This window comes from Kurthia massiliensis (assembly GCF_000285555.1).
Classification (GTDB): domain Bacteria; phylum Bacillota; class Bacilli; order Bacillales_A; family Planococcaceae; genus Kurthia; species Kurthia massiliensis.
The window spans coordinates 8,746-66,416 of sequence record NZ_HE611001.1; the positions used below are offsets into that span (position 1 = coordinate 8,746).

57 protein-coding genes, 1 other RNA gene, 1 pseudogene and 1 riboswitch (2 of these 60 only partly in view) are annotated in these 57,671 nt (G+C 40.8%); of the genes and pseudogenes, 11 read left to right on the forward strand and 48 right to left on the reverse strand.

The window, feature by feature from the left end:
- Positions 1 to 107: 107 nt before the first annotated feature.
- A complete protein-coding gene (locus KMHG_RS12880) occupies positions 108 to 695 on the reverse strand; it encodes a peptidylprolyl isomerase (RefSeq protein WP_010290092.1) in 588 nt (195 codons plus the stop codon).
- A gap of 172 nt (positions 696 to 867) precedes the next feature.
- Between KMHG_RS12880 and KMHG_RS12885 the strand changes: the two genes are divergently transcribed.
- Together KMHG_RS12885 and solA are read left to right on the forward strand one after the other, a co-directional pair.
- The gene (locus KMHG_RS12885) at positions 868 to 2,730 is read left to right on the forward strand and encodes a transglycosylase domain-containing protein (protein ID WP_010290093.1); all 1,863 of its coding nucleotides are present in this window, start codon (positions 868 to 870) and stop codon (positions 2,728 to 2,730) included.
- 119 nt (positions 2,731 to 2,849) lie between these two features.
- Positions 2,850 to 3,992, forward strand: a complete 1,143-nt coding sequence (gene solA, locus KMHG_RS12890) for an N-methyl-L-tryptophan oxidase (protein ID WP_010290094.1) — start codon at positions 2,850 to 2,852, stop codon at positions 3,990 to 3,992.
- Between the two features lie 15 nt (positions 3,993 to 4,007).
- Here solA and KMHG_RS12895 read toward each other — a convergent pair whose 3' ends face one another.
- The 5 genes from KMHG_RS12895 to KMHG_RS12915 form a co-directional block, all read right to left on the reverse strand.
- Complete coding sequence (locus KMHG_RS12895; RefSeq protein WP_010290095.1) at positions 4,008 to 4,571, reverse strand: DUF5366 family protein; 564 nt, start codon at positions 4,569 to 4,571, stop codon at positions 4,008 to 4,010.
- Positions 4,568 to 5,842: a M17 family peptidase N-terminal domain-containing protein gene (locus KMHG_RS12900; protein ID WP_010290096.1), complete on the reverse strand. Its 1,275-nt coding sequence runs from the start codon at positions 5,840 to 5,842 to the stop codon at positions 4,568 to 4,570. Before KMHG_RS12900 ends, KMHG_RS12895 begins: the two co-directional genes overlap by 4 nt.
- A gap of 81 nt (positions 5,843 to 5,923) precedes the next feature.
- Complete coding sequence (locus tag KMHG_RS12905) at positions 5,924 to 6,415, reverse strand: NUDIX domain-containing protein (RefSeq protein WP_010290100.1); 492 nt, start codon at positions 6,413 to 6,415, stop codon at positions 5,924 to 5,926.
- Between the two features lie 66 nt (positions 6,416 to 6,481).
- Positions 6,482 to 7,687: an NAD(P)/FAD-dependent oxidoreductase gene (locus tag KMHG_RS12910; RefSeq protein WP_010290101.1), complete on the reverse strand. Its 1,206-nt coding sequence runs from the start codon at positions 7,685 to 7,687 to the stop codon at positions 6,482 to 6,484.
- A gap of 115 nt (positions 7,688 to 7,802) precedes the next feature.
- A complete protein-coding gene (locus KMHG_RS12915; protein ID WP_010290103.1) occupies positions 7,803 to 8,168 on the reverse strand; it encodes a HesB/IscA family protein in 366 nt (121 codons plus the stop codon).
- 134 nt (positions 8,169 to 8,302) lie between these two features.
- On the opposite strand from KMHG_RS12915, the gene KMHG_RS12920 reads away from it, so the two are divergent.
- Positions 8,303 to 8,977: a DUF2225 domain-containing protein gene (locus KMHG_RS12920; protein ID WP_010290105.1), complete on the forward strand. Its 675-nt coding sequence runs from the start codon at positions 8,303 to 8,305 to the stop codon at positions 8,975 to 8,977.
- A gap of 46 nt (positions 8,978 to 9,023) precedes the next feature.
- On the opposite strand, the gene KMHG_RS12925 is transcribed toward KMHG_RS12920, so the two are convergent.
- Positions 9,024 to 9,302 carry a NifU family protein gene (locus tag KMHG_RS12925; protein ID WP_390619169.1) on the reverse strand — a complete coding sequence of 93 codons (279 nt, stop codon included), beginning with the start codon at positions 9,300 to 9,302 and terminating at the stop codon, positions 9,024 to 9,026.
- Between the two features lie 24 nt (positions 9,303 to 9,326).
- Between KMHG_RS12925 and KMHG_RS12930 the strand changes: the two genes are divergently transcribed.
- Positions 9,327 to 9,659 (forward strand): YuzD family protein, encoded by a 333-nt coding sequence (locus KMHG_RS12930; protein ID WP_010290110.1) that lies wholly within the window; start codon positions 9,327 to 9,329, stop codon positions 9,657 to 9,659.
- A 114-nt stretch (positions 9,660 to 9,773) separates the two neighbouring features.
- On the opposite strand, the gene KMHG_RS12935 is transcribed toward KMHG_RS12930, so the two are convergent.
- Positions 9,774 to 10,844: an NAD(P)/FAD-dependent oxidoreductase gene (locus KMHG_RS12935; protein ID WP_010290111.1), complete on the reverse strand. Its 1,071-nt coding sequence runs from the start codon at positions 10,842 to 10,844 to the stop codon at positions 9,774 to 9,776.
- Positions 10,845 to 11,020: 176 nt separating this feature from the next.
- Between KMHG_RS12935 and KMHG_RS12940 the strand changes: the two genes are divergently transcribed.
- Positions 11,021 to 11,272, forward strand: coding sequence for a YuzB family protein (locus KMHG_RS12940; protein WP_010290112.1), 252 nt, complete (start codon positions 11,021 to 11,023; stop codon positions 11,270 to 11,272).
- A 49-nt stretch (positions 11,273 to 11,321) separates the two neighbouring features.
- On the opposite strand, the gene KMHG_RS12945 is transcribed toward KMHG_RS12940, so the two are convergent.
- Both KMHG_RS12945 and KMHG_RS12950 read right to left on the reverse strand, forming a co-directional pair.
- Positions 11,322 to 12,080, reverse strand: coding sequence for a TIGR01457 family HAD-type hydrolase (locus KMHG_RS12945; RefSeq protein ID WP_010290113.1), 759 nt, complete (start codon positions 12,078 to 12,080; stop codon positions 11,322 to 11,324).
- Position 12,081: 1 nt separating this feature from the next.
- Positions 12,082 to 12,534 (reverse strand): DUF86 domain-containing protein, encoded by a 453-nt coding sequence (locus KMHG_RS12950; protein ID WP_010290114.1) that lies wholly within the window; start codon positions 12,532 to 12,534, stop codon positions 12,082 to 12,084.
- A gap of 82 nt (positions 12,535 to 12,616) precedes the next feature.
- Between KMHG_RS12950 and KMHG_RS12955 the strand changes: the two genes are divergently transcribed.
- Positions 12,617 to 12,880, forward strand: a complete 264-nt coding sequence (locus KMHG_RS12955) for a DUF3055 domain-containing protein (RefSeq protein WP_010290115.1) — start codon at positions 12,617 to 12,619, stop codon at positions 12,878 to 12,880.
- Positions 12,881 to 12,895: 15 nt separating this feature from the next.
- On the opposite strand, the gene KMHG_RS12960 is transcribed toward KMHG_RS12955, so the two are convergent.
- The 13 genes from KMHG_RS12960 to gltB form a co-directional block, all read right to left on the reverse strand.
- Entirely contained in the window at positions 12,896 to 13,270 is a 375-nt protein-coding gene (locus KMHG_RS12960; protein WP_010290119.1) for a YutD family protein, read from the reverse strand.
- A gap of 19 nt (positions 13,271 to 13,289) precedes the next feature.
- The gene (gene lipA / locus KMHG_RS12965; RefSeq protein ID WP_010290121.1) at positions 13,290 to 14,216 is read right to left on the reverse strand and encodes a lipoyl synthase; all 927 of its coding nucleotides are present in this window, start codon (positions 14,214 to 14,216) and stop codon (positions 13,290 to 13,292) included.
- Between the two features lie 126 nt (positions 14,217 to 14,342).
- Entirely contained in the window at positions 14,343 to 15,461 is a 1,119-nt protein-coding gene (locus tag KMHG_RS12970; RefSeq protein ID WP_026022108.1) for an HD-GYP domain-containing protein, read from the reverse strand.
- Positions 15,462 to 15,545: 84 nt separating this feature from the next.
- Positions 15,546 to 16,898, reverse strand: coding sequence for a bifunctional metallophosphatase/5'-nucleotidase (locus KMHG_RS12975; RefSeq protein WP_010290125.1), 1,353 nt, complete (start codon positions 16,896 to 16,898; stop codon positions 15,546 to 15,548).
- A 13-nt stretch (positions 16,899 to 16,911) separates the two neighbouring features.
- A complete protein-coding gene (locus KMHG_RS12980) occupies positions 16,912 to 17,736 on the reverse strand; it encodes a sulfite exporter TauE/SafE family protein (protein ID WP_010290126.1) in 825 nt (274 codons plus the stop codon).
- Positions 17,737 to 18,603: a DUF72 domain-containing protein gene (locus KMHG_RS12985; RefSeq protein ID WP_010290127.1), complete on the reverse strand. Its 867-nt coding sequence runs from the start codon at positions 18,601 to 18,603 to the stop codon at positions 17,737 to 17,739.
- A gap of 126 nt (positions 18,604 to 18,729) precedes the next feature.
- Positions 18,730 to 20,127, reverse strand: a complete 1,398-nt coding sequence (gene sufB, locus KMHG_RS12990) for a Fe-S cluster assembly protein SufB (protein WP_010290130.1) — start codon at positions 20,125 to 20,127, stop codon at positions 18,730 to 18,732.
- A gap of 21 nt (positions 20,128 to 20,148) precedes the next feature.
- Positions 20,149 to 20,583 (reverse strand): Fe-S cluster assembly sulfur transfer protein SufU, encoded by a 435-nt coding sequence (sufU, locus tag KMHG_RS12995; RefSeq protein ID WP_010290132.1) that lies wholly within the window; start codon positions 20,581 to 20,583, stop codon positions 20,149 to 20,151.
- Positions 20,576 to 21,802, reverse strand: a complete 1,227-nt coding sequence (locus KMHG_RS13000; protein WP_010290134.1) for a cysteine desulfurase — start codon at positions 21,800 to 21,802, stop codon at positions 20,576 to 20,578. Before KMHG_RS13000 ends, sufU begins: the two co-directional genes overlap by 8 nt.
- Positions 21,802 to 23,109: a Fe-S cluster assembly protein SufD gene (gene sufD, locus KMHG_RS13005; protein ID WP_010290139.1), complete on the reverse strand. Its 1,308-nt coding sequence runs from the start codon at positions 23,107 to 23,109 to the stop codon at positions 21,802 to 21,804. The genes KMHG_RS13000 and sufD overlap by 1 nt, the downstream gene beginning before the upstream one ends.
- A 19-nt stretch (positions 23,110 to 23,128) precedes the next feature.
- Positions 23,129 to 23,911 (reverse strand): Fe-S cluster assembly ATPase SufC, encoded by a 783-nt coding sequence (sufC, locus tag KMHG_RS13010; protein WP_010290141.1) that lies wholly within the window; start codon positions 23,909 to 23,911, stop codon positions 23,129 to 23,131.
- A 397-nt stretch (positions 23,912 to 24,308) separates the two neighbouring features.
- Positions 24,309 to 25,790: a glutamate synthase subunit beta gene (locus KMHG_RS13015; protein ID WP_010290142.1), complete on the reverse strand. Its 1,482-nt coding sequence runs from the start codon at positions 25,788 to 25,790 to the stop codon at positions 24,309 to 24,311.
- 15 nt (positions 25,791 to 25,805) lie between these two features.
- Complete coding sequence (gene gltB / locus KMHG_RS13020) at positions 25,806 to 30,314, reverse strand: glutamate synthase large subunit (protein WP_010290143.1); 4,509 nt, start codon at positions 30,312 to 30,314, stop codon at positions 25,806 to 25,808.
- 107 nt (positions 30,315 to 30,421) lie between these two features.
- Here gltB and gltC point away from each other — a divergent pair, with 107 nt between their 5' ends.
- On the forward strand, positions 30,422 to 31,324 hold the full coding sequence (gene gltC / locus KMHG_RS13025) for a glutamate biosynthesis transcriptional regulator GltC (RefSeq protein ID WP_010290144.1): 903 nt from the start codon (positions 30,422 to 30,424) through the stop codon (positions 31,322 to 31,324).
- 127 nt (positions 31,325 to 31,451) lie between these two features.
- Here the strand turns inward: gltC and KMHG_RS13030 are convergent, their stop codons facing one another.
- The 10 genes from KMHG_RS13030 to KMHG_RS13075 all read right to left on the reverse strand — a co-directional run bounded on the left by KMHG_RS13030 (position 31,452) and on the right by KMHG_RS13075 (position 41,640).
- A complete protein-coding gene (locus KMHG_RS13030) occupies positions 31,452 to 32,291 on the reverse strand; it encodes a MetQ/NlpA family ABC transporter substrate-binding protein (RefSeq protein ID WP_010290147.1) in 840 nt (279 codons plus the stop codon).
- Positions 32,292 to 32,337: 46 nt separating this feature from the next.
- Positions 32,338 to 33,006: a methionine ABC transporter permease gene (locus KMHG_RS13035; RefSeq protein ID WP_010290150.1), complete on the reverse strand. Its 669-nt coding sequence runs from the start codon at positions 33,004 to 33,006 to the stop codon at positions 32,338 to 32,340.
- The gene (locus tag KMHG_RS13040; protein WP_010290151.1) at positions 32,996 to 34,021 is read right to left on the reverse strand and encodes a methionine ABC transporter ATP-binding protein; all 1,026 of its coding nucleotides are present in this window, start codon (positions 34,019 to 34,021) and stop codon (positions 32,996 to 32,998) included. Before KMHG_RS13040 ends, KMHG_RS13035 begins: the two co-directional genes overlap by 11 nt.
- A 150-nt stretch (positions 34,022 to 34,171) precedes the next feature.
- Positions 34,172 to 34,276: riboswitch (SAM riboswitch) on the reverse strand.
- A gap of 55 nt (positions 34,277 to 34,331) precedes the next feature.
- Positions 34,332 to 34,646: a thioredoxin family protein gene (locus KMHG_RS13045; RefSeq protein ID WP_010290152.1), complete on the reverse strand. Its 315-nt coding sequence runs from the start codon at positions 34,644 to 34,646 to the stop codon at positions 34,332 to 34,334.
- 12 nt (positions 34,647 to 34,658) lie between these two features.
- Positions 34,659 to 35,003 carry a toprim domain-containing protein gene (locus tag KMHG_RS13050; protein WP_010290153.1) on the reverse strand — a complete coding sequence of 115 codons (345 nt, stop codon included), beginning with the start codon at positions 35,001 to 35,003 and terminating at the stop codon, positions 34,659 to 34,661.
- 126 nt (positions 35,004 to 35,129) lie between these two features.
- Positions 35,130 to 35,510 carry a glycine cleavage system protein GcvH gene (gene gcvH, locus KMHG_RS13055; RefSeq protein ID WP_010290154.1) on the reverse strand — a complete coding sequence of 127 codons (381 nt, stop codon included), beginning with the start codon at positions 35,508 to 35,510 and terminating at the stop codon, positions 35,130 to 35,132.
- A gap of 145 nt (positions 35,511 to 35,655) precedes the next feature.
- Complete coding sequence (locus KMHG_RS13060; RefSeq protein ID WP_010290155.1) at positions 35,656 to 36,012, reverse strand: arsenate reductase family protein; 357 nt, start codon at positions 36,010 to 36,012, stop codon at positions 35,656 to 35,658.
- A 197-nt stretch (positions 36,013 to 36,209) separates the two neighbouring features.
- Positions 36,210 to 37,994, reverse strand: a complete 1,785-nt coding sequence (locus KMHG_RS13065; protein ID WP_010290158.1) for an acyl-CoA dehydrogenase FadE — start codon at positions 37,992 to 37,994, stop codon at positions 36,210 to 36,212.
- Positions 37,995 to 38,041: 47 nt separating this feature from the next.
- A complete protein-coding gene (locus KMHG_RS13070; RefSeq protein WP_010290159.1) occupies positions 38,042 to 39,214 on the reverse strand; it encodes an acetyl-CoA C-acetyltransferase in 1,173 nt (390 codons plus the stop codon).
- Between the two features lie 35 nt (positions 39,215 to 39,249).
- Positions 39,250 to 41,640 (reverse strand): 3-hydroxyacyl-CoA dehydrogenase/enoyl-CoA hydratase family protein, encoded by a 2,391-nt coding sequence (locus KMHG_RS13075; protein ID WP_010290160.1) that lies wholly within the window; start codon positions 41,638 to 41,640, stop codon positions 39,250 to 39,252.
- A 317-nt stretch (positions 41,641 to 41,957) separates the two neighbouring features.
- Between KMHG_RS13075 and KMHG_RS13080 the strand changes: the two genes are divergently transcribed.
- From KMHG_RS13080 to KMHG_RS13090, 3 genes are all read left to right on the forward strand, one after another.
- Entirely contained in the window at positions 41,958 to 42,278 is a 321-nt protein-coding gene (locus KMHG_RS13080; RefSeq protein ID WP_010290161.1) for a thioredoxin family protein, read from the forward strand.
- Positions 42,279 to 42,362: 84 nt separating this feature from the next.
- Entirely contained in the window at positions 42,363 to 42,821 is a 459-nt protein-coding gene (locus KMHG_RS18045) for an STAS domain-containing protein (RefSeq protein ID WP_010290164.1), read from the forward strand.
- On the forward strand, positions 42,818 to 43,321 hold the full coding sequence (locus KMHG_RS13090; RefSeq protein WP_010290165.1) for a C39 family peptidase: 504 nt from the start codon (positions 42,818 to 42,820) through the stop codon (positions 43,319 to 43,321). Before KMHG_RS18045 ends, KMHG_RS13090 begins: the two co-directional genes overlap by 4 nt.
- On the opposite strand, the gene KMHG_RS13095 is transcribed toward KMHG_RS13090, so the two are convergent.
- The 3 genes from KMHG_RS13095 to KMHG_RS13105 are packed head-to-tail and all read right to left on the reverse strand — an operon-like array spanning position 43,304 to position 45,194.
- On the reverse strand, positions 43,304 to 44,185 hold the full coding sequence (locus tag KMHG_RS13095; protein ID WP_010290166.1) for a 5'-3' exonuclease: 882 nt from the start codon (positions 44,183 to 44,185) through the stop codon (positions 43,304 to 43,306). The two genes, KMHG_RS13090 and KMHG_RS13095, sit on opposite strands and share 18 nt — an antisense overlap.
- 53 nt (positions 44,186 to 44,238) lie before the next feature.
- The gene (locus KMHG_RS13100; RefSeq protein WP_010290167.1) at positions 44,239 to 44,694 is read right to left on the reverse strand and encodes an OsmC family protein; all 456 of its coding nucleotides are present in this window, start codon (positions 44,692 to 44,694) and stop codon (positions 44,239 to 44,241) included.
- 11 nt (positions 44,695 to 44,705) lie between these two features.
- Positions 44,706 to 45,194 carry a hypothetical protein gene (locus KMHG_RS13105; RefSeq protein WP_010290169.1) on the reverse strand — a complete coding sequence of 163 codons (489 nt, stop codon included), beginning with the start codon at positions 45,192 to 45,194 and terminating at the stop codon, positions 44,706 to 44,708.
- Between the two features lie 305 nt (positions 45,195 to 45,499).
- Between KMHG_RS13105 and KMHG_RS13110 the strand changes: the two genes are divergently transcribed.
- The gene (locus KMHG_RS13110) at positions 45,500 to 47,212 is read left to right on the forward strand and encodes a methyl-accepting chemotaxis protein (protein ID WP_010290170.1); all 1,713 of its coding nucleotides are present in this window, start codon (positions 45,500 to 45,502) and stop codon (positions 47,210 to 47,212) included.
- Between the two features lie 53 nt (positions 47,213 to 47,265).
- Here the strand turns inward: KMHG_RS13110 and KMHG_RS19155 are convergent, their stop codons facing one another.
- On the reverse strand, positions 47,266 to 47,433 hold the full coding sequence (locus KMHG_RS19155; RefSeq protein WP_154647379.1) for a hypothetical protein: 168 nt from the start codon (positions 47,431 to 47,433) through the stop codon (positions 47,266 to 47,268).
- A gap of 86 nt (positions 47,434 to 47,519) precedes the next feature.
- A complete protein-coding gene (locus KMHG_RS13120) occupies positions 47,520 to 48,827 on the reverse strand; it encodes a zinc ribbon domain-containing protein (RefSeq protein ID WP_010290173.1) in 1,308 nt (435 codons plus the stop codon).
- Positions 48,828 to 48,896: 69 nt separating this feature from the next.
- A complete protein-coding gene (locus tag KMHG_RS13125; protein WP_010290174.1) occupies positions 48,897 to 49,676 on the reverse strand; it encodes a zinc ribbon domain-containing protein in 780 nt (259 codons plus the stop codon).
- A 219-nt stretch (positions 49,677 to 49,895) separates the two neighbouring features.
- Positions 49,896 to 50,250, reverse strand: a transfer-messenger RNA (tmRNA) gene (gene ssrA / locus KMHG_RS18865).
- Positions 50,251 to 50,439: 189 nt separating this feature from the next.
- On the reverse strand, positions 50,440 to 50,904 hold the full coding sequence (gene smpB / locus KMHG_RS13130; protein WP_010290175.1) for an SsrA-binding protein SmpB: 465 nt from the start codon (positions 50,902 to 50,904) through the stop codon (positions 50,440 to 50,442).
- Positions 50,905 to 50,926: 22 nt separating this feature from the next.
- Positions 50,927 to 53,311 (reverse strand): ribonuclease R, encoded by a 2,385-nt coding sequence (rnr, locus tag KMHG_RS13135; protein ID WP_010290176.1) that lies wholly within the window; start codon positions 53,309 to 53,311, stop codon positions 50,927 to 50,929.
- Positions 53,312 to 53,336: 25 nt separating this feature from the next.
- Positions 53,337 to 54,083 (reverse strand): alpha/beta hydrolase, encoded by a 747-nt coding sequence (locus KMHG_RS13140; RefSeq protein WP_010290177.1) that lies wholly within the window; start codon positions 54,081 to 54,083, stop codon positions 53,337 to 53,339.
- Between the two features lie 111 nt (positions 54,084 to 54,194).
- Positions 54,195 to 54,422, reverse strand: coding sequence for a preprotein translocase subunit SecG (secG, locus tag KMHG_RS13145; protein ID WP_010290178.1), 228 nt, complete (start codon positions 54,420 to 54,422; stop codon positions 54,195 to 54,197).
- A gap of 150 nt (positions 54,423 to 54,572) precedes the next feature.
- Positions 54,573 to 54,699, reverse strand: a pseudogene (locus KMHG_RS19625) (2-deoxy-D-gluconate 3-dehydrogenase); the annotation flags it as partial.
- 112 nt (positions 54,700 to 54,811) lie between these two features.
- The gene (gene eno, locus KMHG_RS13150) at positions 54,812 to 56,107 is read right to left on the reverse strand and encodes a phosphopyruvate hydratase (RefSeq protein ID WP_010290179.1); all 1,296 of its coding nucleotides are present in this window, start codon (positions 56,105 to 56,107) and stop codon (positions 54,812 to 54,814) included.
- A 41-nt stretch (positions 56,108 to 56,148) separates the two neighbouring features.
- Positions 56,149 to 57,671, reverse strand: partial view of a 2,3-bisphosphoglycerate-independent phosphoglycerate mutase gene (gene gpmI / locus KMHG_RS13155; protein WP_010290180.1) — the 3' portion only. 4 nt of this gene lie beyond the right edge of the window; 1,523 of the gene's 1,527 nt are visible here — the last part of the coding sequence; its start codon lies off the right edge, out of view; it ends in the stop codon at positions 56,149 to 56,151.
- Positions 57,668 to 57,671, reverse strand: partial view of a triose-phosphate isomerase gene (gene tpiA, locus KMHG_RS13160; protein ID WP_010290181.1) — the 3' end only. It continues 758 nt past the right edge of the window; 4 of the gene's 762 nt are visible here — the last part of the coding sequence; its start codon lies off the right edge, out of view; it ends in the stop codon at positions 57,668 to 57,670. The genes gpmI and tpiA overlap by 8 nt, the downstream gene beginning before the upstream one ends.

Sequence of the window (57,671 nt, forward strand, 5' to 3'; positions counted from 1 at the left end):
AAATGAGCATAAAAAACCCGGAATCGCGCTGTGGCGCGGTTCTGGGTTTTTGTTGCGAACGCTAAAAAAGGAAAACGAAATGTTTTGTCCAGCCTCTTTTATCGTTATTATTCAGCAACTGTTACTGAAACGATTTTAATATCTTCTTTTGGTTTGTCTTGGAAACCTTTTTCGACTTTAGCCATTGCGTCAACAACGTCCATACCGTCAATTACTTGACCGAATACAGAGTGTTTGCCGTCTAACCAAGGAGTACCGCCAACTTGTTTGTAAGCTTTTAATGCTTCTTTTGGCCAGCCGCGTACTTCACATTGTTTGATGATGCTGTTATCAACTTGTTTCGCTTGCACGATGAAGAATTGAGAACCGTTTGTGCCAGGACCTGCATTTGCCATTGATAATGCCCCGCGGAAGTTGAATAATTCTGGATCGAATTCATCTTCGAATTCAGAACCCCAGATTGATTGACCGCCCATACCAGTACCTGTTGGGTCGCCACCTTGAATCATGAAGTTATCGATAATACGGTGGAAAATGATACCGTCGTAGTAACCATCTTTCGCATGTGTTACGAAGTTTTCAACTGTTTTTGGTGCTTTTTCTGGGAATAATTTAAATGTGATATCGCCCATTGTTGTGCTCATAACGACTTTGATTTCATTTTCTTGTACTTCAGGTGTTAATTGTGGATACATCGTATCGCTCCTTATGTCATTAATATTTTACGCTCATAGTCTATCATACATAACGCGCAATTTCAGTTATAAGCTGTGAATTCCCTTCTTTTTCGATAAAACTACGTAATGACTGTGTAATTTATGCTATTCTTTTAGATGAGTATTTCAAACTATAGCGAGGGGGATTCTCGTGAAAAAAGTATTTGGTTCTTTCTTTATTATTACATGTATTGCCCTCCTTGTTTTGCTTTTTCAACGAATCGGTAACGAACTCAAATCAGCACGCTCATTTAGCAATCAATTTGAAAACGCTGTAAACATTACTGAACCACGTACAAATATTGTGCCGACGGTGTTAAAAGACCGCAACGGTGACATATTTTCGGAAGAATATAATGAATGGCGTCAACCAGTCAAACTTGCTGACGTCCCTGAATTTATGCAAAACTTATTTATTTATAGTGAGGATGCTAGTTTCTATGACCATATGGGTTTCAATATTGCCGCGATTACGCGTGCCTTCATGGTGAACAAATCTAGTGGTGAAACAGCACAAGGGGCTAGTACAATTACACAACAACTCGTACGTATGCGTTATTTATCGCAAGAAAAAACTTACGAGCGTAAAATACTCGAAATTTTTTACGCCTACGAACTAGAACGCAAGTCAACAAAGGAAGAAATTTTAAACAACTATTTAAACGAAATGTATTTTTCAAACGGTGTGTACGGTGTGGCCGCTGCAGCGACGTATTATTTCGATAAACCACTCGATCAATTATCGCGCGCAGAAATGGCTTTTTTAGCCGCTATTCCGAACAATCCGAGCTTGTACAATCCTGTAACGCATTTTGACAACACGAAAAAACGTCAAAAACGTTTGTTAAACAAAATGGTCGAGCAACATATCATTTCAAAACAACAAGCACAACTATGGAAAGCGGAACCGATTCACCTACGCATCAAGCAAAAAATTCAGATGTATCCAGCGTATAGCTCTTACGTCATGAATGAATTAACATGGCTCGTTTCCTTAGAAGACGGCTATCAAAAACGTCTCAACAATGCATTAACATCTCGTCAACGTGCCAACATTCGTAAAGAATTAAAACAACACGTCAACAAGTTGTTAGATGACGGATTAATTATTGAAACTGCATTAAATCCAGCGAAGCAAGTTGCCGATACACGCGGTGTCGATAATATGATAAAAGGTCACAAGGATTTACAAGCTGCTAGTATCGCAATCGACAATGATACGCGCGAAATCGTTAGCGTATATGGCGGTAAAAACTTTAAACATTACGAATTCAATCGCGCTTATCAAGCCGTCCGCCAACCGGGCTCTGCGATTAAGCCGATTTTAGACTACGCGCCTTATGTTGAAAAATATAAAGCAACGACCGATAAAGTCGTCAGTGGTGCACCGTTCTGTTATAAAAATTATTGTCCAGAAAATAAAGGCGGTACCGTTATCGGTGATATTTCATTGAAAAACGGCTTTAAATATAGTTTTAATACGGTAGCGATTCGTCTATTTGACCGCGTCGGTGTAAAAGATGCGTTTAAAGCGCTTGATCAATTCGATTTCCGTTCGGTTACAAAACACGACCGTAACTATATTTCTGCACTCGGCGGTTTCGAATATGGTGTAACGGCTGCAGAATTAGCAGATGCATATACCGGCTTCATTACCGGAGATTATTACCGTTCACACGCCATTCGTACTGTTAAATCACGCGATGGTAAAGAATTGTATGCTTGGCCAACGCAAGCAAAAGAAGTATGGGCACCATCGACTGTTAAAACGATGCGTGCTTTATTAAAAGAAACTGTCGCGACAGGTACCGCAACTGCTGTTAAAGTACCTGGTGCAAAATACGTCGGTGCAAAAACCGGAACGACGAATAACTACTTCGATTTGTGGACAGCTGGTTTAACAGACAAATACACGTCCGCTGTCTGGATTGGTTACGATACACCACGTAGTATGGCCGCATTAGAAGATGCTAAAATCCAACAAAAAATCTTCTCACGCATGGTGAGTGAATAATGAAAAGCGCAAATTGCCCAGTGCAATTTGCGCTTTTTTAAGTATTATTGTCAAAATAGTTTGAAATTAAAATATGTTTGTCCTATAGTAAATGAAAGTTGAAAAAATGAGGTGGGCATATGCATTACAATTATATCGTTATCGGCGCTGGCTCTATGGGTATGGCAGCCGGTTATTATTTAGCACATTCAGGTCATCATACGTTATTGCTAGATGCCTTTAATCCCCCGCACGATCATGCTAGTCATCACGGTGAAACGCGTCTTATTCGTTATGCATATGGTGAAGGTATTGCTTACGTACCCCTTGCATTGCGCGCGGGTGAACGATGGCGCGCACTTGAAAAGAAAACGAAGCGACAACTATTCCATGAGACGGGTGTAATAAACGTTGGGCGCAAGCAATCATCGTTCGTCCAAAACGTCATAAACAGCGCAAAACTTCACAACATTCCACTCGAAGTACTAGATGCCCCTACCGTACATAAACGTTGGCCTGGCATGCGACTACCTGATGATTACGTTGCTTGTTATGAACCGACTGCAGGTGTTTTAAAAGTAGAAGACTGTATCAATGCTTACCGCCAATTAGCGATTGAAGCAGGTGCCGTCATTCGTACGAACAGTCGCGTCGCAACGATAACACCTGGAAATGTCATAACGGTGACGACAACAGCTGGGACGACATTTACGGCTGACCGCGTCATCGTCACAGTTGGTGCTTGGGCAAAAGCGTTACTTGCGCAAACGAATCTCACATTGCCTGTGTCACCAATTCGAAAAACGTTCGCGTGGTATGAAGCAGATGCATCACTTTATAGTGAATATGCGCACTATCCCGGCTTCTCTTTCATGTTAGACGATGCCTGTTTTTACGGTTTTCCGAGTATCGATGGCGCTGGCATAAAAGTTGGACGACATGACGGTGGAATACCGATTTCACCAGATGAACCACGTATACCATTTGATGATACCGATGCTGTAGCGCTCGATCAATTTCTCGCTACTTATATGCCACAAGTCGGTGCGCGTAAATACGGAAAAACGTGCATGTATGCGATGACACCGGACGAGCATTTTATTATTGACCAACATCCACATTATCCGAACATCACCTTTGCAGCCGGATTTTCTGGACATGGCTTTAAATTTGCGAGTGCTGTCGGCGAATTGTTAAGCGAGCTTGCGACGACTGGTCAAACGACACAAGATATTTCGATGTTTCGATTAAACCGTTTTACACAAAAAGAGACGTACCGCTAATGCGATACGCCTTTTTTAATTGAACGGTAAACTTGATAATACGACGTTGTACAGTTTAAACACCGCATAAGTAATCGATGTTAAAATAACCGCCCATACAACAATTTCAAACATCATGACTCCGAGTACGGCGCCAAATGAAATAATATTGCTTAATTTATATGTGACAAAAATAAAGTACACGAATACCGATACTAAAAAAATTAGCCCAAGTATGTATAAGTTCGTTAACCCCGCAACGGATACGAGTGAACCGAAGAAAAAGACAACGCTGCCGCCACGTACTTTATTGACTGCACTATCGACTGTGTCTTTTGTGAAAAATAACATTCCAACTTCGTGAATCGTCTCACCGATTAGCTTTAACGTTGAAAAAACCATAAAGTATAGCGTCGCAAAAATAACGAGTAATAATGCGCGCATTTGCACTTCAGATAAAAATTCGCGCATTCCGGCGTATACACCGATACGACGTGATACGGCAATCGCTTCGTTTACGCTATAGAGACCGAACGTTAAACTAAATAAAACGATTGAAATCAGTGGTAAATAACTGTATATATACGGATTTTTAATCATGTTGTTTCCTCTTTAACTAAATTTCTAAATCGTACATCGAGGTGAATAAATTGCTGACGTATGTCCACCGGTAACTCTAAGTGGCACCAAGGGACCGGCGCAAATAAATGATACAAATTGGCACGTTTCAATGTACGTGCTGTTTCATGATGGGCGACTAATACATCGGCTTGTCGTGCAGATGTTGGTTTCATCGTTTGCACGTGTACCGTTGTCGGTTGCGCAATCGGTTGATTTGAAAATGCGATGACAGCCTCTGCCCCATATAAGGCAAGATGATCTGCATGTAAATTGTCTACTGACGTAATACTTTTTGCTCGTTGCGTCGCAGCAAATGCTAATACGTCTGTTATTGCGATATCTTTCGCATGTGCACCTTGTCCGATTTCAAGCGTCTTGCCAATCATCGTCGTAATCACCGTATGTGGCAACAACGACTTAGGCGTACCGAAAACGAAAACACCCATTAAGTCATATTGCGCGGTCATCAAGCAAGCGTTGAAAAGTGGCATCATTGATTCACCGAGCATCATCGTAGCCGTTACGGCATGTTGCGCTTGCAACGTCGCATTGACGAGCAATACGTGTACGTCTTGTTCATACGCTGCACATAATGCCCCAAAACCTAACGTCGCCAGCATATCGTACGTAAAATGATGCACCGGTAATTGATGCTGTGCGCAAAACGTTTCAATCGTTTCGCAAACGCGTGCTGACGTTAAAATATTTCGCGGTTCATCCGCAATCAAACGGAATCGACGTGTCCATTCACTTTTTTCTACAGCGCGTTCAACAGTGTCTACTTGCGCTGTGACGAAGTACAATTGTTCTATACATACATCGGCTTCATTTGAAAAAGTTTGATAGCGTGGTATAACATAACTACCGTGCGCGATATTTTCAACTGCGCTAGTACACAATTGTTGCGGCGAAAACATCGGCGTCATAAACGTCTCGATGAATAACGTCGCCGTACGCCATTTTCGCTTCATCATATAGCGTCCGATCGTTTCAAATATAGTCGCCATCTGATCACTATGTAGTTGTTTCCGATGGTCCATACCAACGCATAACACCCGTCCTGTTTTCGTTGGAAATACGGTACATGCCCCTATCGTTAAATCGATATCACCTGATTTAATCCAATCATCGAGTGGTAAGCCGAGCATCTCGACCGTTTGTGCCCAATTCGTTACTGTTTGTTGATGGCGTGATACACCGACCACGTATACATCTGTTTGTTGCATCGTTTGTACAATTTGTACGTCCAACAAAATCACCTCGTTTAACGCCTATATTATATCAAAAAAGAGAGAGTTGAAGTTGGCGATTCGCCGAACTCCTCCTCTCTTTTAGAAAAATAATTTATAAGCGGTATAGCCGAACACATTATCATCTTCTAAATGATCGAGTTTAATCGGCTTCGCTTTTAATTCTAACTCCAATAGTTCTAAAATCATTAATGACGTACGCGGGTCTTTTGCAAGTTCTTCTGGTGCCATCCAACGGACTTCATACAGTTCATCTAACTGTGCTTGCAACTGCTGCTCCGCTGTATGCGCGGTTAAATAAAAGACTGCTAAATTGTCGCTAATATCATATTGCAATACACCTGTACGGAAGCCTAAAAAGCCTTGCATCGACGCTTTTACATTTGTCTCTTCTAACAACTCGCGTTGACACGCTTCATCAACCGTTTCACCAGGCTTTACAAATCCTGCTGGTAGCGACCATTTGCCGTCCAACCCACCGTAACGTTTCATCACGACGAGCCACTCACCAATCTCATTTTCTACAAGCCCTGCTACTCCTAACCATACACGTGAACGTTCATTATTATCCATCGGCCATTCCCTCCTGACAGTTCCATTACTATTGTACGAGGAAATGCTCTAAAAATAAAATTTTAGCTACTTGAATATATTAAACTTCCCTTTTTTCGCAATCAATCCTGGGCCACCGACTAAAAAGAGCGCATGATTATCAATCATTTTTTTCAATACAGCCGCTTTGCGACCTGTATATTCGCGCCCTTTAACGAGTGCAATGCCATCTCCTTTTCCGAGTGAACAAACGGACCCTTTTAAATTCGGCATAAACGGCACCATTGGCTCATCAGCGAATAGTCGTTGTAAATTGAGCGCAATCGTTTCGCCTTGTTGCATCGCAAGTTGTGCTGTCGGTGGATATGGCTTTTGTTCGTATCGGTCTATCACGATAGAACAATCACCAACGACAAATACATTTGGATATTGTTCAACGTTTAATGTCGGCAATACTTGAACGCGACCACCCGCAGATGGTAATGACGATGCTTCTACGATACTTGAACCTTTTACACCAGCCGTCCAAATAATTGTCGACGTTGGAATGAACGACTCTTGTTGCTGTTGACGAACGGTAATGCCTTTATCCGTACATCCGATAATTGCTGTCTGTGTCATCCATTCTACGCCGCGCGCAGTTAATGCTTGTTGTGCATATTGCGCTAACGTCTCTGGAAAATCTGGCAAAATCGTCGTCGCAGATTCGACACAAATGACGCGCAATGTTTCTAACGGTATATGATAGGCCGCGGCTAACTTCGGCAATTGATCGACGAAAGTACCTAAAAATTCGATTCCTGTAAAACCTGCACCACCGACGACAATCGTCGCATCTTCCGGACGACCATATTGTTCGTAACGTGCAAATTGCGCATTCACATGTGCCCATACTTTACTCGCAGCGAGCGCATTTGAAATTGTTAATGCATGTTGTTCAATCCCTGGAATGTTGTAATGTTGCGCTTCGAATCCTAAACCGACAATTAAATAATCGTATTCGTACGTACCATGGGACGTCAACACTTGTTGTTGTTCTACATCTAGCGTTTCTACTGTAGCTTGCACAAATCGTACTCCTTGTTTTAAAAGTGGCTCAATTTCATAACAGACATCATTAGCAGAAATTGCACCAGCAGCTGCCTCATGCAACCAAGTCGTTTCATAGTGGTAATCATTTTTGTTAATGAGCGTAATATCGACTGTATCTAACGCGATTTTCCGTTGTAATGTAACGACGGATGCTAAGCCCCCATAGCCTGCGCCGACAATGACAATTTTCGTTTTCCCCATCGTAAATCCCACCTTTACTAACTATATTTATTATTACCATAACATGAATAAATGACCGATGACAAAAAAAGGGAAATAAAAAAGCGAACCGTCTAAACGATTCGCTCTAAAGCTATTAGCAGCTTTCTGGTGTACCTGCTACTTTTGCTGTACGGAATGAAGAACCGCAACCGCAAGAAGCGATCGCATTTGGATTATCGATTGTAAAACCGCCACCCATTAATGATTGTTTAAAATCAATCACAGTACCGTTTAAAATCGGAATATCTTGCGTGTTGACAACGATGTTTAAACCGTACTCTTCGTACGTTTCATCGGTATCTGCTACTTCTGTATCAAAGCCCATTGCATATGTTAAACCACTGCAACCGCCGCCTTTTACTGATACGCGTAAGTATGCGTTTTGTTCTTCGTTGTTTTCCATCATCTCTTTAATATGGAAAACAGCTGCTTCTGTAATGTCTACTACGTGTTTTGTCATATTTACACCTGCTTTCTCTATAGTGTTATCATATCAATTTTAGTCGCAATCGTAAAATAGTTGAACTTGTGTCTTTTTTAGCGCAAAGTGATATAATATACCTAATGAATAGAACGGGAAATGAGGGCTATATTATGGAAGTTTCACCCTATTACGAAAAACAAATAGACTGTATACATTGCAAAAAGAAATTTAAAACGATGAAAGTCCGTTCGAAGATGTTAAAGATTAGTGCGACAGAATCAGATTTTAGACCTGTCTATGATAATGACGTGAACGGTTACTTTTATAACGTCTTTGTGTGCGAACATTGTGGCTTTGCATTTACAGACGATTTCACAAAATATTTTATGCCTGGTACAGCTGAACTAATTGAACAACAAATTACGTCCCGTTGGGTGCATCACGATTTTTCTGGTGAACGTACACCGGAACAAGCGTTACAAGCGTATCAATTAGCAATCGTCTCTGGCCAAATCAAAAAAGAAAAACATGTGAGTCTAGCGGGCCTTGCGCTTCGATGTGCATGGATTTATCGCACGCTTGAACAACCGAATGCCGAACAACGCTTTTTACGTCTCGCACGCGATCAATATGCGGAATCATTTACGACCGGAGACTTTTCAGGTACACCGATGACAGAAGTCCGCATCGCCTATTTAGTTGCTGAATTATCACGTCGCTTAAATGATCGCGAAACAGCAATTCGTTATTTCTCAACAGTTATTGAACAGCAAACGACTGCGAATGATCCGAAAATCATTGAAATGGCGAAAGAAGCATGGAATGACATGCGTTACGAATCATAAAAAGGAGCTCCTAAACGGAACTCCTTTTTTATATCGTTGATCATTATTAGAATACTTGTTCTACTTCAACAACGCCTGGCACTTCTTCTAAAAGTGCGCGTTCGATACCGGCTTTTAACGTAATTGTAGAACTTGGGCAGCTACCGCATGCACCTAGTAAGCGTAATTTTACAACGCCATCTTCTACATCGACTAGTTCACAGTCGCCGCCATCGCGTAATAGGAATGGACGTAATTTATCAATAACTTCTTGTACTTGCTCTAACATTTCGTATCGACTCCTCTCTCTAAAATCATTATAATGTCTATAAGCTAAAAAATCCATCAAAGAAACACGGAGGCGGAAGAAATGACAAATCAAGCAATTGAAATTGAAATCTTCGGGGCAGACATTCAATGCGCAAGTTGTGTGAATGCACCATCATCGAAAGACACGTATGAATGGCTTCAAGCAGCAATCGATCGCAAATACCCAGGACAACCTTACACTATCAATTATATTGATATTGAAGCGCCAATTGAGAATGAACGTCAGCAATCATGGGCCGCGCGTATTCAAGAAGATGAGTTTTTTTATCCACTCGTGTTAATTAACGATGAAGTGATTGGTGAAGGCTATATTCAACTAAAACCAATTTATCGTGCATTAGAAGCAAAAGGATTCGAAGCACCTACTGCTTAACGAAAAAACGTGTCATGATGGCACGTTTTTTAATTTGTATTTTTTTCCACATTAAAAAAAGAGGTCGGCATCTCACAACCGACCTCTTTTTTATATCCATTTATATATAAATGCTTAACCGTTTTGGTTTTTGTACATCCAAAGTAAACCTGATTTCATCATACGTGCTACGCGACCTGTTACAGTTGCATCGCCTAAGTTAACGAAACCTTGTTTTTTACCTAATGCACCCATGAAGCCTTTTAGCTTGATTGGTGATAGTTTTGCTGGCAATGTTTCACCTTTCCAGCGTTTTTGAAGAACGATCGCAATACGGTCGCCTTGTTCTTCAGCAAGTTGCGCACTTGGACCACCGACTGATGAATGTGCACAGTCACCGACAACGAATACGTGCTCATCTACTGGTAAGTGGTAGTGCTCTGTAATTTTAATACGGCCACGTTCCATTTCAACGCCGTCAACTTCACGTGCAACAGCAACTGGACGAATACCAGCAGTCCACACGATTAAGTCCGCTTCAATGCGATCTTCGTGGTTGTATAATGCGCCTTCTTCTACTTTTGTAATATCAGATTTCGCAATGACTTCTACGTCATGTTTATCGAACCATTTTTGTACATAACGGCTTAAACGTTCTGGGAAGTCTTTTAAAATACGTGCGCCGCGGTCGAATAATTTGATTTTTAGATCTGCGCGACTTTCACGTAATTCTGATGCAAGTTCGATACCAGATAAACCAGCACCAACGACCGCAACAGTTGCACCTGCAGGTAATGCACTAATTTTATCGTAGGCGATACGAGATTTTGCCATTGTTTGAATTGAGTATGTGTTTTCTTGAGCGCCTGGTACGTTGTGATAGTTATCTTCACAACCTAAACCGATGACAAGATCATCATATTTTAATTCAGTTCCGTCTTCGAAAATAACCGCATTGTTCGCACGATCGATTTTTACGACTTCACCATATACAACTTTTAAACGATCGTGGCTGGGGAATTGCACACGAATGTGGCTTTCTGGTGTTGTACCGGCAGCAAGTGCGTAAAATTCAGTTTTTAAACTATGATATGGGGCGCGGTCTACTAATGTAATTTGAACGTCTTGGGGAAGGTTGTTCGGAAGTAAACGTAGTAATACACGCATATTACCGTAGCCGCCGCCTAATAATACTAAGTTTTTCATTATCAGGGATTCTCCTTTTTATGTGACAATTTAGTTACAAACTTTTCTATCCTTTAAGAGTATAAATGATTGTGATACTTTTCACAATATCTTTGTGATAACTTTCACAATTAAATTTCGTTTAATTGACGAAGCTCACAAAACTGTAGTACGATTCTCTACTAGAGGTGACAAATTTGAATCCATTAGTAGAATTTTGCGTCAGTAACTTAGCGATGGGTGCGCAACCGGTATTTGAAGCACTTGAGAAAGATCCGAATGTTGAAGTGCTAGAATACGGTTGCTTAAGCTTTTGTACCCGCTGTTCAGCGTCACTATATGCCGTCGTTGAAGGTGACATCGTTGAAGGTGAAACGCCAGAAGCATTGTTGAAAAATATTTACGAAGCCATCGACAACAATCCGATGTTTTCGTCTTACGAATTTTAAAATCAAAAGCGGGTACATGCTATTAAACATGTACCCGCTTTTTTTATCGTTATAGCCATTCTGCTAATGTTTTTACATAATAAGTTGGCTGTTCTACTTTTTGTCGAACGATTTCTTGACGCGTCACGCCTGTGTCGACGTGTAACGTATCAATGCCGTAATGAATACCGACCAAAATATCGGTATCATAATTATCTCCAATCATCACCATCTCTGATTTATCAAAGCCAAATGCATCACGAATAATTTCTAACATATGTGGCGCTGGCTTTCCGATAATGAGTGGTGCTTCGCCCGTCACGTTTTGAACGAGTTGCACGAATGAACCATTTCCTGGTGCAAAACCACGTTCTTTCGGCAATTTTAAATCACCGTTTGTCGCGATATGTTTCGCACCTTGTTGGATATCAAAACATGCTTCTTCAAGCATCGTATACGTCATGTTGACTGTTAAGCCTTGCACTAAAATGTCCGGGTTTTCCGAAACGATTTCAATACCTTCAGCAGTAATTGCTTCGACTAAGCCACCTTGGCCGAGCACTTTAACCGTTTCATTCGGATAATGCTTCGCAATATATTTTGCCGTCGCAATCGATGATGTCATTAAATGATCCATCGGCACGACGATATCCATGGCGCTTAATTTTGCGTGTAGCTCTGCTTTCGTATACTTCGCATTGTTCGTCACCATAAATGGCTCGATGCCTTGCGCTTGTAATTGATGAATAAATGCGACCGCTTCTGGAATCGCTTCCGTTCCGCGATATACTGTACCGTCTAAGTCGAAACAATATGCACGATACTTCATCTTAATCTTCCTCAGGAATAAACGCTGTTACGACTGTACCCATTTCTTTTTTCACGAACGCTTCAATTGATGCGCGTAATTTTTTAATTGTCGGTACGACTTGTGTTAACACGCGTAATACTTCTTCGTCTTCTACATCTAAAATATCGCGTACTAATGCACGGCGTAGTGTTAATAATAATTTTAAATCGGCATCAAATGCTGCTGGCACTGCTTGTTCATCTACTAAAATGTCGATAATATCTTCGTAACTACCAGGATCGCGCATCACAAATCCATCGATCATTGTGTTACCGATGTCGATGATTGCTTCGATATATACGTTAGCAATACGTTCTAACGCAAGTTTAGATACCGCATCTTCTAACCAATTATCACGTGCTTCAAAAACGTCCGTGATTTGATCCATATAGTCTAAGTTTTTTGTAATTTTTTTACTGTCGATAAAATACACAGCAATTCCTCCAATTGAAAAAAGTTGATAGTCTCTTCCTTCCTATAGTACCATATCTTTAACAATGGAAGGTGGAATTGATTTGGACAGATTTTTCTTGTACGACGACATGGAAGATACACAAACACGCTTCGTTAGCTTTATGGGCGAAAATCAGCGCTACGATTTAGCGATTATGCAAAGCAATCGTTTTTACGGCAAAATTATCGTCATGGATATGCAAATGAATAAATTTGCTATCATCGGCTCAGATGACTTAGATGAACCTGGTTATTTAGAACATGTGTATAACCGCCCTGCCGACGAGGCACAAGAATTACGCGAATACTTACATGAATTAGTATAAAAAAAAGCGAGATACCTAATCAGGCGTCTCGCTTTTTTCTGTTTGCTGTTGTTGCACTGGTTCCGTCACTTGTGGTGTAACTTCTTTTGTTTCTTTAACCGGTGCTGGTCGTTCAATTTTGCCGAGTTTACGTACGATGAAGTAAGCACAACCAAAATTGCAATATTCGTATAAGTAATCGTTGAGTGTGCTGATCTTCGTATCAAAAGTCGCTTTTTGATTGCGATCTTCATAAAACCCTTTTAGGCGTAATTGACCGTAGCCCCAATCCCCTACGATATAATCGTATTTCGATAAAATGTCGGCATAGCGTCCTTTAAAATCTTCTTCTTTAAAGGCGTTGCGATAATCTTGCACGACTTCGTATTCATATTGATCCGCAACAATCATGTCTCACCCTCCTAGGTGATTACGAGCCAGCTTGAAGTTGGCGTTCCTTCGTTGCAGCATTTACTTGCTCATCAGCGTGGTAACTACTACGTACGAGCGGACCTGCCTCACAATGTTTAAAGCCTTTTTCCATCGCAATTTTACGCAGACGACCAAATTCAATCGGCGCATAATATTTTTGAACAGGTAAGTGCTTTTTCGTTGGTTGTAAATATTGACCGATCGTCATAATATCTACATCGTTGGCGCGTAAATCATCCATTACTTCGAGAATTTCTTCTTCCGTCTCCCCTAATCCTACCATAAGAGATGACTTTGTAGGAATGTCAGGTTGCATTTCTTTTGAACGACGTAAAAATTCTAGAGAGCGATCGTATTTTGCTTTCGCACGAACTCTCGGAGTGAGGCGGCGAACCGTTTCGATATTATGATTTAAAATATCCGGTTTCGCATCCATTAAAATTTGTAGATTTTCCTCCACGCCACCCATATCAGATGGTAGCACTTCAATAGAAGTTTGCGGACTTTTACGGCGGATAGCGCGCACTGTTTCAGCCAGTACACTCGCGCCCCCATCCTTCAAGTCATCGCGGGCTACAACTGTTATAACGACGTGCTTTAAATTCATTAATACAACGGAGTCTGCTACGCGTTCTGGCTCTGCTAAATCGAGCTCAGTCGGCAAACCAGTTTTAACTGCACAGAAGCGACATGCACGCGTACAAATAGATCCTAAAATCATAAATGTCGCTGTGCGTCGCTCCCCCCAACATTCATGAATGTTCGGGCAGCGTGCTTCTTCACATACAGTGTGTAGGTTTTTTTCTCGCATTAAAGTTTTTAATTCTTTATATTGTTTATTCGCTTTAATGTTAATTTTTAACCAATCCGGTTTGCGGACGTGTTGTCGTTTTTCGTCTTTCGATGTCGGTTTACATGATGACATAGAACTTCAACTCCTCATTATGTGTATTAAATGACGTCCCCACAGCCACTTTATCACATTTACTACCAACAATACAGTATATTAGGAAAATTTCATAAAAAAAGAAGATGGCAGATATCCATCTTCTTAACGTGTATATTCTTTTTGCTCAGATGCTAAATAACCTGTTTCTACTTTGACGATTTTAATGTCGGTTGCTTCTGCTAATGCTAGCTCATATGTCGCTTTTAACAGCACGTTATTTTCTTCAAAAATACGTAGCTTCGGGCGCAATGTATGACGTCGGTCTTGTTTTGACACGATACCACGTCGACCGTCTTCTAGTAATACAACTGTACCATTCGGATAAGCTGCAATTACTTTTTTAAACGCGTCAACGACACGCTTATCGTATAATGTACCCGCGCCTTCTTCGATAATTTCTAACCCTTCAGACGGTAACATTTTGCTGCGGTAAATACGGTTAGACGTCACCGCATCAAATACGTCTGCAACGGCGATAATTTTCGCATACGGATGAATTTCAAAATCGACTAAGCCACGTGGGTAGCCACTACCATCTAAACGCTCATGATGTTGGAAAGCACAATGCGCCGATAATAATGAAATCGTGTGTAAGTTGCGTAGTATATCAAAACCAAACTGTGTATGTTTTTTCATCGTGTCGTATTCTTCGTTCGTTAAACGACCCGGTTTCTGTAAAATCTCTTGAGGAATTAATATTTTGCCTACATCATGGAGCATGGCACCGATACCAATTTGTCGTACTTCTTCTGCGTTATAATGCATTTCATGTGCAATCGAAATCGAATAAATCGTTACTTGTAATGAATGCTGATAAATGTACTCATCATAAATAAACGCATCGCTCAACACTGTAAGGAGCTCATCGTTGCCAAAAATACTGTCCATTAAACTGTTAATGATCATCGTAAATTCTTTTGAACTCTTCTCTAAACAATATGTGACATCTGTTCCTTTTAAACGTTGGAGCGTTTTGAATGATGTTTCAATTTTATTCACAGCCGCATTACGTACTTTCGGAGAAATCGCTTCCGGCACGTCTATATCTTTTGAAATTTCATCATCGATATAAACGTACTGAATGTTCAAATCTAATAATCTTTTAATAATACGTTGCGTAATACGAGCGCCTTTTTGTAATAATGGCATACCCGAGTCGTTCCAAATCGTCTTCGCAATCACCATTTCTTCTCTAAGAACTTTGGTTGATATAAGCCTCATACTTTTTCCTCATTTACTCTATAATGATACACATATTATATACTATACATAGTAAGAAAAATATCTAATTTTCTAAAATTAATATTATGCGAAGTACTTGTGTCCATAAATGGTCAAAATATCGCGTAAAAACTGCGGTAATAAATACGTTTTTGGTAAGTTTTTTAGCTCTGGGAAAAACCACCCAAACGTGAACATATCTAATGTCACGAGCTTTACGATCTCTGTTTTTTCAACTTTCTTGCCATTCACATAAACAGCTTGTTGTTGCTTTTCAAAGCCATACGTTAACATTTTTCCGACAACGTTCCCTCTAAACCCTAATCCACGCAATTCTTTCCGCGGCCAATCGTGTGCTTGCTCAATCATCGTTAAAATGTCGTAGAGCTGCGCGCCTGTCAATTCAAATAAACATGCGTTAATCGGGTGTGGCAACATTTTGTGAATATCAAATGCTGTTACTGCGCCTTTTTCCATATCCGTTAAAAAAATGCCTGCGTTGAAAAATGCACAGTCAGCATTAGAGAAATCTAGCAACGCTTCCGCAAAGAAATCAGAGAGCTTTGAGTAGTGATACCATTCTTTATTGTAAAAACGCGTTGTCTCAAATACAGTCACATCTAATAACGATTCACCATACGCCTTTTGCGCCGCAATTTCACGATGTTCACCGCGCTCCGCTGGTAGCGTTAATGTGTCGATCAACGTCGTCGTAACAGTCGGCTGTCCATCGTTAAATGAAATAATAGAGTGACCGATATAACGTCCGTACTTACCTCCACCTGTTAATAACGACTGATGCACACGTTTCCCTTCTTTTAATACATGATGCGTATGCGCGCCAAAAATTAAAGCTAAATCGGGCTCTCGTTCTGCCAACTTTTCATCAGCTGTTAAGCCTAAATGCGATAAACAAACGATCATATCTGCTTGTTGTTTCACTTCCACAATCGATGCATGTAGCGCTTCAAAGGCGTCTTCAATACGCCACCCTAAGTTGTTGTAGTAATCCGGGAACGGGGCGGTTGCTGCGACAACACCTAGCTTAAAGCCTTCTGCTAACGTATAAATATGATACGGTTGTGCCCACGTTGGCAATTCCCCTGTCGGTTGTTTCAAATTGTTGACGATCACGTCAAACGCTGCTTCTTCATACAATGAATCGAGCGCCTCTTTCGCGAGTGTAATCCCTTCATTGTTGCCGATCGTCACCGCATCGTATCCTGCTTCGTTCAACAAAGGAATGCTCGATTTACCGAGTGTGGCCTCGGTGAAAATATTAGAGCGATCGATAAAATCACCGATATCAAAGACGAAACACGGCTCGTTATGTACATCATGCATCGCACGGCGTTGTTGTAAAAAACTACGCGTTCGTGGCCAAGAATCGAGATGACTATGCACATCGTTCGTATGGTAAATATGAATGTTCTCCAAATCTCTCACCTCTCTACATTAAACTCGATACGATTGAACGCACACCCATGATCAATAACATGACGCGTAAACAGAGCACGACGGTTTTCGATTGTAGACGTTTATTCAGTTCTGCACCGAGCTTGCCGCCAATCATCGCACCGATGATGACAGGAATGACGTAGTGCCAAGGCACATGTCCAAAATATATGTGTGCACCGGAGTTCACGATTGACGTTAAAAACACTAAAAACATCGACGTCGCGACTGCCACATGTGCAGGGAATAAAAATAAAATTAACATCATCGGCACGATCATCGAACCGCCACCGATACCAAACAATCCAGACGCAAAGCTAATAATAAAAGATGCGCCAATCGCAAACCAAATCGGATAACCGTACGTATACGTCTGTCCGTCAGCGTCCGTTAACGTCCGCTTCGTACCGTGTGCTACGAACCAATTGACTGGTTTCAAACGATCTCTCACCATTAAAATGATGGCTAATATAATCATTAATATCCCAAAATATAGCTCAAAAGACGGCACGTCCATAACGCGATTGACCGCCGCTCCTAATATGACTCCGGGAATACTACCGATGAAAAAAATAAACCCACTTTTATAATCGACGGTCTTCGCTTTCATATAGGCTAATGTCGATGACAAGCCCGTGAAAATCATCATCACAACAGATAAACCGACAATTTTTTGCGGCGTTAAATCCGCCATCATCCCTTGTGACACACCAAAATAAAGCAAGGCCGGCACTAAAATAATGCCACCACCAAGCCCGACGAGTGCGCCGACAATGCCTGATAGTACAGCAAATACTAAAATTAAAAACGCTGCTGTCATTTAAAAATCTCCTTCAAATAAACCGAGCTGCTTCGGTGCTAGCCCGTCGTAATGAATATTTAATAACGCTAACAATTCTTTCGCATTATGCGCTGCATCATGGGCGGAATTGTTATTAAAAATGACGTAGACGTGACGCACATGTTTAGCCATTTGTTGAATATGCTGCGCTAGCTCTGCTAATTCCGCTTCATTGTAGTTATACAAACAACGCACTTTGCGCCATTCTTCTTGGCTACGGCCATTTTGTAACCAACCGTGCACATTGCGTCCATGAATGCGTAGAAACGCGACGTCCGCTGTTGTAACAGGCGCTAGCGGTATAGAACCTTCGCCTGCTTGTGGCTCGTCACAAACTGTGTGAATGAGTTTTAAATCACTCAGTAAGCGCATCGTCCCTTCTGCAAATTGTTCACTATACCATGAACGATTACGAAATTCGATGGCCACTGGGAAATCGCCAAGTTGTTGTTTAACGTAGCGAATATATTGTACGTTCGGAAATGTACAATCAAACCACGGTGGAAACTGCATTAAAATGGCCGCGAGTTTACCCGCACGTTGAAATGGTGTAATCATTTGTCGAAACGCTTCAAACATATCGGTACGTGATTCAAAGTAAGGATCTTTCTCACCGCGCAAATGCCCCGTCATCCCTTTATAGCCTTTCACGATAAATTTGAACGACTCCGGTGTTTCATCAATCCACTTATGGACCGTTTTCTCTGATGGCATTGCGTAAAAGGACGTATCGACTTCAACGATTGGAAAATGGCCGCTATAATCAAACAAACGGTCACGTGCTGACGTTGTTTTACTATATACATCCGGATGATCACTCCATCCAGTTAAGCCTACATAAATCATGTAAAAAGCCTCCTTTTTAGTTATGCATATCATAACATAGCTATGTTTTACCCTCTACGCGCGTTGCTTAAATCCACAAAAAAACCTCCCGCATAAGCGAGAGGCTTTCTATAAGGAAAATCAGAATTAACCGATTGAACCTTCCATTTCAAATTTGATTAGGCGGTTCATTTCTACTGCGTATTCCATTGGAAGCTCTTTTGTGAATGGCTCAATGAAGCCCATTACGATCATTTCTGTAGCTTCTTGCTCAGAAATACCGCGGCTCATTAAGTAGAATAATTGTTCTTCAGATACTTTAGAAACTTTTGCTTCGTGTTCTAAAGAGATTTGATCATTCATTACTTCGTTGTATGGAATTGTATCAGAAGTTGATTCGTTATCCATGATTAATGTATCACATTCGATATTTGCACGAGCATTTGTCGCTTTTTTACCGAATTTCACTTGTCCACGGTAAGTTACGTTACCACCGTGTTTAGAGATTGATTTAGATACGATTGTTGAAGATGTGTTTGGAGCTAAGTGAATCATTTTCGCACCTGTATCTTGGTTTTGGCCACGGCCAGCGATTGCGATTGATAATGTCATACCACGTGCGCCTTCGCCTTTTAAGATACATGCTGGGTATTTCATTGTTAATTTAGAACCGATGTTACCATCAACCCATTCCATTGTACCGTGCTCTTCAACGACTGTACGTTTTGTTACTAAGTTGTACACGTTGTTTGCCCAGTTTTGGATTGTTGTATAACGGCAGTAAGCGTTCTTTTTAACGATGATTTCTACGACAGCTGAGTGTAGAGAGCTTGTTGTGTAAACAGGCGCTGTACAACCTTCTACGTAGTGTACTGATGCGTCATCATCAACGATAATTAGCGTACGTTCGAATTGACCCATGTTTTCAGAGTTAATACGGAAGTATGCTTGAAGTGGTGTATCTAATTTAACACCTTTTGGTACGTAGATGAATGAACCACCAGACCATACTGCAGAGTTAAGTGCTGAGAACTTGTTATCTGCAGGTGGAATTACTTTACCGAAGTATTCGCGGAATAAATCTTCGTTTTCTTTTAATGCTGAGTCTGTATCTTTGAATACAACGCCTAATTTTTCAAGGTCTTCTTTCATGTTGTGGTATACAACTTCAGATTCGTATTGTGCTGATACACCAGCAAGATATTTTTGTTCTGCTTCAGGAATACCTAATTTATCAAATGTTGCTTTGATTTCATCTGGTACTTCATCCCAAGATTTTTCTGCGCCTTCAGATGGTTTTACGTAGTACGTAATTTCATCGAAGTCTAGACCAGAAAGATCGCCACCCCATTGTGGCATTGGTTTTGAATAGAAAATATCTAAAGATTTTAGACGGAAATCTAACATCCATTGTGGTTCGTCTTTCATACGAGAAATTTCTTTTACGATTTCAGGAGTAAGACCACGTTCTGTACGGAAAATCGATACGTCTTTGTCGTGGAAACCATATTCGTACTCGCCGATTTCGGGCATATTTTTAGCCATTATTTCTCCTCCGTTCAAAGCTTATTTTTTGATTTGTTCATTAATCCCTTTTTCCATTGCTTTCCAAGCCAATGTTGCACATTTAATACGTGCTGGGAATTGAGATACACCTTGTAATGCTTCCACATCACCAAGGTCTAAATCTTCATCGTGTTCATGTCCTAGCATCATTTCTGAGAATGTGTGTGCTAGTTCAACCGCTTCTTCTACTGTTTTCCCTTTGATGATTTGCGTCATCATAGATGCTGATGACATTGAGATTGAACAGCCTTCACCTTCGAATTTCGCATCAGTAACGATGTTGTCATCGACTTGAAGTGTTAAGTGAATACGGTCACCACATGTAGGGTTATTCATATCAAGAGCTACGTTTGAGCCTTCAAGAATCCCTTTGTTACGTGGTTTTTTATAGTGATCCATAATAACGGAACGATATAGTTGATCTAAATTAGACATTTCCGAAATACTCCTTCGTGAATCGCACCCCGGCAGCAAGTTTGTCGATTTCTTCTTCCGTGTTGTACACGTAGAAGCTTGCACGTGCTGTTGCTGAGCAGTTTAACCATTTCATTAATGGTTGTGCACAGTGGTGACCAGCACGAACGGCAATACCTTGGCTGTCTAACGCTGTTGCTAAATCATGTGGGTGAACATCATCGATATTGAATGTCACAAGACCTGAGCGAAGTGCTGGATCTTGAGGGCCGTAAATTTCAAGGCCATCAATCGCTGTTAATTGTTCAAATGCGTATTTAGATAACGCTTGCTCATGCGCAATGATGTTATCCATACCGATTTCATTTAAGAAATCGATCGCCGCGCCCAAACCGATTGCGCCAGCAATAATTGGTGTACCTGCTTCGAATTTTGCTGGTAGATCTGCCCAAGTAGAATCGTAAAGACCTACGAAGTTGATCATTTCGCCACCAAATTCAACAGGTTCCATTTTTTCTAGGTGCTCTTTTTTACCATATAATACACCAACACCGGTTGGTCCGCACATTTTGTGACCTGAAAATGCTAAGAAATCGCAATCTAAATCTTGAACGTCTGTGTGGAAGTGAGGCACACCTTGTGCACCGTCAACGACCATTACAGCGCCATGTTTATGCGCGATTGCCGCAACTTCTTTAATCGGATTGTGCGTACCTAATACGTTTGAAGCAAATGTCATTGAAACGATTTTCGTTTTATCGGTAATCGCTTTTTCGATATCTGCCATTGCAAGCGTACCGTCTGCTTGCATATCAATATATTTTAAGGTTGCACCAGTAGCTTTCGCTAACTGTTGCCATGGAATTAAGTTTGAATGATGTTCCATATATGTGATGACAATTTCATCACCTTCTGAAACGTTAGCACGACCATAGCTTGCTGCAACCGTATTTAAACCAGTCGTTGTACCACGTGTGAAAATCACTTCTTCAGTTGATTTTGCATTGATAAACTGACGAACCTTTTCACGGGCGCCTTCATAAGCGTCTGTAGCACGGTTACCTAGCGTATGCACGCCACGGTGTACGTTTGAGTTATCTAACTCATAGTATTTTGATAGTGCTTCAATTACTTGAATTGGTTTTTGTGAAGTAGCCGCGCTGTCTAGATAAACAAGTGGGTTACCATTGATTTGTTGGTTTAAGATTGGAAAATAGCTACGAATGTCGTCTTTAATCATTATTTTACTTTCCCTTCAATAACCTCGATTAATTGTTTACGAACACCTTCGATTGGAAGTTGTGAAACAACTGGTTCAAGGAAGCCGTGAATTACAAGACGTTCTGCGTTTGCACGAGAAATACCGCGGCTCATTAAGTAGTAAAGTTGCATTTCATCAACGCGACCTACTGATGCTGCGTGTCCTGCTGTTACATCGTCTTCATCAATTAAAAGAATTGGGTTGGCATCGCCACGTGCGTCTGGAGAAAGCATTAATATGCGTGATTCTTGTTGTGCATCTGCTTTTGTTGCACCGTGTTCGATTTTACCGATACCGTTGAAGATCGCACGTGAAGCATCTTTCACAACTGCGTGTGTTAAGATGTTACCTTCTGAAGCTTTACCCCAGTTACGAACTTCTGTTGTGAAGTTTTGGTTTTGTTTACCGCGACCAATAACAACTGTTTTTGTATCAGCTTTAGAACCATCACCACGTAAGTGTGTAATGCTTTCAGCGATTGTATCGCCATCGTTCATTAAGCCAAGTGCCCAGTCGATTTCAGCGTCACGTAATGTTTCACCACGACGGTTTACATAAGTTGTGAAGCCTGCATCTAATGTGTCTACAGCGCCGAACGTAATTGTTGCGCCATCGCGAGCGATAACTTCAGTTACGATGTTTGCTTGACCGTTGTTAGAAGCAACGCCTGAGAAGTAGTTTTCTACGTAAGTTACTTTTGCATTTGTATCCGCTACGATTAATACGTGGTTGAATAGTGATGCATCAGCGTTATCTACGTAAAATACTGATTGTAATGGTTCAGCTACTTCAACATCTTTCGGTACGTAGATGAATACGCCACCGTTTACAAGTGCTGCATGAAGTGCTGTTAATTTATGTTCATTTACTTTGACAGCTTCAGTCATAAAGAATTTTTGAACTAAGTCACCGTGTTCTTTAATTGCTGTGAAAATATCTGTCATAATAACACCTTGTGCTTTAAGTTCTTCTGAAACTTGGATAAAAGCAGGTGTGTTGTTGCGTTGGATGTAAACGTTTTGTTGACCTTCAACGTCTACGATTTTTTTCACGTCTTCAGGTAGCTCTGCTAGTGAAGCGTAAGTGTCAGATGAAACTGTGTGGTTTGCGAATGAGAAGAAATCCCAGTCTTTTACACTTGTTTTATCTGGTTTGATCATATCTAAGTTTTCAACTTCCGCAAGAGCACGTTCACGAAGCTCTGCAAACCAAGTAGGTTCGCCTTGAGCTTCAGAGAAAGAGCGTACATCTTCGGTTGTTAAAGATAATTTTGTTTCAACCGCCATCTGTGCTCGTCCTCCTCGATTATGCTTCTTCTACTACTGCGTCTGTGTTTTTAATACCTAGTTCTTCTTTAATCCAGTCATAACCTTCAGCTTCTAAACGTTGTGCTAGTTCTTGACCGCCTGATTTTACAACTTTACCTTGCATCATTACGTGAACGTGGTCAGGTGTGATGTAGTTTAATAAGCGTTGGTAGTGAGTGATCATTAAGCAGCCGAAACCTTCGCCGCGCATTTCGTTAACACCTTTAGAAACAACTTTAAGTGCATCGATATCAAGACCTGAGTCGATTTCATCAAGGATTGCGAATTTTGGTTTGATCATCATTAATTGAAGAATTTCGTTACGTTTTTTCTCACCGCCAGAGAAACCTTCGTTTAAGTAACGTTGGCTCATTTCTTCTGGCATTTCTAAAAAGTCCATTGTTTTATCTAATTGTTTGATGAATTTCATGATTGAAATTTCATCGCCTTCTTCACGACGAGCGTTAATAGCTGAACGTAAGAAGTCTGCGTTTGTAACACCAGCGATTTCTGATGGATATTGCATTGCTAAGAAAAGACCAGCTTGTGCGCGTTCGTCTACTTCCATTTCTAATACGTTTTCACCATCAAGTAATACTTCACCTGAAGTTACTTCATATTTTGGGTGACCCATGATAGCTGAAGCTAATGTTGATTTACCAGTACCGTTTGGACCCATGATTGCGTGTACTTCGTTTGTATTTAGCGTTAAGTTAACGCCTTTTAAAATCTCCTTGTCTTCGATTGAAACATGAAGATCTTTAATTTCTAAAGTTGACATTCTAATACCCTCCGTTTGCGTTTCGCGAATGGCGTATCCATTCTTAATTTAACATCATTCTAATCTTAACCCAATTAAATTTTGATTGCAACCATTTGAATTTCATTCTCAAGTAGATAAAACAATCGTTGCTATTAAAACATTTCCTATAATATTAACGCCTTGAATTGTGTGGTGCCTTTAAAATTTTCTCATTTTCAATAAGCAACACCTAATTGAGAATCGATTTCAATAAAGCAATCTATTTCGTATCGGAACGATGATGATAAACCGCATTATAGCATGGTTTTTTGCGCATTTGCTATCGTTATGCCTTAATTTCTTCACGCATTTCAATATAAAAAAAAGAGCGTCGGATACGTATTTTCCTACGACATCATTCGCTCTTCCTTCATTATTATTGTGCAATTGCTTGAGAGGCTATATATTGTGCTACTTGTTCAGCCACTTCACGTCCTTCTTTGATGGCCCAAACAATCAATGATGGGCCGCGACGTGCATCACCTGCTGCATACATACCTGGTACGTTCGTTGTATAATCTTTACCGTTCGCACGGATACGATTGTTTAATACTTTTACACCAAACTGTTCTGCAAGTGGTGATTCAACGCCTTGGAAACCGATCGCGACGAATACGTAATCGACTGGCCATACTTTTTCTGTCCCTGGAATTTCTTCAAAGTATGCATAACCTTCATCGTTTACAATTTTATTCATTTGGATCGTATGCAGTTCTTTCACACGACCGTTTACGTCCGCAACGATTTTTTTCGTTTGAATGCAATATTCACGTGGGTCGCCACCAAATTTTGCGTCTGCTTCTGCATATGCATAATCCAATTTGTACACTTGTGGATCAGAAGGCCACGGTTGAGACGGTTGGCGTGTCGTCGGTAACGCTGGGTGTTTACCGAATTGGTGTACAGATTTACACCCTTGACGTACCGCTGTTGCGACACAGTCAGCACCGGTATCACCACCGCCGATAACGATAACATTTTTCCCTTTCACGTTTAACGCTTGGCCATCTTCAAAATTTGAATCTAATAAGCTTTTTGTCACACCATGTAAATAATCCATCGCCGGAATGACACCTTCTGCTTCGTAACCTTCTAAGCGTAATTCACGCGCTTTCGTCGCACCTGTTGCTAAAATGATTGCATCGTATTGTTGCTTTAGCTCCTCTGGTGTCACATCTTGGCCGACCGCTGTATTTAAAATGAAGCGAATACCTTCTGCTTCTAATAAATGAATGCGTCGCTCGACAATTTTTTTATCGAGTTTCATATTCGGAATACCGTACATGAGTAAACCGCCTGCACGATCGTCACGTTCATAAACCGTTACGTGATGACCGCGTTGATTTAATTCATCTGCAGCAGCAAGCCCTGCTGGACCTGAACCGATGACAGCGATATGTTTCGACGTACGGTTTTTTGGAATGCGTGGTGTCACCCAGCCCATTTCGAAACCTTTGTCGATAATCGATTGCTCAATACTTTTAATCGCAACAGACGGCTCATTAATACCGAGTACACAAGAGCCTTCACATGGCGCTGGACAAACACGCCCTGTAAATTCAGGGAAGTTGTTCGTCATTTGCAAACGTTCTAATGCTTCCTTCCATTGCCCTTTATATACGAGGTCGTTCCATTCCGGAATAAAGTTGTTAATCGGACAACCCGCTGCCATCCCGCGAATTTCAATCCCTATATGGCAAAATGGCGTACCACAGTCCATACAGCGTGCACCTTGCGTTTCTAGCTCCGAATCTGTTAAACGTTCCGTATATTCACCGAAGCTCTGAATGCGTTCTAGTGGTGCTTGTTCTCGAACCTTCTGTTTATCATATTCCATAAATCCTGTTGGTTTCCCCATACTAGACCACTCCTTTTATGATTTGCTTACGGTTTTTTTCGGTGACGTTACTAATGCGAATGCTTTCATCGCTGCTTCTTGCTCTGATAACCCTTGTTTTTCAAACGTATCAATATGTGCAAGCATATGTTTATAATCTGTCGGTACGACTTTGATGAAACGATCCATTTGATTCGCAAAATCATTTAGTACCGTTTTTGCTTTTGAACTATCTGTATAGTGCACTTGTTTTTCAAGTAGCTCTTTTAACAATTCCATATCGTGCTGTGTGAATTGCGTCGTAAATTCGATCATTTCTGTGTTGCACGTTGCTTTAAATGCTTCTGGGTTTGTCGGCATAACGTATGCAACGCCACCTGACATCCCTGCTCCGAAGTTTTTACCGACATCTCCTAAAATGACGACGTTTCCACCTGTCATATATTCCAGACCGTGGTCACCGATACCTTCGACGACAACATTTGCACCACTATTACGAACCGCAAAACGCTCACCCGCACGACCGTTAATAAACGCTTCACCACTTGTCGCACCGTATAAACATACGTTACCAGCGATCACATTTGATTCCTCGCTTCCTTTAATCGGTGCCGAAACGATCACTTTACCACCTGATAAACCTTTACCGAAGTAATCGTTCGCATCACCATCTACAGACATCGTCATCCCTTTTGGAATGAAGGCGCCGAAGCTTTGACCTGCTGACCCTTCGAAATGTAATTTAATCGTATCTTCCGGTAAACCGACTGCACCGTATTGCATCGAAATTTCACTGCCAACGATTGTACCGACTGCACGATCTGTATTTTTAATCGGGAACGTTAACGCAATCGGTGACGCATGTTTAATCGCGAAATCTGTACGTGGTAAAATTTCACGTAAATCTAACGTTTGATCTAATTGATGATCTTGTTCACGTTGCTTCGTACGTGGACCTTCCACTTGATGCAACAGTTTTGATAAATCTAAGTGACGCGCTTTCCAATGCGTTTTCGCGCGCTCGCTCACTTCTAATAAATCCGTGCGACCGACAAGTTCATCGAATGTACGGAAGCCTAACTTCGCCATATATTCGCGCACTTCTTCTGCGATAAACATCATGAAGTTCACGACGTGGTCTGGCGAACCCATAAATTTCGCACGTAGCTCTGGATTTTGTGTTGCAACGCCGACTGGGCACGTATCTAAGTGACATGCACGCATCATGACACAACCTAATACGATTAGTGGTGCCGTTGCGAAGCCAAACTCCTCTGCACCGAGTAGCGCTGCCATAATGACATCTTTCCCCGTCATTAACTTACCATCTGTTTCGAGCGTTACGCGGTCGCGAAGATGGTTCAGCATTAACGTTTGATGCGCTTCTGCTAGACCGAGCTCCCACGGTAAACCAGTATGTTTAATACTCGTCTTCGGCGATGCACCTGTACCGCCGTCGTAACCACTAATGACGATGACGTCTGCCGCACCTTTCGCCACACCTGCAGCAATCGTACCGACACCTGCTTTCGCAACAAGTTTCACTGAAATACGCGCGTGACGGTTTGCATTTTTCAAGTCGTAAATAAGCTCTGCCATATCTTCAATTGAATAAATATCATGGTGTGGTGGTGGTGAGATTAAGCCAACGCCTGTCGTTGAGCCACGAACGTTCGCTACCCACGGATACACTTTGTTCCCTGGTAACTGACCGCCTTCACCCGGTTTCGCACCTTGTGCCATTTTAATTTGTAGTTCATTAGCGTTCACTAAATAATGTGATTTCACACCGAAACGGCCTGATGCGATTTGTTTAATTTGTGAGCGACGTAAGTCTCCGTTCGCATCTCTCGTGAAACGATCTGGATCTTCCCCGCCTTCACCTGAATTCGATTTACCGCCAATACGGTTCATCGCAATCGCTAACGCTTCGTGTGCTTCTTGTGAAATCGAGCCGAACGACATCGCACCTGTTTTAAAACGTTTGACGATTGATTCAGCTGATTCGACTTCTTCGATTGGAATGCTTTCCGTTTGTTTAAACGTTAATAAATTACGCAAGAAACCTAAATGTTCCTCATTGGCCATTTCTGAATATTGGTGGAACAAGCCGAAATCATTTTTACGTGTCGCCCATTGTAACGTATGAATCGTTTTCGGGTTAAACGCATGATGTTCGCCGTTCGCACGCCATTGATATTCACTACCTGGTGGTAACCCTTTATCGCCTGATGCGATTGCTTGTTCATGACGACGACGCGCTTCCTCACCAATCGTTTGTAAATTAATACCGCCAAGTTGGCTCGCTGTCCCCGTAAAATGTGCATCAATCACTTCTTTAGAAATGCCGACTGCCTCAAAAATTTGTGCGCCACGGTAACTTTGGATTGTCGAGATCCCCATCTTCGACATCACTTTTACAACACCTTGTGCAGACGCATAATTGTAACGTTTCACCGCTTCTTCGTAACTAAATTGTAAATGGCCGTCTGTAATGGCTTGTTGTAGCGTCGCATATACTAAATATGGATTGATTGCATCGACACCGAAGCCGATTAATGTCGCGTGATGGTGCACTTCGCGTACTTCTGCACTTTCTACAATAATGCTCGCTTGTGTACGTTCCCCAACGCGCACAAGATGCTGATGCAGACTACTTGCTGCTAGTAACACCGGTAACATCGGTTGATGCACATCGACATTACGGTCTGATAAAATGATGAGCTCTGCACCTGTAGCAATTGCTTCATCTGCTTCTTTAGCGATACGTGCTAAATCGCTCGCCACATCATTCGTCATATATATATCGATGACAACTGATTTAAAATCAGTTTGCTGTTTTAATTGTGTTAATTGATTGTTTGTCAGTACTGGTGATTGTAAGAAAATACGCTTACACGTTTCAGCTGTCGGATGCAAAATGTTACCTTCTTTACCGAGTAGCGTCATCGTCGACGTCACTAAATGCTCGCGAATCGAGTCAATTGGTGGATTCGTCACTTGTGCAAACAACTGTTTGAAATAATGGAATAGCGATTGCGGCTTGTCTGATAATACAGCAAGCGGTGCATCGTTCCCCATTGAGCCAAGCGGATCCGTTTTCCCTTGAACGATTGGCACGATATATTTATGCACGTCTTCGAATGTGTAGCCGAAAATTTTCTGTTGCAACAATAAATTATCAATATTTTCTGACTCTTCTTGTTGTACTGGAAGTGTCACTAAGTTTTCGTCTAACCATTGTTGATACGGTTTTGCTGTTGCCATTTCATGCTTTAATTGTTCGTCCGCAACGATGCGGCCTTCTTCTAAATCGATGAGTAGCATTTTACCTGGACTTAAGCGGTCTTTGTAAACGACCTCTTCTTCTGTCACGTCGATAACACCGACTTCAGATGAATAAATAATATGATCATCTTTCGTCACGTAATAACGTGCTGGACGTAAGCCGTTTCGGTCTAAAATCGCACCGATTTGTTTACCGTTCGTAAAGGCGATTGACGTTGGGCCATCCCACGGTTCCATCAATGTGCTATTGTATTGATAAAATGCTTTTTTCTCCGGTGAGATGTGTGGGTTTTCTGTCCACGGTTCTGGAATCATCATCATCGCTGCTTCAGCAAGTGAACGTCCTGCTAAGACGAAAAATTCAAATGCGTTATCGACCATCGCAGAGTCAGAACCTTCCGCATTAATAATTGGCAATAATTTTTCAAGCTCATCGCCAAATACTTCTGAGGCAAATTTTTGCTCACGTGCTTTCATCCAGTTTGCATTACCGAGTACGGTGTTGATTTCGCCGTTATGGATAATGTAGCGGTTTGGATGGGCACGCTCCCAAGATGGGAATGTATTCGTTGAATAACGTGAGTGGACAAGCGCGATTGCTGACTTGAAGCGTTCATCTTGTAAGTCGGTATAAAATTGTGCCACTTCTTCAGGTGCAAGTAGCCCTTTAAAGACCATCGTTGCCGATGAGAAGCTTGGGCAATAAAATGTGAAGTTTTGTGCCTTCACCCAATTTTCAACACGTTTACGAATCATATATAATTTACGTTCAAATGTTAAGGAATTTTGTGACGTTTCACTCGCAATAAATACTTGTCGAACGACTGGTGCTGTTTTCTGTGCTGTCTCACTTAAGTTTTCTGCGTTTGTCGGCGCTGTACGCCAGCCAATTAACGTTTGTCCTTCTTCCGCAATGATGTCGTTAAACTTCGCTTCGATTTGTGCGCGTTCAGCCTCATCATTTGTAAAGAAAAATTGACCGACACCGTATTCGCCTTTCGGTGGTAACGCCCATTCAGTCACCTGACGGAAATAGCTATCTGGAATTTGTACCATGAGCCCTGCGCCATCACCCGTTTTGCCATCGCTGCCTCGACCTGCACGGTGTTCTAATCGACATAACATTTCTAAACCTTGCACGACGATGTTATGTGAAGGTTCATTTTTCAAACTTGCATAAAATCCAATACCACATGCATCATGCTCGAAATTCGGATCGTAAAGCCCTTTTTCTTTCAGAATATTTTGAAACGTCATAAAAATCCCTCCCTCGTGAGTCTATTTTAAATTCACAAATCCATGCAAACAATATATACTTTATATAGAATCAATCTAAAAAACAGATAAATTGGAGTTGACATGCCTTGGAATTACGACAACTACGCTATTTCGTGGCGGTTGCTGAGCGCGAGCATATTTCAGAAGCTGCCGAAAATTTACATGTTGCACAGTCTGCTGTCAGCAGACAAATCGCCAATTTGGAGGCTGAACTAGGGACAGAATTGTTCGAACGTATCGGCCGTAATGTCAAATTAACGCCAATCGGACATGTGTTTTTAGAACATGCCATCATCGCGTTAAAAGCGATCGACTTTGCAAAAAAACAAGTTGATGAATATTTAGACCCTGAAAAAGGGACGATTAAAATTGGTTTCCCGACAAGTTTAGCAAGCTTTCTTTTACCGACAGTTATTTCAGCTTTCAAAAAAGAACATCCAAATGTGTCGTTCCATTTACGACAAGGTTCTTACCGCTTTTTAATTAATGCGGTCAAAAATCGTGAACTGAATCTTGCCTTTTTAGGCCCTGTACCACAAAAAGATGAATTGATCGATACGAAAATTTTATTTACAGAAAATATTTCAGCGCTCGTGCCAGAAAATCATCCACTAGCAGAGAAAAAAGAAATTCAGCTCGGTGATTTACGTAACGAAGACTTCGTACTGTTCCCTGAACACTTTATTTTAAATAAAGTCGTTGTCGACGCGTGTAAGTCAGTTGGCTTCACGCCGAACATTTCATCCGAAGGTGAAGACATGGATGCTTTAAAAGGCCTTGTAGCGGCTGGTATCGGTATTACATTACTACCGGAGAGCGCCTTTTACGATGCAACGCCTCGTCGTACGGTTCGTTTATCATTAATCGAACCACCGTTTACACGTAACGTCGGGGTCATTTTCCCAACCACACGCGAACTTGCACCATCTGAAGAAATTTTCTTAGATTTTGTCAGCAATTTCTTCTCACGTTTAACTCAATTTAGATAACGAAAAAGCATCTATTCTAATGAGTAGATGCTTTTTTAGTGATTTTTAGAAAACGTTTACATTCACTATATATAATAGTAGAAACTAAAAAAACACCCACTGATGTGAGTGCTTTTTAAACCGTTCCTTATTTATCTACAGGAACAACTGAGCCGTCCCATTCTTCTAAAATGAAGTCTTGGATTTCTTTAGAATGTAGTACGTCTACTAATTTTTTCACTGCTTCGTTATCTTTATCTTTCGCGTTTACAGCGATGACATTTACGTAGTCAGAGTTAGAGTCTTCGATAGCGATTGAATCTTTCGTTGGTTTTAAACCTGCATCAAGTGCGTAGTTCGCATTGATCACGATTGCGTCGCCTTCGTCATTGTTGTACGTTTGTACAAGCATTTCAGGGCTAACTTTCGCTTCGATTTTGACGTTTTTAGGGTTTTTGTCGATATCTTTAATGACTGCAGCTGTTTTATCAACACCTTCTTTTAACGTAATTAAACCGTTTACTTCAAGTAATGATAAAATACGGCCTTGCTCTGCTACAGAGTTAGAGATGATAATTGTTGCGCCATCTGGTAGCTCATCTAATGATTTATATTTTTTAGAGTATACAGCCATCGGTTCTACGTGAACACCACCAGCGCTTACGATGTCGTAATCAGGGTTGTCTTTTAATTGTTGATCTAAGTAAGGTTGATGTTGGAAGTAGTTCGCATCAATTTCGCCTTCTGCTAAGTTTTTGTTTGGCAGTACGTAATCTTGATACTTTTTAATTTCTAAATCAACGCCTTCTTTTTCAAGAAGTGGTTTTGCTTCTTCTAAAATTTCAGCGTGCGGTACGTTTGAAGCACCGACAACTAATTTCGTTTCTTTGTCATCACCTGATGACGCATCATCTGAACCACATGCTGCTAAACCTAACGCTAATGATGCTGTTAATAAACTTGCGACTAATTTTTTTGAAGCTTTCATAAATCTCAATCCCCTTTTCTATCTTTATATTTGATATGCTTGCGCATTATCTTTTATCAATTTTTGCTGTAAAGAAGTCACCGATAAATTGGATAATGAAGACGATGACTAAAATTAAAATCGTTGCCATTAATGTGACATCGTTACGACCGCGTTGGAAACCGTCCATAAATGCTAAGTTCCCTAAACCACCCGCACCGATGACACCAGCCATCGCTGTGTAACCGACAAGGGCAACCGCTGTTACTGTAATACCTGAAATTAGTGCTGGTAATGATTCTGGAATCAATACTTTTGAAATGATTGTCCACGTTTTGGCACCCATTGAGCGAGATGCTTCAATGACGCCTTTATCAATTTCGCGTAAAGCGATTAATACCATACGTGCATAGAATGGTGCCGCACCGATCACAAGTGCTGGTAGTGCAGCGTTCGCGCCTAACATTGTGCCTAATAACCACTTTGTAAATGGAATTAATAGGATTACTAAAATAATGAATGGAATCGAACGGAATACGTTCACGAATGCACCTGTTAACCAGTTCGCAATTTTATTGGCCCACAGTTGATGTGGACTCGTTAAAAATAGGACGACGCCTAATACTAAACCGATAATAAACGTTAATACCGTTGAGATAGCAGTCATATATAGTGTTTCTTGCGTTGCTAACCACATTGCATCCCAATCGACATTCGGAAATAAATTAGTGAACATCGCTAATCACCTCCGACTTAATACCTTTGTTTGCTAAATATTGAATCGCATCTTGCACGTCTTTTTCCGCCCCTGTTAGTTGAACGATTAACGTTCCGTAAGGGCCACTTTTCGTCGGTGAAATGTTCCCGTGAATAATGTTGACGTCTACCGCAAATGTGCGAATAATTTCTGTAATGACCGGTTGCTCCGCTTGATCGCCGACGAAGAACAATTTAATTAGTTCACCTTCGCGGTAATCTTCTAGCATTTGTGCGATTGACTCTTTTTGACCGGTTGATGTCGCCTGCGATACGAAACGTTTCGTAATCGGCGCTTGTGGGTTTTGGAAGACGTCTAATACGTTTCCTTGCTCAACGACTTTCCCTGTTTCCATGACTGCAACACGATGACAAATTTTTCTGATGACGTGCATTTCATGTGTAATGAGTACGATCGTTAACCCGAGTTTTTCATTAATATTAACGAGTAAATCTAAAATCGCATCTGTCGTCTCTGGGTCAAGCGCAGATGTCGCTTCATCACAAAGTAACACTTTCGGATTGTTCGCTAACGCGCGGGCAATACCGACACGCTGCTTTTGACCACCTGAAAGTTGTGATGGATACGCATCATCGCGTCCTTCTAATCCGACAAGTGCAATTAATTCTTTAACGCGTTTTGCACGTTCTGATTTTTTCACACCCGCAATTTCTAATGGAAATGCGATGTTTTCTGCGACTGTACGTGACCATAAAAGATTGAAATGTTGGAACACCATACTAATACCGTGACGCGCATTACGTAATGCTGCGCCGCGTGCACTTGAGATGTTCACGCCATTTACTTCTACGAGTCCATCTGTCGGCTTTTCTAAACCGTTAAGCAGGCGAATCATCGTACTTTTACCTGCGCCACTGTAACCGATAATGCCAAAGATTTCGCTATCTTGGATTGTTAAATTCACATTATCGACAGCAGTTAGAGAACCGTTCGCTGTTTTATATTGTTTCGATACATTTTCTAACCGAATCACTGTCATTCCACCTTATTCTAAAACTTTTGAAATCTCAGACTATTAAATCTAGTTCCTGTCATTTTATAATGACTTTCCGTTTTTAGCAATAAATAAAAACCCTTCTGCAAAGAATAAGCAGAAGGGTTTAACATATCGTGTCAAACCGTTCTCTCATCTTTCAAAGTAAAACTTTGTGTGACTTGGCACCTTATCATATAACATGACGGTTGCCGGGTTTCATAGGGCACTTCCCTCCACCTCTCTCAATAAGAGTAACGACATAATTTGTATATTTATTTGATGTATTTACTTTAACATTCTGATTTTTTTACGTCAATGACTTATTTAAAATTTTTTCATACAAATTTGGTACGGATTGAAAAGCATACACTTTTTCACGCACTTTTCCGTTTTCAGAAATAAGTAAACACGGCACACTTTCAATTTGATAATCGTAAGCGATTTGTTCGATATAATTTAAATTTGCTTTTCCCATCGGTACGTTCGGAATGACTTTTTCCGTTACGTCCATCATTTTAGAAGCAACAGCACACGTACCACACATCGGTGTATATAAATAAAACGCTGTCACGTCATGCGTTGCTTTTTGTTGCTCCCACTCTTCACGAGACCATTCGTTCATGTAGTTCAGTCCTTATCTTGTTAAATACGCGGGGTTCACTTGAAAATTTGCATTTGCTAAAATGTAGGCTAAATATTCATATGGTGTATGTTCAACTTGCTTGTATTCGCGACGCGTGTATAAATGCTCAGCTGTCGGATAATACTGTTTGACGAGCTGACGAGATTTTTCACCGGAATGATCGGCATCAAACAATACGTAAAGATCGTTATCTTCATACGGTTCGAGCAATTCATCTAGACGATCTACGCTAATCGTACCGTTCGTACAAATGATATCTACCGGTTCATTTAATACGGGTAAAATCCGTAACTTATCTTGTCGGCCTTCGACAATCAATACTTTTTCTGTCATCATATGCGCCACCTCCAAAAGCTTCCCCGTCTTATACTTTAGTTATATCATAGTCGTTGTATACAGCCTATAAAAATGCTCGCAAAAAAAGAGACTGAGGTAAGCTCAGTCTCTTCGTATATCATATGATTATTCAGCGATTGCATCTTTGTATTGATCAGCTGTTAATAAAGCTTCTACGTCGGCTTCGTTTGCTGGTTCAATAACAACCATCCATGCTTGTTCGTATGGAGATTCGTTTACTAATTCTGGTGCATCTTCTAACGCTTCGTTTACTTCTAATACTTTACCAGCGATTGGTAAATATAGTTCAGAAACAGTTTTTACTGATTCAACGCTACCGAAAGAATCGCCCGCTGCGATTTCATCACCTACTGCAGGTAGTTCAACGAATACGATATCGCCTAGTTCTGATTGTGCAAATTCTGTAATACCGATTACTGCTTTACCGTCTTCTAATTTAACCCATTCGTGATCTTCTGTGTAACGTAAATTTGTTGGAACGCTCATTGTTCATTTCCCCCCGTGTATGTAAATTACATGTTTATTGTGTCACGTTTTTAGGCGTCTGACAAGTGTATTTCCGAACTTTGTAAAGGTCATACATCTTGATATAATAGCGTTTAGCACACTTTTTGAACGCCTATATTGGACACTATTTCCATGAATCTACGAATTCTTGCTCTTTAAAGCCTAAAGTTACTTTTTTACCGTCCGTTGTGAGAGGACGTTTAATTAACATACCATCTGATGCTAAAAGTGATAATTGTTCGTCTTCTGACATATTTGCTAGCTTATCTTTTAAGCCTAATTCACGATATTTCATACCAGACGTGTTAAAAAACTTTTTCAGTGGTAAACCGCTTGCTTCGTAAAAGCTTTTTAATTGTTCTTTCGTCGGCGTTTCAACCGTAATGTCGTGTGCGTCAAAAGCAATGCCTTGTTCCGTCATCCATTTTGATGCTTTTTTACATGTCGTACATTTTGGATAATGATAAAACTGAATCGTCATATCGCCCCTCCTCATTTTCTTATATTGTATAGACAATTCATTGCCTTTGCAAATAGAAACTGAATGGATGTTCACAACTATACAAAAAAGAGATAACGCGTAACCGTCATCTCTTTCTGTTTACATGGCCTACAGTAATATGGGAGTATTGTGTAGTTTTCACGGGTAAAGCCTCTTACTTCTTTACCCGAGTGATATTAAACGATGAACTTTTCAGCCGCGATTAACGCTTCCGCTGCTTGGCGTTTTAATTTAATCGTTTTCTTCGGTGCATAGCGACCGAATTTACGAAGTGCAGATAACATCATACGTTGATTATCGCCAGATGAAATGTTAACAAGCGTATCACGCGCTTCTGCTAAAATTGTTTCGAATGCCTCTTGACTGAAAATTTCTGTATATAGTAGCTTTTGAGTCGCTTTGTCGACACCATCGCGGTCGATTGCTTTTTGTGTACGTAATACCGCTGATTCGATGGCGAATAGTTGGTTCGCAATGTTCGCGATATTTACTAACACTTCTTGTTCTTGCTCTAATTTTTCACCGTATTTCAAAGCAGCTGTGCCCGCTGTTAACAATGCAATTTTCTTCGCCATTTTCACTAAATGTTTTTCTTGTGCTAATGGCTCATCTGAAATTTCTGCTGGTGTCATCGCTAAAATTTCTTGCTGTAGTGCTTGTGCTTGCTCAAGAAGTGGCAATTCACCTTTCATCGCTTTCTTCATGAACGTACCTGGCACGATTAAACGGTTAATTTCGTTCGTACCTTCGAAAATACGGTTAATACGAGAATCGCGGTAAATACGCTCTACTTCGTATTCAGCCATGTAGCCATAACCACCATGTAATTGCACCGCTTCATTAGCTACGTAGTCTAACACCTCTGAACCGAACACTTTATTAATTGAGCACTCAATCGCATATTCAGCAATCGCTTCTGCAATCTTTTTACCATCCGTTTTTTCCTCATCTGATAACTGCCCCATATTATCTTCAAAGTATCCAACTGTACGATAAATGAGTGATTCAGATGCGTAAATTTGTGCAGCCATATTCGCTAATTTTTCTTTCGTTAAGTTGAACGAAGAAATCGGTGTATTGAACTGTTTACGTTCATTCGTATATTGAATCGTTAAATCAAGTGCACGTTTTGATGAACCGATTGTACCGACACCTAATTTGTAACGACCGATATTTAAAATGTTGAACGCAATCACGTGACCGCGGCCTGCTTCACCGAGTAAGTTTTCTACCGGTACAGCGACATCTTCTAAAATCAGCGTACGTGTTGAAGACGATTTAATCCCCATTTTCTTTTCTTCAGCGCCTGTTGATACGCCTTCTAGCTCGCGGTCAACGATAAACGCTGTGAATTTTTCACCGTCAATTTTCGCATATACGACAAAGACGTCTGCGAATCCTGAGTTTGTGATCCATTGCTTTTCACCGTTTAAAATATAGTGTGTACCCGCTTCGTTTAAGCGCGCAGTTGTCTTCGCACCGAGCGCGTCACTACCAGAACCTGGCTCTGTTAATGCGTATGCTGCGATCAGTTCACCTGTTGCAAGTTTCGGTAAGTAACGTGATTTTTGGTCTTCATTTCCGAATAATACAATCGGTAATGAGCCAATCCCTACGTGGGCACCGTGCGTGATAGAGAAACCACCGACAACCGCCATTTTTTCTGTAATGAGCGCTGACGTGATTTTATCAAGACCTAAACCATCGTATTGCTCTGGTACGTCCGCTGCTAGTAAGCCTAGTTCACCCGCTTTTTTCAGCAATGCTACTGAATGTTCAAATTCATGATTTTCTAGCTTTTCAATGAGTGGGAAGACATCGTTTTTCACATAGTCTTCTGTCGTTTTTGCGATCATTTTGTGCTCGTCTGTGAAGTCCTCTGGCGTAAATACGCGATTAATATCTACGTCTTCTGTTAAGAAGCTACCGCCTTTAATAATGTTTACTGTGTTTTCTGTCATGATAAATTCCTCCCAAATGGTTATTGTCCCTTTGTGAAAATAATTGACTATAGTACTTCAAAGACGCCCGCAGCACCCATACCGCCGCCGATACACATCGTTACGACACCGTATTTTTTACCTTGGCGTTTCAATTCATGAATTAATTTCAGTGATAAAATAGCACCTGTTGCGCCTAGTGGGTGGCCTAACGCAATCGCGCCGCCGTTCACATTTACTTTTTCTAGGTCGATACCAAGTTCTTTGACAACTTGAATCGATTGTGACGCAAACGCTTCGTTAATTTCCCATAAATCGATATCTTCGATTGATAAACCAGCGATTTTTAGCGCTTTCGGTACAGCAACAATTGGACCGATACCCATCACTTCCGGTGGCACCCCTCCAACCGAAAATCCTAAAAATTTTGCAAGTGGTTGTATCCCTTGTTGTTCCGCATATTCGCGATCCATCACAAGTACTGCAGCAGCACCGTCTGATGTTTGCGATGCATTCCCCGCTGTAACAGAACCTTTTACGTTGAATGCTGGACGTAACTTCGCAAGTGTTTCCACTGTCGTTCCTGGACGTACCCCTTCGTCCATTTTGAACTCAAAACGTTTTTCTTGTAGCTTGTTGTCAGCATCTACATAGCGCTGTACGACAGGTACAGGGACGATTTGATCGTTGAAACGGCCTTCTTTAATGGCACGGATGGCATTTTCGTGTGAACGTACAGCAAATGCATCTTGTTCTTCTCGCGATACGCTATATTTCACAGCAACATTTTCTGCTGTATGACCCATACTCGTATAATATTGTGGTGCTTCTTCAGCAAGTGTAACGTTCGGACGTACGACATGGCCCATCATCGGCACCATCGTCATTGACTCTGCGCCACCTGCGATGATTGCTTTTGAATGCCCAAGCATAATACGCTCTGCCGCATTCGCAATCGTTTGTAAACCTGATGAACAGAAACGATTGACCGTTTGCGCTGGTGTCGTATCTGGTAAACCAGCAAGTGCACCGATATTACGTGCCATATTCATTCCTTGCTCTGCTTCTGGCATTGCGCAACCGATAATTAAATCATCGATCTCACCGTTGTAATTCGCACGTTTCAATGTTTCTTTGACAACAAGTGCCCCAAGATCATCTGGACGTACTGTTTTTAAAGAACCTTTCGTTGCTTTACCGACAGGTGTTCTAGCACCTGCTACAATTACTGCCTCACGCATAAGCGAGTCCCCCTTATATATGAACTTCTCTATGATTAGTTACGTAGTGGTTTACCTTTTAAAAGCATATGTTGCATACGTTGTTGTGTCGCTGCATTTTGTACGAGTTGAATGAATGCTTCACGCTCTAAATCTAATAAATATTGTTCGTCAACGAGCGTTCCGAATGGCACAAGTCCACCCGCTAATACGTACGCAAGTTTTTTCGCAATTTCAATATCGTAATCAGATGCGTAGCCTGAATTTTTCAGTCCTTCTGCACCGAGTAATAATGCTGCATATCCTGTCTCCCCAACGACTGGCACTTTTTCACGTACAGGTGGCTTATAACCTTCTGCAACTAAACCGATGACCGCTTGCTTCGCATCATATAATAAGTGGTCTGGATTCACGCTCACACCATCTACAAAGTTTAAGAAGTTTAAGTCGCGCGCCTCTTCTGCAGACGTCGATACTTTCGCTGTCGCAATTGTTTCAAACGTTTGATTAACGATGTTTTGCAGATCGATGTTCACACCTTTCGGTAAGCCTTTTAATTGCTTCATATACAGCTCTTTGTTACCGCCACCACCAGGGATAACGCCAACGCCGACTTCAACAAGTCCCATATATGTTTCAGCAGATGCTTGAATGTGAGATGCGGCTAAACATACTTCTGCACCACCACCGAGCGTCATATTGTAAGGCGCTGCAACGACTGGTTTTTTACTATATTTCATGCGCAATGTCCCTTGTTGGAATGCATTGACAACTGCATCTAATTCAAATGTGTTATCGTCTTCTGCTTCCATTAAGATCATCGCAAGGTTTGCACCGACCGAGAAGTTTTTGCTTTGGTTACCAATGACAAGACCGATGAAATCGTCTGACTGGTCTAGTAAATCAAGTGCGTAATTCAACATTTGCATCGTATCAACGCCAAGAGCATTTGATTTTGAAGTGAATTCTAATAACAATACGCCGTCACCGAAATCAATGACACTTGCACCTGCATTTTGTTTTAATACGCCATGCTTTTTCTTATAAAGCGCTAAGTCGATTGCTTTTTCGTTACGTGGCACTTTGACGTAATCTTCACCATCGAAGTAATGTAATTCATCATCGATTGTCGTATAGAATGAATCGTAACCTTTGTCTAACAATTTGTTGACGAAGTCTGGAATGTCGACGCCTTCTTTCGTTAAACGTGCAACAGACTGCGTCACACCGATAGCGTCCCAAATTTCAAACGGTCCTTGCGTCCAACCAAATCCCCATTTCATCGCTTGGTCAATCGCTACAATGTCGTCTGAAATTTTGCCATTTAATTCTGCTGAGTATACGAGCGTCGGTGCGATAATGCTCCATAGTAGTTCGCCTGTACGGTCTTCTGCATAAACGAGTGATTTCACACGGTTTGCTAAGCCTTTTTGTTGCTTCGCGACTGTAATAGATGGCGTATCTAACTGTTTACGTGGGCCGTATTCAAATGTGTTTAAATCTAGCTCTAAAATTTCTTTTCCTTTTTTCAAGAAGAAACCTTGACCAGATTTTGCACCTAACCAACCGTTATCGACCATTTTTAATAAATAATCAGGTACGTCGAATACTTGTTGTTCTGCACCTGTCGTGTTGTCATACACATTGCGGGCAACGTGAACGAACGTATCTAAACCGACCACATCTAACGTACGTAATGTTGCAGATGACGGACGACCGATTAATGGACCTGTTACTGAATCTACTTCGCCGACAGAATAGCCTTTTTCTTTCATGACTTGTAGTGTAATCATTAAACCGTACGTACCGATACGGTTACCGATGAAGTTCGGTGTATCTTTTGCTAATACGACACCTTTACCGATTTCATCTTCACCAAATTGCTTCATATATTCAATGACTGCTGGATCTGTATGTTCAGCAGGAATAATTTCTAACAGTTTTAAGTAACGCGGTGGGTTAAAGAAATGCGTACCTAAGAAATTCTTTTGGAAATCTTCTGAGCGTCCTTCCGCCATTGCATTAATGCTAATACCTGACGTATTTGACGATACGATCGTACCTGGTGTACGGACAGACTCGATTTTGTCATATAACGACTTTTTAATCGCTAAGTTTTCTGTCACGACTTCGATGATCCAATCCGCTTTCGCTAAATCGTTAACATCGTCTTCTAAGTTACCAGTCGTCAATTTATTCAGGCTGCGCTTCGTTGTAAGCGGTGCAGGTTTTTGCTTTAATAGTTTTTGCATTGCACTATTTACGAGACGGTTACGAACAGCAGGTGATGATAACGTTAACCCTGCTTTTTCCTCTTCTGCCGTTAAGCTGTTTGGCACAATGTCGAACAATTGCGTTTCAAAACCACAGTTTGCTAAGTGAGCAGCGATCCCTGAACCCATGACACCTGAACCGATAACCGCCACTTTTTGAATGCGTCTTACCATAAAACAATTCGCCCCTTCCAAATTTGAATGAATAACCATTCATTTTTATCTAAAAAAAATATCGCCTTGCTTTTTCTATAATCATATTAGCATGACTTCCAATTTTTATGCAATAAATAAATACGTTTTTTTGTCTAAAAAGTTTATTATTTTCTGTTTCAATTCTATTTTTTCTTAATTAAATGACTTTAAAATACGCTTTTATTTCCATTTTTCGTGCACCTTATGAAATTTAAGTACTGAAAATGAATCAACTTACTTTCAGTAACCAACAAAACAGTGTACACTGTAAGTACAACCTATGAGGAGGATTTAACATGCAACCAATTACTACAATTGAACAATTTAACGAAATCATCACAACACAAGAAAACGTCATCGTAAAATTTTACGCTGGCTGGTGCCCTGATTGCACACGCATGAACATGTTCATCGATCCAATCATCGAACAATACAACCAATATGCTTGGTACGAACTAAACCGCGATGAACTACCAGAACTAGCTGAAAAATACGAAGTAATGGGTATCCCAACACTTGCTGTATTTAAAAACGGCGAAAAAGTAGGTCACCTACATAGCGCCAACGCAAAATCTCCTGAGCAAGTAACAGACTTCTTAGAAGCACAAAACGCATAATAAAAAAAGAACTCTCACCTGAAAAGGTCAGAGTTCTTTTTTTACCTCATTTCCGCTACAATATGGCATAAGGTGGTGATTGTTTTGGACTTACAACAAGAAAATGAAGCGCTTAAACAGAAACTTGCTTCCTATGAACAGCTTATTAGCTCAATGTCTGCACCAGTCATTGAATCTATTTTACAAGATGTTTTACTCGTACCGCTTACCGGTGTTTTAACGCTCGAACGAATCGACAATATCGACCAAGCGATTTTCGACTACATTTCAAAAACGAAGGAAGCACAATGTATTATTATCGACTTTACAGGCATCGTCATCGATGATTTTGCTTATATCGATACGCAAACGTTCATTACGCGTTTTGAAAAATTAATTCAAACACTTGCATTAATGGGTGTTCGCGTCATTCATACAGGTATGAGCCCTACTGTCGTTCGTTACTTCTATACGAATGGCTTCGTTGCGAATCACGATGCGTTCTCGTCATTCCGCACAGCTATTCAGCAACTCGCAAAAGAAGGCTACAAGCCAACGACATGATTACGTTACGCGCAAAATCACAATACGATCCAACGATTCAAGAACGCTACCGCACTTCTGCTTGCGGCCCTACTGCAATAGAAGCCATTTTAACGTATTATGAGCACCCTTCAACGATCAATGAGTTGTATGAAACACTCGGTACGACACCGATTGGGTTATTTACGTGGCGTTTAAAAAAGCGCCTTCGTCAATTGCTCGGTCCATCGTGGCAAGTGCGCCAAGTGACGAAAGTCCATGCGCTTGCAGCACTTGATCGTCATGAACCGATTGCGTTAAAATTTGACCGCTATTTCACACCATTTTTTTATAAAAAAGCACGGTACAATTATCATTGGACCGTGCTCGTAGGCTATTCAGTAGAATGTGGACGTTTGCAACTGTTTGTAGAAGACTTAGGGACACCCCGCCGTCCGAGTCGCATTGAAAAAATCGACTACTTACAAAATGCGCACGCGCTCACATTTATCCATATTAAACCGTTAACGGAAAATCGTTAACGCATGATTGGCAATTAAACGATACTCATGTTGATGCAATAAGTTTAATGTATCATTCGTCCACATCGGTAACATTAGTTCCTCTAATGTCGTATCGATTGGCACTTGTGTATTAATACGTGCAAGTTGAAGCGACAATTGTAGCATGTCTACGTTGTCGCTAATTTTTTGGCGTTGCCCCGGTTTTAATTCATCAACAGCGGCTAGTACCCCTTCAACAGAGCCATACTTTTGAATAAACTGTAGTGCTGTTTTCGGGCCGATACCTTTAACGCCTGGATAACCATCACTCGAATCACCCATAAACGCTTTTACGTCCGCAAATTGTTGTGGTGAAATACCGTATTCTTCTGTAAAACGTGCTAAGTTGTAAGCGTTATATTCTGTAAATCCTTTTTTCGTTAGCGCAATTGTCGTGTTCGGATTAATTAATTGTAATAAATCTTTATCGCCACTTACGACCGTAATTTGCGCGTCATCTTTCCATTTTTCAACGAACGAACCGATTAAATCATCCGCTTCTTGCCCTTTTACGCCGAAGTTTTGCCAGCCGATCATTTCAGATACTTCGCGTGCTAAATCAAACTGTGGCAACATTTCATCTGGTGGCGCTGTACGATTCGCTTTGTAGCCGTCGAACAAATCATTGCGGAACGTATGACTGCCCATATCCCAGCAAATGGCCATATGGGTTGGGCGAATTAAATTTTGCGCACTTAACACGTGACGCGCAAATCCTTGCACACCATTTGTCGGCGTACCGTCTTGTTTCGGGAAAAACTGACCCATCGGTGCTGTTGCATAAAATGAACGGAATAATAGCGCCATTCCGTCGACTAATAAAATATGTGGTTGTGGTTGCATGTAAAAAATTCTCCTTTAAAAAAAGGACGCCTATACGAGGCATCCCATTGTTACTAAATGACTTCAGCTACGCTGATTGTTGCTTCTAACTCTAATTGTACATTACCTTTGATTGCTTTGCTAATCATGCAAGTCTCTTCTGCTTTTTCAGCTAAACGTTGTGCTTTTTTACGCATCGCATCTGTCGCATCAGCCATTAAAACAATCGTCGGTTTGTGTATAATTTTTTGATATGTGAACACACCGTTCGTCACATCGACATACCCTTCTGAGACGAGCGCTTGTTTTTCTGTCTCAATACCCGCACGTTCTAATAACGCAGCAAGTGTAATCATATAACACGTTGCGGCGGCGCCTAATAACATTTCATCAGGATTCGTCCCAACATTTGGACCGTCCATTTCTTTCGGAATAGATACGGTCGTTTTTAAGTTGCCAGCTTCAATCTCTCCGACGCTATTACGCCCACCTGGCCAATTCGCTTGTAATGTAAATAAATGTGTTGCCATGTTGCCACCCCTTAGTTTGAAAATGGATAGTATTGTTCTGTATACGGGTCAAATGCATAACGGTATACAGCATCTTTTTTCTCTAATGCAATTAAATATACTTCTCGGTCGTCGTAATTCATAATCGTATTTTGATACTCACGATCTTTAACGACTTTCCCACCTTCTGTACGAGCAATCATCGCTTGCGCGTCATCGACTTTCACATTTGGAATATCACGTTCAAACATAAATGGCGCGAATAAAAGTAGCACGTACGCCATACCAATTAAAATGTGCTTCTTATGAAAGTTTTGCTTGTCTAACAATAAAAAATACGCAATTAAAAATGTCATTAACCCGAGCATTACATACCCCGGCATATCCCCCAAAATATTTACGCCATTATACGGTTTTGCGCGGAAATAAAAATATATTACTTCTATAAATGAAAGGAGTACAATGCCGAGTAATAGTTTCTCCCGTTTTCCAAGCTTCCCTAAACGAGTTTCTTTTTTCAAAAATGTCACCTCTATTTTAAAAATCCATAAATGTTATTTTACCACGAACGACGATACGTTCTACAATATGACGAGAAATGTGCTACGATGTTTCTACGAAAAAAAACAAAAAAAGATTCATTTTTTTGTTTTAGGTATCACGTATTAGATAATTCTTTCACAAAAAGCACAAATACCTACATTTAAACAATATAATGCCCTTTTAAACTGTATCAAATTGGAAAAATACCATTTTTATTCATCGTTATTTACGAATAATGTCGTTATAATATGATAAAACACCTAAAAAGGGAGATTACCGTAACATGCAATTTTTAAAAAATTTGCGTATTCGTTCTAAATTAATCGTGCTGATGGTCGTTAGTTTAGTCGCGTCACTCATTATCGGTTCGATCGCAATTTTTAAATTAACGACCTTATCACATGAGATGAATACGATTTATGAAGAAAAAACCGTTCCAAGTAACTGGATTAGCGATGCAGTCGTTTTCAACTTACGCATTGACCGTATTATTTTAGAAATGACGGCATCGAATGATCAAATGGAAAAAGATACATTATACGAAGAAGTAAATGAAGGCATTGATGAAGTGCTTGGTAACTTTGCGAAGCTAGAAAAAATGTCATTAACGACTGAAGAAAAAGCGGAACTCGATAATTTTTACAAGCAAGTGGACATCTTTACTGATAATCAAAATAAAGTATTTGAATTAGCTTTGGCTAATAAAAATGATGCCGCGTACAAACTGTACAAAACGAAAGTAAAAGCACCACGCGCAGAAATGGTAGATTCACTAGAACATATGCGCCAAATGAAAATGGAGCAAACGAAAGATATTAACGAACATAACGCTGCTTCTGTGAGCAGTTTAAAAACGTTAATTATCGTGATTGCAACAGGCGCAGCATTGATTACAGTGTTACTAAGCATGCTCATTATTCGTTCAATTATGTACCCAATGCGCCAATTAAACGAACAAGTCGCAGCGTTAGCAACAGGCGATTTTACGGTGAAAGACACGTATACATCAAAAGATGAATTCGGACAATTATCAACATCATTTAATCAAATGATTGACCAATTAAGCGCTGTGCTCCACCAAGTGCAAGACTCTGCAAAATTAATCGATGACACATCTGTACAACTAGGTAATAACGTTGATGAATCGTCAAGTGCGATGGCACACGTCGTTCAATCCGTTCAACAAATTACTGAAGATGCAGAAACGGCCCAATCAAAATTACAAAATAACGTGGCATCGATTCAACAAGTAACTGCGCAATTTGAAGTGATGAAACAACATGTCGAGGAATTAAATAACTTATCGAACATTGCCTATGAAGCAGCGAATACAGGTACTTCAACGATTACCGCAAATGTAGACCAAATGGAACATATTCGCACGTCTGTTGAACAATCAAACGACGTCATTCAAACGCTCGCAAATCGCATTAGCGAAGTCGACCAAATTTTAAAAGTGATTACAGGTATCGCTGACCAAACGAACTTGCTGGCATTAAATGCAGCAATTGAAGCGGCACGCGCTGGTGAACATGGTAAAGGCTTCGCCGTCGTCGCTGATGAAGTTCGTAAATTAGCAGAGCAATCGCTCGAAGCGGCAAATTCAATCGGCACGATTTTATCAACGATTAAATCCGATACCGCACACTCTGTTTCTATTATGGAAGTCGTTTTGAATGACGCACATAATGGGATTACAACGACAGAACATACCGCACAACAATTTAATGAAATCGTACAACATACGGAAAATATGACGCCGCGTATTACGACGATTTCTTCAAACATTCACGACATTACACGTGAAATTGAAGCGATTAACAACAACGGCGAAGAACTACTTGCCGTCACTACACAAAATGCTCAAAATGCTGAACTCGTGTCAGCTTCTACTGAAGAACAATCTGCTTCGTTAGACGAGATTCACCAATCTTCTAATGGCTTAACGCAAATTGCTTCAGATCTTAATAAAACGGTACAACAATTTAAAGTATAACGAACAAAAAAGGGAAATCGCACACAATGCGACTTCCCTTTTTTTATGTCATATTAAGCGTCTACTTCTTCTAACATCACTTTTAATTCATCGATTTGTTGTTTCGTTAAATCGATTAATTCTGTTGTGACAGCGTTCATTTCGCCCGCTTGTAATTGTTTTAATGTATCTTCAGCATCTGTCAGCATTAGCTCTAGATCTTCACGTTTTAAAATAGCCACGTCATTGCTCCTTTTACGTTAGTACAAGTAGTGTAGCACAACTCAGATAAAACGCAAAAGTGTGTCTGATGTGCTGAAGCAACATGCTATTGTTTATATTTCGGGAACTCTAATTCGTCCGTTAAATATTCACTCACATGTAATTTTTTCGATTTATACGTTTTACCGTCTTCTTTAAATTTCGCAACTAAATCAAATTCAGCGCCTGATGGAATGCTTAACACACCGTCTGCATATTCATTTGATAAGTTCATTTTTTCACCGTTTACGGTAAACGTTAATTTCGGTAAGTCTTTCGTCGTCAACGTCACTTCTTTCGTTTTAAATGTTGCGTTGAGCATATTACTATGTTGCTTCGAAATATTTACTTTACGAAGTTCTTTTAAATCACCAAATTTTGATTTGTATTCAACGGTGTATTCATATTTCCCTGGTAATAAAATTTCTTCCCAATCATCATTTTTTTGAAGCGTCGTACGTTGATCACCGAAAACGAGTTTCACGTCGTCTACGTTCGTTTTCACGTGCGCTAAAAATGGTACAGGATAAATATTGTAATGTGCTAAGAAACTAAGTCCTAACGGCGAATATTTACGTACGATGAGCTTACCTGCCTTGCTCGGCAGTTGTACTTCGTCTTCAATATTTGCTACGTTTGTCGCTGATAATGAACGAATCATATCTTTCGTTTCTTCCGATAGTTCTTGAATATTTTGTTTTTTCAACAATGTATTGTACGCTTTTAAGCTTACATCATTATATGGATCCGTCGTTAATTGTTCAAAATATAAATTCGCGTCTTTTTTCGCAGCCGCTTCATCTAACTTTTTAATGAGCGCAGTTTCATTGCGCCACATAAAGCTCGCAATAATCGCGCCAATTATTAAGCAAAGCGCAATGAGTCCAACAATCATCGGCCATTTTTTATGTTTTTTCGGTGTTGCTGGTGGCGTTGGAGGTGGTGGTGTCGGTTCTGCTACGCGTGTAACTTCTGGTGTTGGCTGTGAAGATGCTAAATGGAATGGTGTTGCACATTTAAAGCAAAAGTTACTTTCAAGTGGATTTTCAGCGCGACAAGATGGATTCACACATGTTTTTGTCGGTGCTATCGGTGTTTCTTTTACAGGTTCCTTCGGTGGTAGCGTAGGCGCTTGTTCTGCCTTCTTTAACGTAATTGACTGATTATCTTGCGGAGTTCCTTGTGGCGTACCGCATTTTAAACAAAATTTGCTACCTTCATCGTTGTAGGCATCACAGTTTTCATTTACACATTTTACTTGTTTTACAGATGATGACGGTGCAACGTCTGACGACATGATTGTCCCACAAACGGTACAAAATTTATTGTTTTCTTCGTTCAGCGCCTGACATGCCTTATTTGGACATTGTTTCATACATTTCCCTGCCTTTCTCATACGAAAATGACACTTCACACATTGCGTGTAAAATGCCATTATCGGTCGTTAGATTTTTTTACCGCATTCATTACAAAATAGCGCTGTATCGTCTAATACGTTGCCACATGTACACATTGTAGCTGTCGGTTTTTTTAATGACACAGCACTCACTGCTGGCGCTGGTGTCGGTGTTGCTGGTTGATATACTGGCGCTGGTTCTACAACTGGTGTTGGCGCCGCACTTAATGGAATCGTACGCCATTTTTCTGCAGCACGTTCACCGCCTAATTGTTGAACGTCTTGAATTAATGCACCAATTTCACGAATAAATTGCTCCGTATGCATTGCCGGAGAACCTGATAATGAAGACGTAATATTCCCTGATGTCATACGTGCAAATAATCCTCTTGAACCTTCTCCGCTAATGCTAATCGGCGATGTCGAAGCGTGACATAATACCGAAAGGCGCATTTGAATGCCTTTACTTTTTAAACCGTTATAAATGACGATCGCTGCAATAATTAATAATATAATACCTACTGGTGGAAATCCGAATAACATCATCAGACCGAATAACGCAATCAATGCGCCAACAATTAATTGCGCGATGCTCTTTTTGTTTGATAATCCTGCTTGAATACCTGTAATCTCATTCATTTTCGCTTCACGAACGAGCACACTGTTGCCGAGCGTCGTTTTCGCACTACTCGTAAAAATAAAACGTTCATTCGTAATGATCGCATACCCTTTTGCTAACGATTTGTTCAGCAATGTTAAGTTCGATGCTTCATACTCTCGAATGGTGAACTCATTTTCCGCGAGTTCGATACCGCGTACGTTTCCCATACACAAACCCCTTTATCATTTAGTCATCTTCCAATTTCAATACACTTTTTCTAAAATTGTAAAATATGCTTAATTATACACAAAATTATTTTTCATACCTAGATATTTACGATAATTCATTTGGAAAATAGCACTAATTAAATACTTCTTTTGAGTGAAATGATAAAAATCTATGAAAAAAACCGCAACCTCCGAAGAGATTGCGGTTTTACCATACATGTATGGAGACGATGGGAGTCGAACCCACGTCCAGAAACTCCAGTACTTGAGCCACTACGTGTGTAGTCAATCTATTTGCGTTTCGCGCTGCATTATGCCGACAGACAGGCGTCTTGAGCGCTAACCTACTAATCTCTCCTTACAGACTCAGGTGGCACCTGCAAGTGTATCCCACTAAAGTTGGGCCTCAGTCACTCCACATGGGCGATGGAATGGTGAAGCAGTTGCAGAACTAAGCTGCAGCTAATTGATTGTTTGTTTTGCCAGTTATTATATAACTTCCGTTGTTGACGAAGCCGAGACCTCCGACACGCAACCCAAGCCCAGACATCCCTGTCGAATCCGTAACGTCCCCCTATTCACTAAGACAAAGAGCGTAAAGCCACATAAGCTCGTACTAGCTGTCCGAATATAGGTTGTTAGGAAATCGCTCGAGAGCGACTAGACTGGCTTGATGACTATATTATAGCGTAATACTGATGATGTCGCAACTGAAATGCATTGAAAAAAGGCCTGCATTCCTTGATGAATACAGACCTTCTTATTAACGATTGCGATCTTTCATTGCACGAGCAATGTCACGTTTCGCATCTTTATTTTTTAAATCTTGACGTTTATCATACGTCTTCTTACCTTTACCAAGACCGATCAGTAACTTTGCATAGCCATCTCGAATGTAAATTTTGAGTGGTACGATTGTGTAACCATCGCGTTTTACATCGTAGTTTAGCTGTTGGATTTGACGTTTGTGCAGTAATAATTTGCGCGTACGTAATGGGTCGTGATTGAAAAGATTCCCTTGTTCGTACGGGCTAACGTGCATATTTAATACCCACGCTTCACCGTTGCGAATTTGGACGAATGCATCTTTCAACTGCACTTTCCCTTTACGAATCGATTTAATCTCTGTACCACTTAGTACAAGACCCGCTTCGATTGTTTCTTCAATCGCATAATCGTGATTCGCTTTTTTATTTTGCGCTAGTGCATTTCCTTTTCCCTTTGGCATGTAGCGTCACCTCTATGATTGCTTATTTTCGTTTACCACCGCGGTCTTTTTGAGATGCTTTTGCCATTGCATCGTAAAAGCTACCACGTTTTTTTGGTTTATGATTGCTATCATGATCTGCGTTGCGTTTACGTTCGTCTTTACGTGTACGACCGTTTACTTTTGGGCCACTCGGTGTACGTTTGTTGCTTGGACCTTTACCACCGCGTTTGAATTCTTTACCTTTTTCTTTACCTTTGATAACACGTGGACCGTTGTTGCGACGTTTTGGTTGTGGTTCAGGCATGTCTGTAATGATGAAGTCGACTGCTGCTTCTTCAACATTGACGTTGAACACTTTAATTGTCACGCGGTCACCGATGCGGAATTGACGTGCAGTACGTTCGCCGACCATTGTCATTGAACGCTCATCGAAGTTGTAGTAGTCATCCGTTAAATTACTAATGTGTACAAGACCTTCGATTGTGTTATCAAGCTCGATGAACATACCGAAGTTCGTAACAGAACCGACGATACCTTCGAATTCTTGACCGACTTTATCAAGCATGTATTGTGCTTTCTTGATTGCTTCTGTATCACGTTCAGCATCGATTGCACGACGTTCACGAGATGAAGTATGAACTGAAATTTCGTCCATTACAGAACCCCAATAAGAAGTCGTTTTTGGTGATCTGTCACCTTCGATTAAATACGTACGTAATAAGCGGTGTACGATTAAGTCAGGGTAACGACGAATTGGTGATGTAAAGTGTGTGTAGAATGGTGCGGCTAAACCGAAGTGACCTAAGCATTCTGGGTTGTATTTCGCTTGTTGCATTGAACGAAGCATCATTGTAGAAATGACTGGGTATTCGGGTTGACCTTCTACTGATTTTAAAATACCTTGTAGCGCACTTGGATCAATTGAATCTGTTGCACCTTTTACAGTAATACCGAAGTTTGTGATGAATTCGAAGAAACGTTGCAGACGTTCTGGTTTTGGATCTTCGTGAATACGATAGATGAATGGTAATTCCATTTTGCATATGTGTTCAGCAACTGTTTCATTCGCTGCAAGCATGAAGTCCTCGATCATTTTTTCAGCAATTGTACGTTCGCGCACGACGATATCTACTGGCCAGCCTTTTTCATCGACAACGACGACTGACTCTTTTAAGTCGAAATCTACTGCGCCACGACGGTCACGATTAGAACGAAGGATATCTGATAATTCCTTCATCGTTTCAAACATCGGTACAAGCTCTTTGTAGCGCTCGATCAGTTCAGCATCTTTGTGCTCGACGATTTTATAAACGTCTGAGTACGTCATACGTTCATTTGTACGAATGACACTTTGGAAAATATCGTGTTCTACGACTTTACCTGTTGGGTCGATGATCATTTCACAAGATAATACTAAGCGATCGACTTGTGGGTTTAATGAACAAATACCGTTTGACAGACGGTGTGGAATCATTGGAATCACGCGGTCTGTTAAGTAAACAGAAGTTGCGCGTTCAAATGCTTCTTTATCTAATACAGAATCTTTCGTTACATAGTAACTTACGTCTGCAATGTGAACTGTTAATTTGTAGTTACCGTTATCTAATTTCACAACACCAACTGCATCATCTAAATCTTTTGCAGATTCGCCATCGATTGTAACGATCATATCTTCGCGGCAATCACGACGACCTACACGATCTTCATCAGAAATTTCTTCTGGTACAGCTGCAGCTGCTTCCATCACTTCTTCAGGGAAGTCTACATCGATGTTATGTTTATGGATAATCGATAAAATATCAACGCCCGGATCGTTTTTGTGACCAAGAATTTGTGTCACCATACCTGATGCTGAATGTTTTTCATCTGGCCATTTTGTAATTTCAACGACTACTTTATGACCGTCCATCGCGCCTAGTGTATGACCGCGACCGATGAAAATATCTGTACCGAAACGCTTGTCATCTGGTACGACGAAGCCGAAGTTTTTGTTCGCTTGGAATTCACCGACGACACGTGTTGTACCACGTTCTACGATTTCAACGATTTGACCTTCGCGACGTTCGCCAGTTGAATCTGCTGATACTTTCACGATAACTGTATCACCGTTTAATGCGCCAGCTTTCATTGTTGGTGGAATGAATACGTCGTCCATACCTTCTTCTTCTGGTGCAACGAAACCAAAGCCTTTTGCGTGACCGATGAAACGACCTTGGAATGTGTTCATACGTTCAGGTGTACCGTATTTGTCATTGCTACCGCGTACGATGCTCCCTTTCTCTTCTAAGTTCACTAAAATTTTCACTAGTTCTTTGAAGTCTTCTGCCTCTGTTAAACCTAGTTGTTCTTCAATTTCCGCTACTGTTAACGGTTTTATATCTTCTTGGGTAAATAACGCAAGTGTGCGTTGTTCTAAATTACTCAAATGTTTCCCTCCTACGAACAGACGATTATTCCTGCCAATCTAAACTATTTAGAAACGCTAAAATATCCTCATGTAATTGTTTTTTCTCTTTACCTAATGTAATGACATGACCTGACTCTTCATACCATTTTATATGTTTATCTATTGACTCTACTGTATCATAAATGATCTGTGCGGACTTCGGATTAATAACCTCATCGTGTCTCGCTTGAACGACGAAAATCGGTGCATATACTTCGTCAACGTGACGACGCACATCTTGAATCAGTTCAGGAAGTTTTGGCAATGAGGGCATACCCTCTTGTTTGATGCTTTCTAATAATGCACTCGTCTCTGTCTCACTATAGCCAAATGCTCTACTAAAATCCTTCGCGTATTTTAAAATACCGCTAAACATTGTATCGGTCGTACGCATCGTCATTGGCGCGCACATCGTCACAATTCCTTTAAGCGGTTTTAAATACCCTAAACGAAGTGAGAAGACGCCACCTAGTGATAGGCCGACTACAGCGATTTCGTTGTAGCCTGCCGCCACTAGCTCGTCATACGCCTTTTCTACATCTTGCCACCAATCCACTGGCCCTGTTTTAATCAGTTCTAGTGGTGATACACCATGTCCTTTAAAATGCGGTGCTTTCGTCGTATAGCCGTTCTTCTCTAAAAAACGACCTAATATGCGCACGTCGGCTGAATTCCCTGTAAAACCATGTAGTAATAATACTGCGCGCTTTCCAGCTTCAAAGAAAAATGGTTGTGGCAAAGATACCTTCATTTCAAAAACCTCCTGATGTGTCATTGCATTGGTAAATATACGTCTTCCTCTATTATATCCTTAACAAATACAAAATGCCTAACCTTTTGATGGTTAGGCATCAATCGTTTATTAGAATTTTGCAATTAAAATTGCGACAACGAAAAATAAAATTGAAAGAACCATCGTTACACGGTGTAAAATTAATTCTACGCCACGCGCTTTTGATTTGCCGAACAATTGTTCAGCACCACCTGAAATGGCACCTGATAGACCTGCACTTTTTGGTTCTTGCATTAATACCGTCACAATAATTAGCACTGCTAACACGATTAATGAAATTAGTAAAAATGTATGCATCATTTCACCTCCAGCTCATCTACATCACGACATTGCCTATTTTATCATAGACTAAGCACTTGATGCATAACTCTAAACGTAATTATACATACTGTCATTTTATCATGAAAACATGCAACTATATAGCAAAAAACGGTATTTCTTTAAAAACTATCTACCTAACGAGCCACTATCGATAACGATCGTTTGCCCATCTACGTAGTCAGGCTAAAAAGATTACCGCACCTTTCATATCTTCTGCATTGCCCCAACGACCTGCCGGAATGCGTTCTAAAATTTAACGACTACATTTTCCCTGTTAAATTAAATAATTCCATGTCACTTCCCTCTTTTTATTCAAAAAAAACAGGCTATGTCAACGTGACATAGCCTGTATGAAGTTCAATTACTTATTTATTTAAGTTATAGAAAGATTGGATACCGTCGTATTTAGAAATACCAGCTAATTCGTCTTCAATGCGAAGTAATTGGTTGTATTTCGCAACACGGTCTGTACGAGATGGTGCACCTGTTTTAATTTGACCAGCGTTTGTTGCAACCGCGATATCAGCGATTGTTACGTCTTCTGATTCACCAGAACGGTGTGAGATCACCGCAGTGTAACCTGCGCGTTTTGCCATTTCGATTGCATCTAATGTTTCTGTTAATGTACCGATTTGGTTTACTTTGACTAAAATTGCGTTACCAACGCCTTCTTCGATACCACGTGCTAATTTTTCAGTGTTTGTTACGAATAAATCGTCACCGACTAATTGTACGCGATCGCCGATACGTTCTGTTAGTAATTTGTGACCTGCCCAGTCATTTTCGTCAAGACCATCTTCAATTGAGATGATTGGGTATTTGCTTACAAGCTCTTCATACCATGCAACCATTTCTTCAGAAGTTTTTGTCACGCCTTCACCATCTAAGTGGTATAGTTTATCTTCGTCATTGTAAAGTTCAGAAGATGCAACGTCCATCGCAAGTTTTACTTCTTCGCCTGGTTTGTAACCAGCGCGTTCGATTGCTGTCACGATTGTAGATAATGCTTCTTCGTTTGAAGAAAGGTTCGGTGCGAAACCACCTTCATCACCTACAGCTGTGTTGTGGCCTGTTTCTTTTAATACCGCTTTTAATGAGTGGAAAATTTCAGCGCCCATGCGTAATGCGTGACGGAAGCTTTCAGCGCCAACAGGCATAACCATGAATTCTTGAATATCTACGTTGTTATCAGCGTGTTCGCCACCGTTTAAAATGTTCATCATCGGTACTGGTAATTGTTTTGCATTTACGCCACCGATGTATTGGTAAAGTGGTAAACCTAAATAGTTGGCACCTGCGTGCGCTACTGCTAAAGATACACCTAGGATTGCGTTTGCACCTAGAACGCCTTTGTTATCTGAACCGTCAAGTTCGATCATTTTTTTATCGATTGCAACTTGATCTAATACAGAAAACTCGCCTTCTAATGCTGGTGCAATGATGCTGTTCACGTTATCAACGGCTTTTAATACACCTTTGCCAAGGTAGCGAGATTTGTCTCCATCGCGTAACTCGACAGCTTCGTATTCACCAGTCGATGCACCTGAAGGTACGATTGAACGACCATATGCGCCTGATTCTGTAAATACTTCTACTTCCACTGTTGGGTTACCGCGTGAATCTAATACTTCGCGAGCTAATACGTTTGTAATAATTGACATTGTTTGAACTCTCCTCGGTTTGTGAAATTATTGTTTTCGATTTAATCGAATAATGGTTTACCTGTCATTTCGGCAGGTTGCGCAACGCCTAAAAGTTTAAGCATTGTTGGTGCTAAATCAGCTAAAATCCCGTCGTGCATTACCGCATCATCTTTCGTGACGATAACGGGCACTGGGTTCGTTGTATGAGCTGTCATCGGTTTACCATCGAGTGTTACGACTTCATCAGAGTTACCGTGGTCTGCAGTAATAATCGCATAACCACCTTTTGCTAAAATCGCATCAACGACGTCACCTAAACATTCGTCAACCGCTTCGATTGCCTTAATCGTTGGCTCTAGCATACCGCTATGGCCGACCATATCAGGGTTTGCGAAGTTTAAAATGATTGCATCTGTTTTGTCACCATTAATTTCAGCAACTAATGCGTCGCGCACTTCATAGGCACTCATTTCTGGTTGTAAATCGTATGTCGCCACTTTTGGCGAATTGATTAAAATACGATTTTCCCCTTCGAATGTTTCCTCACGACCACCACTCATAAAGAACGTGACGTGTGGATACTTTTCAGTTTCGGCAATACGTAATTGACGTAATCCTGCAGTTGATAACACTTCACCGATCGTATTTTTTAGATCGTCATCGTGGAACGCGATATCACCGATTACAGTTTCACTATATTTCTTAAAGCAAACAAATTCAAGGTTTTTCGGCTGAATTTCTGAAATATCAAAACCTTCAAACTTTGGATTTGTAATTGCTGTCGATAATTGAATCGCGCGGTCAGGACGGAAGTTGAAGAAAATAACAGCATCTCCGTCTTCGATTGTTGCGACTGGTTGACCGTTTTCTTCTACGACGAATGGTACGACAAACTCGTCTGTCACACCTGCTTCGTATGATGCGGCAACACCGACACCTGCAGAAGGTTGCGTTGGTCCTTCACCTAAAACGACTGCGTCATACGCAAGTTTTACGCGGTCCCAACGTTTATCGCGGTCCATCGCATAATAGCGACCGCTGACAGATGCAATTTTACCGATACCGATTTCTTGAATTTTTTTCGCTGTGTCGTCTAAATAGCCGCCAGCTGTTTTCGGTCCAACATCGCGACCGTCTAAAAATGCATGAATATAAGCTTCGTCTAAGCCTTGTTGTTTTGCAAGTTGTAACAATGCAAACATGTGCTCATAGTGACTGTGTACACCGCCATCAGAAAGCAATCCTAATAAGTGCAATTTAGAATTGTTTGCTTTCACGTGGTTGATTGCTTTTAGAAGCACCTCATTATCAAAGAAATCGCCGTCTTTAATCGCCTTATCGATACGCGTTAAACTTTGGTATACGATACGGCCGGCGCCGATATTTAAGTGACCGACTTCGGAGTTCCCCATTTGTCCTGCAGGAAGACCAACTTCTTCTCCTGATGCAAGTAATTGTGCATGTGGGAATTGTGCGTAGTAGCGATCAAAGTTTGGTTTGTTCGCTTGTGCTACTGCATTACCGAAAACTTCTTTCCGACAGCCGAAGCCATCTAAAATGATTAGTGCAACTGGTGTATTAG

Excerpts from the sequence above, each read along its gene's own strand:
- KMHG_RS12880 (WP_010290092.1), bottom strand. The coding sequence starts at position 695 with ATGTATCCACAATTAACACCTGAAGTACAAGAAAATGAAATCAAAGTC.
- solA (WP_010290094.1), top strand. The coding sequence starts at position 2,850 with ATGCATTACAATTATATCGTTATCGGCGCTGGCTCTATGGGTATGGCA.
- KMHG_RS12895 (WP_010290095.1), bottom strand. The coding sequence starts at position 4,571 with ATGATTAAAAATCCGTATATATACAGTTATTTACCACTGATTTCAATC.
- KMHG_RS12905 (WP_010290100.1), bottom strand. The coding sequence starts at position 6,415 with ATGGATAATAATGAACGTTCACGTGTATGGTTAGGAGTAGCAGGGCTT.
- KMHG_RS12910 (WP_010290101.1), bottom strand. The coding sequence starts at position 7,687 with ATGGGGAAAACGAAAATTGTCATTGTCGGCGCAGGCTATGGGGGCTTA.
- KMHG_RS12915 (WP_010290103.1), bottom strand. The coding sequence starts at position 8,168 with ATGACAAAACACGTAGTAGACATTACAGAAGCAGCTGTTTTCCATATT.
- KMHG_RS12920 (WP_010290105.1), top strand. The coding sequence starts at position 8,303 with ATGGAAGTTTCACCCTATTACGAAAAACAAATAGACTGTATACATTGC.
- KMHG_RS12925 (WP_390619169.1), bottom strand. The coding sequence starts at position 9,302 with ATGGATTTTTTAGCTTATAGACATTATAATGATTTTAGAGAGAGGAGT.
- KMHG_RS12930 (WP_010290110.1), top strand. The coding sequence starts at position 9,327 with ATGACAAATCAAGCAATTGAAATTGAAATCTTCGGGGCAGACATTCAA.
- KMHG_RS12935 (WP_010290111.1), bottom strand. The coding sequence starts at position 10,844 with ATGAAAAACTTAGTATTATTAGGCGGCGGCTACGGTAATATGCGTGTA.
- KMHG_RS12945 (WP_010290113.1), bottom strand. The coding sequence starts at position 12,080 with ATGAAGTATCGTGCATATTGTTTCGACTTAGACGGTACAGTATATCGC.
- KMHG_RS12960 (WP_010290119.1), bottom strand. The coding sequence starts at position 13,270 with ATGATTGTTGCGGATCAATATGAATACGAAGTCGTGCAAGATTATCGC.
- lipA (WP_010290121.1), bottom strand. The coding sequence starts at position 14,216 with ATGTCATCATGTAAACCGACATCGAAAGACGAAAAACGACAACACGTC.
- KMHG_RS12970 (WP_026022108.1), bottom strand. The coding sequence starts at position 15,461 with ATGAGGCTTATATCAACCAAAGTTCTTAGAGAAGAAATGGTGATTGCG.
- KMHG_RS12980 (WP_010290126.1), bottom strand. The coding sequence starts at position 17,736 with ATGACAGCAGCGTTTTTAATTTTAGTATTTGCTGTACTATCAGGCATT.
- KMHG_RS12985 (WP_010290127.1), bottom strand. The coding sequence starts at position 18,603 with ATGATTTATGTAGGCTTAACTGGATGGAGTGATCATCCGGATGTATAT.
- sufB (WP_010290130.1), bottom strand. The coding sequence starts at position 20,127 with ATGGCTAAAAATATGCCCGAAATCGGCGAGTACGAATATGGTTTCCAC.
- sufU (WP_010290132.1), bottom strand. The coding sequence starts at position 20,583 with ATGTCTAATTTAGATCAACTATATCGTTCCGTTATTATGGATCACTAT.
- KMHG_RS13000 (WP_010290134.1), bottom strand. The coding sequence starts at position 21,802 with ATGATTAAAGACGACATTCGTAGCTATTTTCCAATCTTAAACCAACAA.
- sufD (WP_010290139.1), bottom strand. The coding sequence starts at position 23,109 with ATGGCGGTTGAAACAAAATTATCTTTAACAACCGAAGATGTACGCTCT.
- sufC (WP_010290141.1), bottom strand. The coding sequence starts at position 23,911 with ATGTCAACTTTAGAAATTAAAGATCTTCATGTTTCAATCGAAGACAAG.
- KMHG_RS13015 (WP_010290142.1), bottom strand. The coding sequence starts at position 25,790 with ATGGGGAAACCAACAGGATTTATGGAATATGATAAACAGAAGGTTCGA.
- gltB (WP_010290143.1), bottom strand. The coding sequence starts at position 30,314 with ATGACGTTTCAAAATATTCTGAAAGAAAAAGGGCTTTACGATCCGAAT.
- KMHG_RS13030 (WP_010290147.1), bottom strand. The coding sequence starts at position 32,291 with ATGAAAGCTTCAAAAAAATTAGTCGCAAGTTTATTAACAGCATCATTA.
- KMHG_RS13035 (WP_010290150.1), bottom strand. The coding sequence starts at position 33,006 with ATGTTCACTAATTTATTTCCGAATGTCGATTGGGATGCAATGTGGTTA.
- KMHG_RS13045 (WP_010290152.1), bottom strand. The coding sequence starts at position 34,646 with ATGAACGAATGGTCTCGTGAAGAGTGGGAGCAACAAAAAGCAACGCAT.
- KMHG_RS13050 (WP_010290153.1), bottom strand. The coding sequence starts at position 35,003 with ATGATGACAGAAAAAGTATTGATTGTCGAAGGCCGACAAGATAAGTTA.
- gcvH (WP_010290154.1), bottom strand. The coding sequence starts at position 35,510 with ATGAGCGTTCCAACAAATTTACGTTACACAGAAGATCACGAATGGGTT.
- KMHG_RS13060 (WP_010290155.1), bottom strand. The coding sequence starts at position 36,012 with ATGACGATTCAGTTTTATCATTATCCAAAATGTACGACATGTAAAAAA.
- KMHG_RS13065 (WP_010290158.1), bottom strand. The coding sequence starts at position 37,994 with ATGACAGAAAACACAGTAAACATTATTAAAGGCGGTAGCTTCTTAACA.
- KMHG_RS13070 (WP_010290159.1), bottom strand. The coding sequence starts at position 39,214 with ATGCGTGAGGCAGTAATTGTAGCAGGTGCTAGAACACCTGTCGGTAAA.
- KMHG_RS13075 (WP_010290160.1), bottom strand. The coding sequence starts at position 41,640 with ATGGTAAGACGCATTCAAAAAGTGGCGGTTATCGGTTCAGGTGTCATG.
- KMHG_RS13080 (WP_010290161.1), top strand. The coding sequence starts at position 41,958 with ATGCAACCAATTACTACAATTGAACAATTTAACGAAATCATCACAACA.
- KMHG_RS13090 (WP_010290165.1), top strand. The coding sequence starts at position 42,818 with ATGATTACGTTACGCGCAAAATCACAATACGATCCAACGATTCAAGAA.
- KMHG_RS13095 (WP_010290166.1), bottom strand. The coding sequence starts at position 44,185 with ATGCAACCACAACCACATATTTTATTAGTCGACGGAATGGCGCTATTA.
- KMHG_RS13100 (WP_010290167.1), bottom strand. The coding sequence starts at position 44,694 with ATGGCAACACATTTATTTACATTACAAGCGAATTGGCCAGGTGGGCGT.
- KMHG_RS13110 (WP_010290170.1), top strand. The coding sequence starts at position 45,500 with ATGCAATTTTTAAAAAATTTGCGTATTCGTTCTAAATTAATCGTGCTG.
- KMHG_RS13120 (WP_010290173.1), bottom strand. The coding sequence starts at position 48,827 with ATGAAACAATGTCCAAATAAGGCATGTCAGGCGCTGAACGAAGAAAAC.
- KMHG_RS13125 (WP_010290174.1), bottom strand. The coding sequence starts at position 49,676 with ATGGGAAACGTACGCGGTATCGAACTCGCGGAAAATGAGTTCACCATT.
- smpB (WP_010290175.1), bottom strand. The coding sequence starts at position 50,904 with ATGCCAAAGGGAAAAGGAAATGCACTAGCGCAAAATAAAAAAGCGAAT.
- KMHG_RS13140 (WP_010290177.1), bottom strand. The coding sequence starts at position 54,083 with ATGAAGGTATCTTTGCCACAACCATTTTTCTTTGAAGCTGGAAAGCGC.
- secG (WP_010290178.1), bottom strand. The coding sequence starts at position 54,422 with ATGCATACATTTTTACTAATTTCATTAATCGTGTTAGCAGTGCTAATT.
- eno (WP_010290179.1), bottom strand. The coding sequence starts at position 56,107 with ATGTCAATTATTACAAACGTATTAGCTCGCGAAGTATTAGATTCACGC.